At 64.4% G+C, this 45,964-nt stretch carries 48 protein-coding genes; 22 read left to right on the top strand and 26 right to left on the bottom strand.

Translation table 11 applies throughout. From position 1 onward, the window contains the following. Positions 1-449, top strand: a 449-nt coding sequence (locus tag Q1L59_RS08415; RefSeq protein ID WP_300330796.1) for a M20/M25/M40 family metallo-hydrolase, incomplete at its 5' end; no start/stop codon positions are given. Positions 450-507: 58 nt separating this feature from the next. Here the strand turns inward: Q1L59_RS08415 and Q1L59_RS08410 are convergent. The 3 genes from Q1L59_RS08410 to Q1L59_RS08400 are packed head-to-tail and all read right to left on the bottom strand — an operon-like array spanning position 508 to position 4,152. Next, positions 508-1,938: a DUF4129 domain-containing protein gene (locus Q1L59_RS08410; RefSeq protein ID WP_300330793.1), complete on the bottom strand. Its 1,431-nt coding sequence runs from the start codon at positions 1,936-1,938 to the stop codon at positions 508-510. Then, complete coding sequence (locus Q1L59_RS08405) at positions 1,935-3,215, bottom strand: DUF58 domain-containing protein (RefSeq protein WP_300330791.1); 1,281 nt, start codon at positions 3,213-3,215, stop codon at positions 1,935-1,937. Before Q1L59_RS08405 ends, Q1L59_RS08410 begins: the two co-directional genes overlap by 4 nt. A gap of 16 nt (positions 3,216-3,231) precedes the next feature. Continuing rightward, positions 3,232-4,152 (bottom strand): MoxR family ATPase, encoded by a 921-nt coding sequence (locus tag Q1L59_RS08400; protein WP_300330788.1) that lies wholly within the window; start codon positions 4,150-4,152, stop codon positions 3,232-3,234. A 374-nt stretch (positions 4,153-4,526) separates the two neighbouring features. Here Q1L59_RS08400 and Q1L59_RS08395 point away from each other — a divergent pair, with 374 nt between their 5' ends. The 5 genes from Q1L59_RS08395 (at position 4,527) to Q1L59_RS08375 (ending at position 9,983) form a co-directional block, all read left to right on the top strand. Continuing rightward, the gene (locus tag Q1L59_RS08395; RefSeq protein ID WP_300330787.1) at positions 4,527-5,867 is read left to right on the top strand and encodes an anaerobic C4-dicarboxylate transporter; all 1,341 of its coding nucleotides are present in this window, start codon (positions 4,527-4,529) and stop codon (positions 5,865-5,867) included. A gap of 234 nt (positions 5,868-6,101) precedes the next feature. Further along, entirely contained in the window at positions 6,102-6,494 is a 393-nt protein-coding gene (locus Q1L59_RS08390) for a cytochrome c (protein ID WP_300330784.1), read from the top strand. Between the two features lie 72 nt (positions 6,495-6,566). Beyond that, the gene (locus tag Q1L59_RS08385) at positions 6,567-7,712 is read left to right on the top strand and encodes a rhodanese-like domain-containing protein (protein ID WP_300330782.1); all 1,146 of its coding nucleotides are present in this window, start codon (positions 6,567-6,569) and stop codon (positions 7,710-7,712) included. A gap of 29 nt (positions 7,713-7,741) precedes the next feature. Continuing rightward, entirely contained in the window at positions 7,742-9,361 is a 1,620-nt protein-coding gene (locus tag Q1L59_RS08380) for a tetrathionate reductase family octaheme c-type cytochrome (protein WP_300330779.1), read from the top strand. A gap of 16 nt (positions 9,362-9,377) precedes the next feature. After that, the gene (locus tag Q1L59_RS08375) at positions 9,378-9,983 is read left to right on the top strand and encodes a cytochrome b/b6 domain-containing protein (RefSeq protein WP_300330777.1); all 606 of its coding nucleotides are present in this window, start codon (positions 9,378-9,380) and stop codon (positions 9,981-9,983) included. A gap of 315 nt (positions 9,984-10,298) precedes the next feature. Here the strand turns inward: Q1L59_RS08375 and Q1L59_RS08370 are convergent, their stop codons facing one another. The 5 genes from Q1L59_RS08370 to Q1L59_RS08350 form a co-directional block, all read right to left on the bottom strand. Continuing rightward, entirely contained in the window at positions 10,299-11,099 is an 801-nt protein-coding gene (locus Q1L59_RS08370; RefSeq protein ID WP_300330774.1) for a peptidylprolyl isomerase, read from the bottom strand. A 45-nt stretch (positions 11,100-11,144) separates the two neighbouring features. Beyond that, the gene (locus Q1L59_RS08365) at positions 11,145-11,462 is read right to left on the bottom strand and encodes a BolA family protein (protein ID WP_300330771.1); all 318 of its coding nucleotides are present in this window, start codon (positions 11,460-11,462) and stop codon (positions 11,145-11,147) included. After that, complete coding sequence (locus Q1L59_RS08360) at positions 11,459-11,761, bottom strand: YciI family protein (RefSeq protein WP_300330805.1); 303 nt, start codon at positions 11,759-11,761, stop codon at positions 11,459-11,461. Before Q1L59_RS08360 ends, Q1L59_RS08365 begins: the two co-directional genes overlap by 4 nt. Then, the gene (locus Q1L59_RS08355) at positions 11,761-12,294 is read right to left on the bottom strand and encodes a septation protein A (RefSeq protein WP_300330768.1); all 534 of its coding nucleotides are present in this window, start codon (positions 12,292-12,294) and stop codon (positions 11,761-11,763) included. The genes Q1L59_RS08360 and Q1L59_RS08355 overlap by 1 nt, the downstream gene beginning before the upstream one ends. 109 nt (positions 12,295-12,403) lie before the next feature. Beyond that, positions 12,404-13,537, bottom strand: coding sequence for a D-alanyl-D-alanine carboxypeptidase family protein (locus Q1L59_RS08350; RefSeq protein ID WP_300330765.1), 1,134 nt, complete (start codon positions 13,535-13,537; stop codon positions 12,404-12,406). A gap of 196 nt (positions 13,538-13,733) precedes the next feature. Here Q1L59_RS08350 and Q1L59_RS08345 point away from each other — a divergent pair, with 196 nt between their 5' ends. Continuing rightward, positions 13,734-14,657: a GAF domain-containing protein gene (locus tag Q1L59_RS08345; RefSeq protein ID WP_300330762.1), complete on the top strand. Its 924-nt coding sequence runs from the start codon at positions 13,734-13,736 to the stop codon at positions 14,655-14,657. On the opposite strand, the gene Q1L59_RS08340 is transcribed toward Q1L59_RS08345, so the two are convergent. From Q1L59_RS08340 to Q1L59_RS08315, 6 genes are all read right to left on the bottom strand, one after another. After that, a complete protein-coding gene (locus Q1L59_RS08340) occupies positions 14,658-15,737 on the bottom strand; it encodes a septal ring lytic transglycosylase RlpA family protein (protein WP_300330759.1) in 1,080 nt (359 codons plus the stop codon). It lies immediately after the preceding gene. Further along, on the bottom strand, positions 15,734-16,840 hold the full coding sequence (gene rodA, locus Q1L59_RS08335; RefSeq protein WP_300330756.1) for a rod shape-determining protein RodA: 1,107 nt from the start codon (positions 16,838-16,840) through the stop codon (positions 15,734-15,736). The genes Q1L59_RS08340 and rodA overlap by 4 nt, the downstream gene beginning before the upstream one ends. A gap of 3 nt (positions 16,841-16,843) precedes the next feature. Beyond that, on the bottom strand, positions 16,844-18,739 hold the full coding sequence (gene mrdA, locus Q1L59_RS08330) for a penicillin-binding protein 2 (protein WP_300330754.1): 1,896 nt from the start codon (positions 18,737-18,739) through the stop codon (positions 16,844-16,846). Between the two features lie 86 nt (positions 18,740-18,825). Next, positions 18,826-19,347 carry a rod shape-determining protein MreD gene (mreD, locus tag Q1L59_RS08325; RefSeq protein WP_300330751.1) on the bottom strand — a complete coding sequence of 174 codons (522 nt, stop codon included), beginning with the start codon at positions 19,345-19,347 and terminating at the stop codon, positions 18,826-18,828. Positions 19,348-19,352: 5 nt separating this feature from the next. Beyond that, positions 19,353-20,282 (bottom strand): rod shape-determining protein MreC, encoded by a 930-nt coding sequence (gene mreC, locus Q1L59_RS08320; protein ID WP_300330749.1) that lies wholly within the window; start codon positions 20,280-20,282, stop codon positions 19,353-19,355. A 48-nt stretch (positions 20,283-20,330) separates the two neighbouring features. Beyond that, positions 20,331-21,374 carry a rod shape-determining protein gene (locus Q1L59_RS08315; protein WP_300330746.1) on the bottom strand — a complete coding sequence of 348 codons (1,044 nt, stop codon included), beginning with the start codon at positions 21,372-21,374 and terminating at the stop codon, positions 20,331-20,333. A gap of 100 nt (positions 21,375-21,474) precedes the next feature. Here Q1L59_RS08315 and gatC point away from each other — a divergent pair, with 100 nt between their 5' ends. From gatC to gatB, 3 genes are all read left to right on the top strand, one after another. Then, positions 21,475-21,771 carry an Asp-tRNA(Asn)/Glu-tRNA(Gln) amidotransferase subunit GatC gene (gene gatC / locus Q1L59_RS08310; RefSeq protein WP_300330744.1) on the top strand — a complete coding sequence of 99 codons (297 nt, stop codon included), beginning with the start codon at positions 21,475-21,477 and terminating at the stop codon, positions 21,769-21,771. Continuing rightward, the gene (gatA, locus tag Q1L59_RS08305) at positions 21,768-23,237 is read left to right on the top strand and encodes an Asp-tRNA(Asn)/Glu-tRNA(Gln) amidotransferase subunit GatA (protein ID WP_300330741.1); all 1,470 of its coding nucleotides are present in this window, start codon (positions 21,768-21,770) and stop codon (positions 23,235-23,237) included. The genes gatC and gatA overlap by 4 nt, the downstream gene beginning before the upstream one ends. A 97-nt stretch (positions 23,238-23,334) precedes the next feature. Continuing rightward, positions 23,335-24,789: an Asp-tRNA(Asn)/Glu-tRNA(Gln) amidotransferase subunit GatB gene (gene gatB, locus Q1L59_RS08300; protein WP_300330739.1), complete on the top strand. Its 1,455-nt coding sequence runs from the start codon at positions 23,335-23,337 to the stop codon at positions 24,787-24,789. 72 nt (positions 24,790-24,861) lie between these two features. On the opposite strand, the gene tatC is transcribed toward gatB, so the two are convergent. The 9 genes from tatC to hisB all read right to left on the bottom strand — a co-directional run bounded on the left by tatC (position 24,862) and on the right by hisB (position 30,451). Further along, complete coding sequence (gene tatC, locus Q1L59_RS08295; RefSeq protein ID WP_300330736.1) at positions 24,862-25,701, bottom strand: twin-arginine translocase subunit TatC; 840 nt, start codon at positions 25,699-25,701, stop codon at positions 24,862-24,864. Between the two features lie 6 nt (positions 25,702-25,707). Then, positions 25,708-26,112 carry a Sec-independent protein translocase protein TatB gene (gene tatB / locus Q1L59_RS08290; RefSeq protein WP_300330733.1) on the bottom strand — a complete coding sequence of 135 codons (405 nt, stop codon included), beginning with the start codon at positions 26,110-26,112 and terminating at the stop codon, positions 25,708-25,710. Positions 26,113-26,210: 98 nt separating this feature from the next. Then, positions 26,211-26,456, bottom strand: a complete 246-nt coding sequence (gene tatA / locus Q1L59_RS08285) for a Sec-independent protein translocase subunit TatA (RefSeq protein WP_300330730.1) — start codon at positions 26,454-26,456, stop codon at positions 26,211-26,213. 75 nt (positions 26,457-26,531) lie between these two features. Next, entirely contained in the window at positions 26,532-26,885 is a 354-nt protein-coding gene (locus tag Q1L59_RS08280; protein ID WP_300330727.1) for a histidine triad nucleotide-binding protein, read from the bottom strand. A gap of 3 nt (positions 26,886-26,888) precedes the next feature. After that, positions 26,889-27,209 carry a phosphoribosyl-ATP diphosphatase gene (locus Q1L59_RS08275; RefSeq protein ID WP_300330724.1) on the bottom strand — a complete coding sequence of 107 codons (321 nt, stop codon included), beginning with the start codon at positions 27,207-27,209 and terminating at the stop codon, positions 26,889-26,891. 405 nt (positions 27,210-27,614) lie between these two features. After that, positions 27,615-28,376: an imidazole glycerol phosphate synthase subunit HisF gene (hisF, locus tag Q1L59_RS08270; RefSeq protein WP_300330721.1), complete on the bottom strand. Its 762-nt coding sequence runs from the start codon at positions 28,374-28,376 to the stop codon at positions 27,615-27,617. A 39-nt stretch (positions 28,377-28,415) separates the two neighbouring features. Further along, a complete protein-coding gene (hisA, locus tag Q1L59_RS08265) occupies positions 28,416-29,159 on the bottom strand; it encodes a 1-(5-phosphoribosyl)-5-[(5-phosphoribosylamino)methylideneamino]imidazole-4-carboxamide isomerase (RefSeq protein ID WP_300330718.1) in 744 nt (247 codons plus the stop codon). A gap of 51 nt (positions 29,160-29,210) precedes the next feature. After that, a complete protein-coding gene (gene hisH / locus Q1L59_RS08260) occupies positions 29,211-29,864 on the bottom strand; it encodes an imidazole glycerol phosphate synthase subunit HisH (RefSeq protein ID WP_300330715.1) in 654 nt (217 codons plus the stop codon). Further along, a complete protein-coding gene (gene hisB, locus Q1L59_RS08255; RefSeq protein ID WP_300330712.1) occupies positions 29,864-30,451 on the bottom strand; it encodes an imidazoleglycerol-phosphate dehydratase HisB in 588 nt (195 codons plus the stop codon). Before hisB ends, hisH begins: the two co-directional genes overlap by 1 nt. A 155-nt stretch (positions 30,452-30,606) precedes the next feature. On the opposite strand from hisB, the gene hisC reads away from it, so the two are divergent. Then, positions 30,607-31,692, top strand: a complete 1,086-nt coding sequence (gene hisC, locus Q1L59_RS08250) for a histidinol-phosphate transaminase (RefSeq protein ID WP_300330709.1) — start codon at positions 30,607-30,609, stop codon at positions 31,690-31,692. Positions 31,693-31,712: 20 nt separating this feature from the next. On the opposite strand, the gene Q1L59_RS08245 is transcribed toward hisC, so the two are convergent. The 3 genes from Q1L59_RS08245 to Q1L59_RS08235 all read right to left on the bottom strand — a co-directional run bounded on the left by Q1L59_RS08245 (position 31,713) and on the right by Q1L59_RS08235 (position 34,523). Next, positions 31,713-32,102 (bottom strand): YajD family HNH nuclease, encoded by a 390-nt coding sequence (locus Q1L59_RS08245; RefSeq protein WP_300330707.1) that lies wholly within the window; start codon positions 32,100-32,102, stop codon positions 31,713-31,715. A 63-nt stretch (positions 32,103-32,165) separates the two neighbouring features. Continuing rightward, positions 32,166-33,332 (bottom strand): alkaline phosphatase family protein, encoded by a 1,167-nt coding sequence (locus Q1L59_RS08240; RefSeq protein WP_300330704.1) that lies wholly within the window; start codon positions 33,330-33,332, stop codon positions 32,166-32,168. A gap of 120 nt (positions 33,333-33,452) precedes the next feature. Beyond that, complete coding sequence (locus Q1L59_RS08235; RefSeq protein ID WP_300330702.1) at positions 33,453-34,523, bottom strand: MBL fold metallo-hydrolase; 1,071 nt, start codon at positions 34,521-34,523, stop codon at positions 33,453-33,455. 177 nt (positions 34,524-34,700) lie between these two features. On the opposite strand from Q1L59_RS08235, the gene Q1L59_RS08230 reads away from it, so the two are divergent. The 11 genes from Q1L59_RS08230 to Q1L59_RS08180 form a co-directional block, all read left to right on the top strand. Then, on the top strand, positions 34,701-35,153 hold the full coding sequence (locus Q1L59_RS08230) for a PaaI family thioesterase (protein ID WP_300330699.1): 453 nt from the start codon (positions 34,701-34,703) through the stop codon (positions 35,151-35,153). A 21-nt stretch (positions 35,154-35,174) separates the two neighbouring features. Further along, complete coding sequence (locus Q1L59_RS08225) at positions 35,175-36,338, top strand: isovaleryl-CoA dehydrogenase (protein WP_300330697.1); 1,164 nt, start codon at positions 35,175-35,177, stop codon at positions 36,336-36,338. Positions 36,339-36,399: 61 nt separating this feature from the next. Further along, positions 36,400-37,542 (top strand): carbonate dehydratase, encoded by a 1,143-nt coding sequence (gene can, locus Q1L59_RS08220; protein WP_300330694.1) that lies wholly within the window; start codon positions 36,400-36,402, stop codon positions 37,540-37,542. A gap of 109 nt (positions 37,543-37,651) precedes the next feature. Then, positions 37,652-38,587, top strand: a complete 936-nt coding sequence (locus Q1L59_RS08215) for an EamA family transporter (RefSeq protein WP_300330802.1) — start codon at positions 37,652-37,654, stop codon at positions 38,585-38,587. Then, the gene (locus Q1L59_RS08210; protein WP_300330691.1) at positions 38,584-39,720 is read left to right on the top strand and encodes an acyl-CoA dehydrogenase; all 1,137 of its coding nucleotides are present in this window, start codon (positions 38,584-38,586) and stop codon (positions 39,718-39,720) included. Before Q1L59_RS08215 ends, Q1L59_RS08210 begins: the two co-directional genes overlap by 4 nt. A gap of 80 nt (positions 39,721-39,800) precedes the next feature. Next, positions 39,801-40,403, top strand: coding sequence for a 2-hydroxychromene-2-carboxylate isomerase (locus Q1L59_RS08205; protein WP_300330688.1), 603 nt, complete (start codon positions 39,801-39,803; stop codon positions 40,401-40,403). Beyond that, on the top strand, positions 40,403-42,022 hold the full coding sequence (locus tag Q1L59_RS08200; protein WP_300330685.1) for a carboxyl transferase domain-containing protein: 1,620 nt from the start codon (positions 40,403-40,405) through the stop codon (positions 42,020-42,022). The genes Q1L59_RS08205 and Q1L59_RS08200 overlap by 1 nt, the downstream gene beginning before the upstream one ends. 9 nt (positions 42,023-42,031) lie before the next feature. Further along, entirely contained in the window at positions 42,032-42,826 is a 795-nt protein-coding gene (locus Q1L59_RS08195) for an enoyl-CoA hydratase/isomerase family protein (protein ID WP_300330682.1), read from the top strand. Positions 42,827-42,836: 10 nt separating this feature from the next. After that, the gene (locus tag Q1L59_RS08190) at positions 42,837-44,873 is read left to right on the top strand and encodes an acetyl/propionyl/methylcrotonyl-CoA carboxylase subunit alpha (protein ID WP_300330679.1); all 2,037 of its coding nucleotides are present in this window, start codon (positions 42,837-42,839) and stop codon (positions 44,871-44,873) included. Continuing rightward, positions 44,870-45,808 (top strand): hydroxymethylglutaryl-CoA lyase, encoded by a 939-nt coding sequence (locus Q1L59_RS08185; RefSeq protein ID WP_300330676.1) that lies wholly within the window; start codon positions 44,870-44,872, stop codon positions 45,806-45,808. The genes Q1L59_RS08190 and Q1L59_RS08185 overlap by 4 nt, the downstream gene beginning before the upstream one ends. A gap of 36 nt (positions 45,809-45,844) precedes the next feature. Next, positions 45,845-45,964, top strand: a 120-nt coding sequence (locus Q1L59_RS08180) for a DUF1289 domain-containing protein (RefSeq protein WP_300330799.1), incomplete at its 3' end; no start/stop codon positions are given.

Genomic DNA, 45,964 nt, shown 5'->3' with positions numbered 1-45,964 from the left:
CCAACGCCATCGCGCATGACGCCCAGCTCTCCGGCACGATCCGCAGCACCCGGCCAGAAACGCGGCAACGGCTGATCGCCGGACTCGAACGAATGTGCCGTGCCTTCGGCGAGGCTTACCAGACGCAGATCGAGCTGACTTTTTCGCCAACCTATCCGCCGGTGGTCAACACCCCGCGGGAAACCGTGCTGGCGCGCCAGGCCGCCATGTCGGTGGTGGGCAGTGCGTGTGTATTGACCCAGGAACTGCCGAGCATGGGCGCGGAAGATTTTTCTTTCTATCTGGAACGTGTCCCCGGCTGTTTCGTACGCTTTGGCGGTCGTGGGCCGAACACGCCGAACCTGCCGCTGCACAATCCGCAATTCGACTTCGACGAGGAAGCGCTGGTCGTCGGCGCCAGCTACTTCGACGCGCTCGCGCGTCTCGCCCTGCGCGAAACCCACGTCTGACCGTTGCCGTACACCGCGGCCGGCCGTTCGCGCCTGCCGGTCTACGCTGCCCGCGTGCTCACAGGCAGCGGTACATCTGCCGGTAAAGCTCGCACATGCGCGCAAGCTGGCGAGTGCTGACCGCGCCGTTGCCGTAGCGCGCATGCTCGAAGAGTTCGACCATTTCGCCCGCCTCGCGGCGTAAGGAGCGATGCATCGTACTCAGCGCAGCCAGATACTCGCGTGCATTGCGCCGCACGTCTTGCTCGACCTGATGCAGCGCGAAGAGTCGTTGCATCGCCGCGAAAATCTGGCAGGCACCGACCGTGCCCGCCGCATGCCGGCGCAACAGGGCTAAGCGCAAGAAGTCGAACTGTACGCGCAGCCAGAGACCAAGCCGCATTTCGCGCACGAGCATGCACGCCCCGGCGAGCAGCAGGACCAGCACGACGCCGATCAAGCCCCGAATGATCGACCACCGATTGGCCTCCAGCCATTCGCCGACGGCGCGACTGATCGCCGCCCCCTTGATCGTCAGCGGCTGAACGATCCGCTCGATGAGTTCAGCTGCATCGGCGAGTTGGCGGATCGTCGCGGCCTGCCAGACGGGCATACCGGAGCGCTTGGCCGCCTGGCGCATTTCCTGCACCGTCGGCCAGCCGAACTTGACGCGTATGCTTTCCCGATAGCCGTCGCCGCTTGGTCCATCGGCCGCGCCGTGGGCCAGATCCTGATCACCGCCGGGAGCCCGCCCGTCGGCGCCGCCCGCAGTATTCGCATCGTCGCCTCCGCCCCCGAGGCCGCCCGCTTCGCGCAGTCCGCCCCGCGCGCCCGGGTCGATACCGCGCAGCGATCCCAAGTTGCTGAGCTGGCCGTATTGAGACTTCAGCCAGACCCAGGTGACTTGCGGAGTGAGCGCGTAGAGCGCCAGCGCGACGATCAGCAGACTGGCCGTCGCCGCAACGATCGACGCTCCCTGACCGCCGACCAGGTTCTGTCCGGGCGCATCGTTTTGCACTTCGTGCACGCGCCGGCTCACCTGCTCGGCAACCAGCGTGAAGACGACGGCCAACAGGTAAGGCACGAAATAGAAGAGCATCGTCCAGTCGGCGCGCCAGTGCATGGCGGCAAACATCACCATCACCGCCGAGACGAGCAGCGCCAGCATGAACCTCCGACGATCGACGGTGACGCAATTCGCGGCCGCCTGCAAGGCGGCGAGCGCCCACAGACCAGCGCGCGGCAGCCGCCAGAGCGGCAGGAAGACGAGCAGCGTGGCGAGCACGGCAACGATCGCCCAGACCTTCTGCCGCCGCCGGCCAATTTCATCGACCTTGCCACTCTGTTTCCAGGCGACGCGCAGCGTGAAGAAATAGACCATCGACCAGATCAGCACCTCGACACCGAAAGTGCCGTGGTGGATATCGAGGTACGCGTTGCAGGTGACCGCCAGTACCAGTGCGGCGAAGAGGCCGATGTACGCCGGCCGGTAGGTGACCGGCGGACTCATGCGTTGAACAGGTGCACGAGATCGTCGCCGCAGCGAACGCGCACGCTCGTCGCGTCGATCTCGTGCAGCAGCGCGACGGCCGCATCCGCCTGCGCATCGCGCGAGCTGAGCGGATCGACGAAACTGCTGCGCTCGAAGACGATCGCGAAGATCTGCGCCCGGCTGGCGCGCAGCGCCATCAATGCCTCGAATGTAGCGCTCGCTTCGCCTGCCGCCGGCGACAGGAAGACGATCACCGTCTCGCCGTCGAGCGCCCGACGGCCAATCCCTTCCAGCACACTCGCATACGGCCGGCTGCCGTCGGCGTCGACTACCGCCAACTCGTCGAGGATGCGCTGATACTGCATCGCTCCGCTGCCCGCTTCGACCTCGACCGCTCGTCTGGCGGCGCCCGTCAATCGGGTGCGAATGTTGTTGTAGCAGGTAAACCGGGCCATCGAGGCGGCGATACGCAAGGCATATTCCAGCGTCGCCTGCCGACCCGCGCCGACGTTCGAGCCGCGCGCAAGATCGAGGACGAAGTGCACACACGCCGAAGCCAAGGGCTCGAACTGCTTGACCATCAGCTCATTCATCCGGGCGCTCGTCGGCCAATGGATGTGGCGTGGATTGTCGCCCAGCCGGTATTCGCGCAGGCCGCAAAACTCGGCTGCGCCCGAGCCTTCGGGCAGCAGATAGCCGCCGCGATGAATCTGGCTCGGCGCGCCGCGCAGCGCCAGGCTGACGATCGGAAACACCGCCGGATAAACGGTCAGGCAATGGACGCCGTCGTTGCGCTGCTGCCGCGCTTCGGCCAAGCCGAGCGGAAAACTGGAGGCCAGGCCGACCGGCCCCAGTCGGTAGAACCCACGCTTCTCGCAAACCAGCGGCATGGTGAAGCAACGGCTGCTGCGCCCCGGCACGTAGCCGATCATCCCCAGCGTCCGGGCGACGCCAGGCGCCGCTCCCGGCGCAGCGCCGAATGCCGGCAGCCGATCGACCAGCTCGACCATGAAGCGCGGCAGGTAACCCCAGTTGCGCACATCGACGGCAAAGTTGATCGTCTCGCCCTCTTCAGCCCGATCAGGTCCGCGGCGGACGACCGACAAACGCCCCACCAGCCAGTGCGGCCAGACCAGCCCGACGACAAGCGTCGCCGTCAACAGCGCGGCGATGAACCACGGCAGGCTCTGCGCCCGGTTGACCGCGCCGATGTAGGCAACCAGCGTCAGACCGATCAGCGCGAAGAGGCGCAAGCGCCGGCGCAAACAGCCGCCGAGTTGTCCGATGATGGCCATCGTCGCGCCGCCAAGCCTAGACCGGAGGAGCGACCTGGTCGAGGACTTCGCCAAGAATGGCGTGCGCGCTGCGTCCGAGCGCCGCCGCTTTGGGCTTCGCGATCAGCCGGTGCTCGAGGATTGGCGCGGCCATCGTCTTGACCAGATCCGGCGTCACATAGGCGCGTCCGCGCAGATAAGCGAGACCGCGCGCACCGCGCGCCAACGCCAGCGTGGCGCGCGGGCTCGCCCCCAGACGCAAGTCGGGATGTCGGCGCGTCGCGTCGCTGATCCTGACGATGTAGTCGGCGACCTCGCGGGAGAGATGGATTTCCTTTACCTGCTCGCGCGCGGCGAGCACGGCGGACTCGGAGATCACCGCTGGCAGGCGGTCGATCGGGTGTTCCCTCGCCTGTGCCGAAAGGATGCTTAATTCCTCGCTGAGCGACGGGTAGCCGATACTCAGCCGGACGAAGAAGCGATCGAGCTGGGCTTCCGGAAGCGGATGCGTGCCGGCCATATCGATCGGATTTTGCGTTGCCAGGACCATGAAAAGCTTCGGTAACTCATGCGTCACACCGTCGGAAGTGACGTGGAACTCCTCCATGCATTCCAGCAATGCCGACTGTGCGCGCGGCGTCGCGCGATTGATTTCGTCGGCAAGCAACAGATTGGTGAATACCGGGCCAGGCCGAAACTCGAACTCGCTGCTCTTCTGGTTGTAGATCGCCACGCCGGTGATGTCGGAGGGCAACAGGTCGGGGGTACATTGCAGGCGTTTCATGTCGGCCGCGACCGAGCGTGCCAGGGCGCGCGCCAAGGTCGTCTTGCCCGTGCCGGGCACGTCTTCGAGCAGGATATGCCCGCGGCAAAGGAGCGCGACGATGGCCAGCTCGACTACCGTGCGCTTGCCGATGACGACTTTTTCAATGTTGTCAATCAGGGAGGTGGCGAGCACGAACGGTGGCCTTTCGCAGTGGACTTTCGGAAGATGCATGCGCAGCGGCGCGGAAGCCATCTTAACCCGATTGGCACCATGGAGCGACGCAGATGCAAGCGCTTGCCCCAGGTCTTGGCGGGCGGCGAAGTCTACCCGTGCAGGAACAGGCCGGTGCGCGTCGTTGGGCAGTGCGCGGGCCGCTGTTATCCGACAGCCAGGCGGACCATTGGGGCAACCACCGACGCAATTTTCGCCCGCGTGCACCGCCGGCCAAGGGCAAAGCAGGGAAAAGCCGGGATTGACCCGCCTTGACACAGACTCATATACTCCGCCGGCAAACCGACAGCTTCCACCGTTCATGTAGTTCCCGACACTGCGAAAGAGGCCCCATCATGACCTTGGCTCTCGAACTGCTGCTGATTCTCATCTGCCTGTTCTACGGCGCGCGCAAAGGTGGCGTGGCGCTCGGCCTGCTCGGCGGGATTGGCGTCGTCGTTCTCGTTTTCGGGTTTCACGTACCACCCGGCAAACCACCGGTCGACGTGATGCTGACCATCGTCGCCGTCGTTGCCGCATCGGCGACGCTGCAGGCCTCCGGCGGCCTGGAGGTGCTGTTGCTGATGGCCGAGAAAGTGCTGCGGCGAAACCCGAAGTACGTGTCCATCCTTGCCCCCTTCGTCACCACCTTCCTGACCATCCTCTGCGGAACCGGGCACGTCGTGTATACGATGCTGCCGATCATTTACGACATTGCGATCAAGAACGGCATCCGGCCGGAACGGCCGATGGCCGGCTCGTCGATCGGTTCGCAGATGGGAATCATTGCCAGTCCGGTGTCGGTGGCGGTCGTCTCGCTGGCAGCGTTTCTCGCCAAGGCACCAGCCGGTGCGCCGGTGCTCGACTTCGTCACGCTGCTCTCGATCACCATCCCATCGACGCTAGTCGGGGTGTTGATGATCGGCATTTTCAGTTGGTTCCGCGGCAAGGACCTGGACAAGGACGAGGCCTTCCAGAAATTGATTGCCGATCCGGAAAGCCGCAAGTTCGTCTACGGCGAGACGGCGACGCTGCTCGGCAAGACGCTCGAACGCGGTCAGTGGGTGGCGATGTGGATCTTCGTCGGCGCGATCGCCGTCGTCGCCGCCCTCGGTGCCTTCGAGACCTTGCGGCCGAGCTTCTCCGGCAAGCCACTGTCGATGGTCCTGACGATCCAGATGTTCATGATGATGGCTGGCGCATTCATCATCCTGTTTACCAAGACCAACCCGGCAGCCATCGGTAAGACAGAAGTCTTCCGGGCGGGAATGATTGCCGTGGTCGCCGTCTTCGGCGTCGCCTGGATGGCCGATTCGGTTTTCGAGGCCAATCTGCCGATCATCAAGGAAGCCCTGGCCGACCTGGTCAGGACGCAGCCCTGGACCTACGCGGTAGCGCTGTTGATCGTTTCGAAGTTCGTCAACTCGCAGGCAGCGGCAATCAGTGCGATGGTGCCGCTGGCGCTGTCGATCGGCGTTCCGCCGGGCTACGTCGTCGCCTTCGCCGCGGCATGCTACGGCTACTACATCCTGCCCACCTACCCAAGCGACCTGGCCACCATCCAGTTCGATCGTTCAGGTACGACACATATCGGCAAGTACCTGATCAACCACAGCTTCATCCTTCCCGGACTGATCGGCGTGGCAACCTCCTGCCTGGCCGGCTACTTTCTGGCGACGGCGCGTGGGCTGGTCTAGGTGCTGCCGCCTGCTTCGGCAATGGGCATCATCGACCGTTGTCTGCGCTCGCCTTTTCAGCAATCGCACCGCACGGGCGCTCCGGGCGAAGCGAGAATATTCAAACGATCGTTGACGCAGATCATACGTATATACTGATTTGCTAATGTACCAGGAGTAACATTCTTCCGCACGCCGAGCCTCCCAGAAGCGGCAGGCGCGACCAGGAAAGCCTAGTTTTCACCGGAGTCTGTCATGATCAAACGTTTGCCGATTGCCTGCGCAATCACTGTTGGCCTTTTTAGTCTTTCGTCGCTCGCCCTGGCCTACGACGCCGACTGGAAGCGCGGTCGGGTCTATTACCGCAGCGTGTGCACCGCCTGCCATGCTGCCCAGGCGGGCGGCTCGATTGCGCCAAGCACGATGACCAAGGCGCAATGGGCCAGCTACCTGCAGGCCGACAAGCACGCCAAGGGCAAGGATTCGATGAAGCAGTACGTCAGCAAGGCCTACCGCGCCAGCATTCGCAGCCAGAACAAGGCAGCCGAAAAGTTTGCCGAGGTCGCCGACGACGAGCTGTTCGAGGACGTCAAGGCTTTCGTCATCAAGGGCGCCAAGGACGGCGAAGCACCCGCCACATGTAGCTGAGTCGCGCCTGCCGATTCGGTCGCACTTGCTGACAATTCCCTCCATTCCGTTCATTCGAATCTGCCAAAGATCATGTTCAAACCGTCTCGCCCGCTCGCGGCTGCCACCGTGCTGGCCGCCCTTCTTTCCGTCACCACCGTCTTCCCGACCGCCGCTGTGTCAGCCGAAGAAACAGCCAGCCAAACAAAGGCCGGCTGGTACCACAAGCTGGTCAATGCCGAGTTCGTCGCCAAGTACGCCGTATTACCCAAACCGGAAGACGTTCTGATCGTCGACTCGCGGCCAACCGCGCGCAAGTACGATCCCGGGCACATTCCGACCGCGCTGAACATTCCGGACAGCCAGTTCGACAAGCTGGTCGATCTATTGCCCAAGGACAAGGGCAGCCTGTTGATCTTCTATTGCGACGGGCCGGAATGCATGCTCAGCCACAACTCGGCTTTCCGCGCCGAAAAGCTCGGCTACAGCAACATCCGGGTCTATGCCGACGGTTACCCGGACTGGCTGAAGAAGGGCCATATTGCAGCCGTCAGCGTGCCGTACATCAAGAAGCTGATCGATGACAAGGCGCCGCTGACGCTGATCGACTCGCGGCCGAAAGAGCGCAAGTTCGACAAGGGCCACATTCCTGGCGCAATCAGCATTCCTGACCTGCAGTTCGACAAGCTGGTCGACCGCCTGCCGGCCGACAAGGCTGCCCCACTCTACTTCTACTGCGAAGGGCTGAGCTGCAAGCTGAGTTCGGACTCGGCCGCCAAGGCGGTCAAGCTGGGCTACACCGCGGTCAAGGTGGTGCCTGAGGGCTATCCCGCCTGGGAAAAACTGTACGGCCCCGGACCCAGCACCGAAACCGCCGCCACGGCATCTGCTCCGACGATCCAGCCAGGCAAGGAAAGTGGCACGATCAGCCTCGCCTCGTTCGAACGAATCTACAAGGAAGCGCCGACGACCATCCACTTGATCGATGTGCGCGAACCCGCCGAATATGCCAGCGGAACCTTCAAGGGTGCGGTCAATTTCCCGATCAACACGCTGGAGAAGCGGATCGACGAGTTGCCCACCGACAAGCCCATTGTCTTCTTCTGCGGAACCAGCGCGCGTAGCGGCGAGGCGCACGACATGGCCAAGCTGTACAAACCTTCGCTGAAGACCTACTTCCTTGATGCCGAGACCAAATGGAGCAAGGATGGCAGCTACCGGATTGCCGAAACGAAATAGTTCGGCTCACCGACCTACGCGAGGAAGACATGAGCGCCAGAATTCTTCGGAGAATCGCCACGGAGTGGTCGGGCGGCCTGCTGCTCGCCGCGCTGCTTGTCGGCGGCAGCGCCTTGGCCAGCGAGCCCCCACCAGTACGGCTGGATTCGACGGCCGACCATAGCAAATACAAAGAATTGCAGCAGGAATTCGCGTCGGGCCCGGAGCTGACGAAAGTCTGCCTGAGCTGCCATACCGAAGCGGCCAAACAGGTGCACCGGACCAAACACTGGACCTGGGACTTTCTCAACCCGGAAAACCAGCAGCGCCTGGGCAAGAAGAACGTCATCAACAACTTCTGCATCTCGGTTCCCTCGAATTACGCGTTCTGCACCAGTTGCCACGTCGGTTACGGCTGGAAGGACGCGAGCTTCGACTTTACTGCGGAAGAGAATGTGGATTGCCTGGTCTGCCATGACACCACTGGCAGCTACCGCAAGCTGCCCGGACTCGCCGGGCACCCGCCGTATAAGGATGTCGAGATTCCGCCCGGTTCGGGCAAGATCGCCAAGGCCGTCGACCTGAGCCGGGTTGCCCAGAAGGTCGGCAAGACCAGTCGCGACACCTGTGGCGCGTGTCACTTCTTCGGGGGCGGCGGCGACGGCGTCAAGCACGGCGACATGGATTCCTCGCTCGCCTCGCCGGACAAGGAAGTCGACGTTCACATGGACGCCACCGGCCTCGACTTCACTTGCGGCACCTGCCACAAGACGGCCAGCCACGACGTTCCCGGCAGCCGTTACACACCAGTCGGCAAGGACAAGGGCGGCGCCCACATGCGCGGCAAGGAAGACAAGAGCAATCCGGCGACTTGCCAGGCCTGCCACGGACTCAGCCCGCACAAGGACTCAGGCATGGCGGCCAAGCTCAATCACCATACCGACAAGATCGCCTGCCAGACCTGCCACATCCCCGCGATTGCGCGCGGCGGCGTCGCTACCAAGATGAGCTGGGACTGGTCGACCGCCGGACGGCTGACGCCGGACGGCAAGCCGATGATCAAGAAGGACGACAAGGGGCGCGTCATCTACGACTCGAAGAAGGGTGATTTCACGCTGGGTGAAAACGTCGTCCCCGAGTACGCCTGGTTCAATGGCAAGGTGAGCTACACGCTGCTCGGCGACAAGATCGAGAACATCGAAGGCGTGACGCACATCAACAAGCTGGGCGGCAGCGCCACAGACGGCGAATCGCTGATCTGGCCAATGAAGGTTTTCCGCGGCGCACAGCCCTTCGACGCGGTCAACAAGACGCTGGTCACGCCGCATACCGCGGGCAACGACGATACCGCGTACTGGAAAAACTTTGGCTGGGAAAAGGCCATCGAGACCGGCATGAAGGTAGCGGGCGCCGATTTCTCGGGCAAAGTGGGCTTCATCAAGACCGACATGTCATGGCCGATCACACACATGGTCGCGCCGAAAGAGAAGGCGCTCGGCTGCAGCGAATGCCACACCCGCGGTGGTCGCCTGGACGCGATCGACGGCGTCTACATTCCGGGGCGCGATGCCAACCGCCTGGTCAACCTGATCGGCTGGATCGTCGCCGGCGGCACGCTGGCTGCCGTCGCGCTGCACGGCCTGATCCGCATCGTGCGCCGCCCGCGCTGATCTCAGGGAAACCCTCATGGAACGTATCTACATCTTTACCCGCTTCGAACGCTTCTGGCACTGGACGCAGGCGCTGCTGGTGATTGGCATGCTGCTCACCGGTTTCGAAATTCACGGCACCTACCATCTGCTCGGTTTCGCCAAGGCGCACCAGATTCATGGCATCGCCGCCTGGGCGCTGATCATTCTCTGGGTGTTCGCCATCTTCTGGCATTTCGTCACCGGCGAATGGCGCCAGTACATCCCGACGATGAAGAATGCCGACGTGGTCCTCAGGCACTATGCGTTGGGGATATTTCGCGGCGAACCCCACCCGTTCAAGGTAACACGCCGACAAAAACACAATCCGCTGCAGGCGCAGGCCTACCTGATGGTCAAGGTGCTGATCAACCCCCTGCTCTGGATTTCCGGACTGCTTTATCTCTACTACAACGAGCTGGCGGCCCTCGGGCAACATTTCGATCTGGCCACGATCGCCCTCGCGCATACCATCGGCGCTTTTCTGATGCTGGCCTTCTTCATTGCCCACGTCTATCTGATCACCACCGGCGACACGGTGGGTGCGCATTTGAAAGCGATGCTGACCGGCTGGGAGCACGGCGAGGAAAAGAACCCCCGATAGCGCTGCGATCCCGGCGGAAACGCCGGTCGCAGAGCAAGGAGCTACGCGCCGGCGAGTTGTTCAACGCGATTCTTCCGAGCCAGGCTCAGGCGGCAAGCAATCGCTTGGCGCCAGTCGGAGCGCGCGTCACGCTGCACGCTGCCTGAACCTGAGGCACGGCTGCGTTCGCGCGAATCTCGCCCAACGCAGGGCTCGGTCCGGCAGACTTGGCTTTCAGATCTGCCGGGACCGGGCGGGTACCGCAAAGACCCGTGGGCGATTTGGCCGGACCGCAGCTCGCGGAAGGCGAACCCGGCCAAGCCGAATCGTGCCTGCCTACTCGACCTTCGCCTTGCTGCGCAATTCCCCGACAAACTTCTGCAGTTGCTCCTGCTGCAGGCGTTGCAACAGTTGCGGCTTGACCTGATCGAAAGTCGGGGGAGTGAGCGGGCGACTGTCGTCGACCTGGATCACGTGATAGCCAAAATCGGTCTTGACCGGTGTGTCGCTGTACTTGCCCTTGCCCAGCGCAGCCACCGCGTCGGCAAACGGCTTGACGTACTTCGCCGCGCTGCCCCAGCCGAGGTCACCCCCGTTATCCCGTGAGCCGGGGTCCTTCGATTGTTTGGCCAGTTCGTCGAACTTCGCGCCCTTCTTGAGGTTGGCGATGATCGTCTTCGCTTCATCTTCTTTCTCGACGAGGATGTGGCGCACCTTGTACTCGGTATTGCCGAGCTGACCTTTCACTTTGTCGTAGGCTGCCCTGACCTGGTCGTCGCCGATCGGATGCTTCTTCAGATACTCCTGGACGAAAGCGCGGATGATGATCGCCTGCCGCGCCAGGTCGGCCTGCGCGGCCACGTCGGTCTTCTTGTCGAGGCCGAGCTTCTTTGCCTCCTGGACGAGCAATTCACGACGGATCAGTTCTTCCCGGATGGCGTTCTTGAGCTCCGGACTGTCCGGTGCACCCTGCGCCTGCTGCTCAGCAACAAAAGCGTTCGCCAGCGTCTGTGAAATGGCGACGCCGTTCACCGTGGCGACGGCGCCCGCGGCCTTTCCTTTCTCGGCGGCAGTCACCGGCAGCGAGAGTAGCGCGCCGACGAGCAGCGTGCTGGCCAGCTTGGATAGCTTGTTCATCTATGCGTTCCTTGAGTTGGGGTAAATGAGTACTTGCTGTTCGCATCAAGTCGCGATCGAAGCCGTCGCGGAGTGCTCTTCCGGACTTAGCGTCGTCAGGCTCAGTGCATGAATCCTGCCCGCCAGGAGGTCGGCCAGGGCAGCGTGCACGATGCGGTGGCGGGCCAGTGAGCCCTGGCCGGCAAACGCCCCCGAGACGATGCGCAGGCGGTAATGCGCGCCGCCGCCGGCACCCGAGTGGCCGGCATGACGCGCCGAGTCGTCGTAAAGATCAAGGCTGATCGGCGCCAGCTTGCTCAGGCGCTGCCGGATATCGGCTTCGAGATCGGCGCTGCGCGCGCCGCGGTCGTCGCTGGCGCTCACGCCGGCAGCACTTTCTTGAACGGCCGGACGGTAACGCGATCATAGACGCCGGCAGCGACGTAGGGATCGGCGTCAGCCCAGGCGCGCGCCGCGGTCAGCGAGGGAAACTCGGCAACGATCAGGCTGCCGGTAAAGCCGGCTGGCCCGGGATCGGGCGCATCGATCGCCGGGAATGGCCCGGCCATCAGCAGGCGGCCTTCCGCCTGCAAAGCCTTTAGCCGCTGTACATGATCCGGTCGCGCGGCAAGCCGCTGTGCCAGCGTATCCGGCCGATCTTCGCCGACGATGGCGTAGAACATCATTTCTTCTCCTCAAGGAAGCGGGACAGAAACAGCCCTTGCGCCAGGACAAAAAGCAGCATCAGACCGGTCGCGCCGAAGAGCTTGAAGTTGACCCATTCGTCGGTGGAAAAGTTGAACGCCACGAACAGGTTGACGACGCCCATGAAAGCAAAGAAGGCAATCCACGACCAATTGAGTTTGCTCCAGGCGACTTCCGGCAGATCGAGCTGCTCGCCGAGCAGCAGGCGAATGAAATTCTTGCGCAGGAAAAGCGAGCCAACGAGCAGCGCCGCAGCAAAGGCCCAATAGAGCACGGTCGGCTTCCACTTGATGAACTCCTCGTCGTGCAGGATCAGGGTCAGGCCACCGAAAAGCGTGATGACGACCAGGCTGACCCAAAGCATCGTGTCGATTCGCTTTCCCTTGAACCACAGCCAGCCGATCTGGGCGAAGGTGGCGGCGATCGCCACCGCGGTCGCGGTGTAGATGTCCCAGACCTTGTAGGCAATGAAGAAAAGGATGACCGGAAACAGGTCGAAAAGAAATTTCATCCGTGGCGCCGTGAATCAGACTTTGAATTATCGATGATTCGGCAAGCGGTTGTCCATGCGTGCTGTGCCTCAATTGGTCTTGGCGGAGGCGACATGGCCGCTTGCTCTCCTAGTTCAGCCAGAGGCGGATGCCGTCAAACGCCCGGCCGACGATTCCTGCTGGCTCGACGGCTTCCAGCGCACTGACCGGATACTCGCCGTAGGGCTTTCCGTCCATGCTCACCTTGAGCGTGCCAAGCACCTGGCCACGCGTTATTGGCGCGAGCAGCGGCTGTTGCGAGACAAGTTCGGTCCGCAGGCGCGAGCCGTAGCCTTTGGGCACGGCGAGAACGAGATCGTGGGCAAAACCAAGCTTCACCGCATTCTCCTTGCCTTTCCAGACCTTCAGGCTGGAAACGGGTTCGTTCCTGGCATAGAGCTGCACTGCGTCGTAGAACTGAAAGCCGTAATTGAGCAGCTTGAGCGATTCCTGCGCGCGCTGGTTGTCCGACGCGGTGCCGAGCACCACCGCCAGCAGGCGTCGCGCGCCGCGTTTGGCCGAAGACACCAGACAATAGCCGGCACCCTCGGTATGTCCGGTCTTCAGGCCATCGACCGTGGGGTCGAGCCAGAGCAGGCGATTGCGGTTCGGTTGGGTGATCTTGTTGTAGCGAAACTCCTTCAGCGAGTAATACTTCGCATACTCTTCAGGAAAGTCGCGAATCAGCGCGCCGGCCAACAGCGCCAGGTCGCGCGCCGTCGTGTAGTGCTGCGGATCGGGCAGGCCGCTCGCATTGCGGAAACTCGAGGCTTTCATGCCCAGACGTTGCGCCTCGCGATTCATCAACTGCGCAAAGTTTTCCTCATCGCCGGCAATGGCTTCCGCGAGCGCAACGCAGGCATCGTTACCCGACTGCACGATCATTCCTTTGAGCAGGTCCTCGATGCGCACCTCGGTGCCGATCTGGATGAACATGCGCGAACCGCCGGTCTTCCACGCCTTTTGCGAAACCGGTACGGCCTGATCGAGCTTGATCGTTCCCTGGCGCAGCGCGGCAAAACTCAGGTACGCGGTCATCAGCTTGGTCAGCGACGCCGGTTCAAGACGCTGGTCGGCTGCCTGTGCGGCGAGTTCCTGGCCTGAGGCCGCTTCGATCAGGAGCCACGACTTGGCCGCCAGCACTGGCGGAATCGGCAATTGCTGGGCGAAGACGAGAGCGGGAAGACAAAGCAGAAGGAAAACGACCGAGCGAAACCTGCGCATGGGAACACGTTCCAGGCAAAGCGCGGATTATAGCAAGCGCCCCCGGGTGCTCTTGTGCACGTTTTGTGACAGATCAGCGACCAGCGACCCTGCTGGCGTGACGTACTCCACAGCGCACGGCTGCGTCGACGCTTAGGATGGTGCTCGTTTGCTCGACCAATAAGCCCATGGGACAAATGGGCATAGTCAGGACCCCATGCTGCCGCCTTTTCGACCCCTCGCGGATTCCCTTGACCTGCAAAGCGCTTTTGCACAGCTTTCGCGTGGCGGCTTCGCCGGCAACAGTCTGGATGAAACACTGCGTCAACTGACCGCGGCCACCGGACAGATGCTCAACATCGAGCGCGTCAGCCTCTGGGGGCTGACCGCCGAGCAGTTGACGCTGGAGTGTATCGATCTTTATGAGCTGTCGCGTAACCGGCACAGCAACGGCGTGGTCCTGCACGCGACGCGCTATCCCGAGTATTTTCGCGCGCTCGCGCATGGCGACCCGATCGTCGCCGACGATGCGCTGACGCATCCCTTGACGCAGGAGTTTGTCGACGATGACCTGCTGATGAACGGAATCAGTGCGCTGATCGCCTCGCCGATTCACGTCAATGGCGAGTTGCAGGGGGTGTTGCGCATCGAACGTGTCGGGCCGCACTCCGCGTGGACTTCGGTGCAACGCCTTTTCGCACACGCGATCAGCAACCTGGTCGCGCTCGCCCTGCTGCAGCATCATGTCGCGACGATCGAGGAAGACCTGCACGACGCCAACTGCCTGCGCCACGCGCTGTTCATGGGCGCGCGCGACGCCATCCTGATTTCCGATGCCGACAGCGGGCACATCCTCGACGCCAACCCGCAGGCCGAGAAGCTCTTCGGGCGCGAACTGCAGCAGCTTCTCGGTATCCTGCAGGCCGAACTGCATGCCAGTGGCGACACGCAGGAGGCGCGCGCAGTGCTCGGCGAGCTGATCAGGCTGGATGGCGCACAGACCCTGCGCAGCGAAGTAATCGCCGCGAACGGCCGCATCATCCCGGTGGAAGTCACCGGCCACCTGGTTCGCCTGGATAAAGGCAAGAAAGTCGTCCAGGGCGTTTTTCGCCCACTCGCCGAGGACGCCAACAAGGGCTGATCAGCGGCTGATGATCGTCGGCTTGTAGCCCAGAGCCAGGCGAATCCGTTCGGCAACGCGCTCGGCGTCAGCCCGGCTGGCATACGGCCCGAGGTGCACCCGGTGTATACCGCCGCCCGGGTTGACGCCAATTTCTTCGCTCAGCCAATCGAGTTCACGCGCCAGATGGGCGCGCAGGCTTTCCGCGTTGTCGAGGCTGGCGAAAGCTCCCAGTTGAAGGAAAATGCCGCGCACGGCAGACGCTGGCCAAGCAGCATTCGGGCCCGGCGCCGGCAGCCTGGGCCCCTGGCCAGCAGTCGGCGGCGCCGCCGTCTGGCGCTCCAGCCTGGCTGCGAGCAGTTCGATTTCGTCACGACCGTCGGCCAACGCCACTTTCGCCGGTACGGTGGTGGGCGGGCTGGCGGGCGCGCTGGACAGGGCGAGCGCCGCGGCGTCTGCCGGCACGATCGCTTCGACCTCAACCAGCGCGCTGCCGTTATCGACATAACCCAGGCGGTAGGCGGCGGCGTACGAAAGGTCGATGATCCGGTCGGCATGAAACGGTCCACGGTCGGTGACGCGCAGGACCACCGACTTGCCGTTGCCGACATGGGTCACCCGAACGTAGGACGGAATGGCCAGCGTCGGATGCGCCGCGGTCATCGCGAACATGTCGTAGGGCTCGCCGATCGAGGTCTTCAGGCCGTGGAATTTCTTCCCGTACCAGCTCGCCACGCCGCGTTGCCGGTACGGCCGCAGGCTGTTTTGTGGCTCGTAGGCCTTGCCCAGGACGACGTACGGGCGGTTGGCGAAACGATGCAGGGGTTCGCTGCGCGGCAGGGCATCCGGAATGTCGTCGAGATTGTCCGGAATCTCGTCCGCCGGGCCGTCGTCCTTGTAATAGGCTCCGGCGCGTTTCTGCACGGCGGCCGGCTTGCGCACGATCTTGCCCGGCAGCCTGGCCGCCTCGCCTGGCTGCACCGCCACGTCCGGCGAGCGTGCCGGCTGTCCGCCGCATCCCGCCAGAAAGCACAGCAGCAGAACGGTCGCCAGCCGCCGGCACGGCAGATCGTCGCGCGTTGACCAGGCGGGTCGTATCATTTCCTGACCAGCATCCGGTGCGTGCGAATGCTCATCAGAATGCCGATGCCGATCGACAGGGTGACCAGCGCGGTTCCCCCGTAGCTCATGAAAGGCAGGGGAACGCCCACGACCGGCAGAATCCCGCTGACCATGCCCATGTTGACGAAGGCGTAGGTGAAGAAGCTCAGCGTGATCGAGCCGGCCATGACGCGGGCAAACAGCGTCGAGGCGTTGGCCGCAATCACCAGACCGCGGGCGATCAGCAGCAGGTAGAGGAGAACGAGGAACGCGTTGCCCAACAGCCCGCGCTCCTCGGAAAAGACGGCAAAGATGAAGTCGGTGTGGCGCTCGGGAATGAACTCCAGGTGGGTCTGCGTTCCCTCCAGCCAGCCCTTGCCGAAGGTACCTCCGGAACCCATGGCAATGGTTGATTGGATGATATGGTAACCGGCGCCGAGCGGATCGCTCGTCGGGTCGATCAGGGTCAGGATGCGCTTGCGCTGGTAGTCACGCAGCATCGTCCAGGCAAAGGGTGCGGCGCTCGCCGCGGCGACGCCGAGCCCGGCGATCACTTGCCAGGGGAGGCCAGCGAAGAAGATGACGTAGAATCCGGCCGCTCCGACCAGGATCGCGGTGCCCAGGTCGGGTTGCTTGGCAATCAGGACAAAGGGGACGAGCAGCAGCACACCGGCACCCACGAAGTGGCGAAACTTGAGAACGGCTTCGTGCTTGTGGAAGTACCAGGCGAGCATCAGCGGAACGGCGATCTTGAGCAGTTCGGATGGCTGTACGCGGGTGAAACCGATCGACAACCAGCGGCGTGCGCCGTTCACCTTGACCCCGAAGACGAATACGAGGATCAGCAGGATGACGCCGATGACATAGAGCGGCACGCCGAAGCGCATCAGCTTCTGTGGCGGGATCTGGGCGGCAATCCACATCGCGGCCAAGCCGACCGTCATGTTCAGGCTTTGCGCGATCAGGCGATTGCTCGCATCGTAGGTCGCGCTGTACACGGTGGTCAGGCCGACCAGCATCAGCGCGCCGGTAATCAGCAACAAAGGGCCATCGAGATGCTCGACCAGGCGCCGCCACAGGCGGTGCAGCACGTCTTCCGACATCGCCTAGTCCTCCTCCGCTTCGTCTTCTTCCGCCACACCCTTGGGCAACTTGCCGAGCAGGTAGTAGTCGAAGACCATGCGCGCAATCGGCGCCGCAGACTGCGCACCGAAACCACCGTTTTCGACCAGGACGGCGAGCGCGATCTGCGGTTTGTCGGCCGGCGCAAAAGCGATGTACAAGGCGTGGTCGCGCAACTCCTTCTTCACGCGCGAGGCCTTGTAGTCCCCCCCCTTCAGGCTGAAGACCTGCGCCGTACCGGTCTTGCCCGCTGCCACGTAGCCGGCACCGGCAAAGGCGCGCGTGCCGGTGCCATGCGTGTTGACCCCGACCATCGCGCGCTTGATCGTCTCGACATGCGACTGCTTCCACGGCAATACGCGCAGCGGCTCGGGTTCGATCATCGTCTTTTCGCCGGTCCGGCTGTCGGTGATGTACTTGACGAGGTGCGGGCGAAACATGATTCCGTTGTTCGCCACCACGGCCGTCGCCAGCGCCAGTTGAATCGGCGTGTAGGCATTGTAGCCCTGGCCGATGCCGATCGAAATCGTTTCGCCAGCAAACCACTTCTGCTGTTCCGGCCGCTTGAAGCGGCGCTTCTTCCATTCTGGTGACGGCAGAACACCTTCCGACTCGCCCTCGAGGTCGATCCCGGTCTCCTGGCCAAAGCCGAGCGTCGCCATGAAGCGCGCGATGCTGTCGATACCCATGTCGTTGGCCAGAGTGTAGTAGTAGGTGTCGCAGGAATGGACGATCGATTTGTGCATGTCGACGCTGCCATGCCCACCCTTCTTGTCGTCGCGAAACTGGTGTCCGCCGAAGTTGAAGTAGCCGGGATCGGAGATCGCCTGCCCCGGCGTCCGCTTGCCGGTCTCCAGCGCGGCGAGTGCCATGAACGGCTTGAAGGTCGAACCTGGCGGATAGGCACCGTTCAGCGCCCGGTTGAGCATCGGCTTGTCGGGCGAGTTGTTGAGCGCGTCCCAGTCGTCGCTGCGGATCCCATCAACGAAGAGGTTGGGATCGAAGGTCGGCGTCGACACGAGTGCCAGGATGCCACCCGTCGACGGCTCGATCGCGACCAGGGCGCCGCGCCGGTCACCGAAGACCTTTTCCGCGATTTCCTGCAGTTTGACGTCGAGCGTCAGCGTCAAATTGTTGCCCTGCACCGGCGGCGTACGCGCCAGACTGCGGATTGCCCGGCCGCCGGCATCGATTTCCACCTGCTCGTATCCCGCCTCGCCGTGCAGGTCGAACTCGTAGCTCTGTTCGATGCCGGTCTTGCCGATGTGTTCGCTGCCCTTGTAGTTCGCCGTCTGGCCATTGTCGTCGATCATTTCGAGATCGCGCTTGTTGATCCGGCTGATGTAGCCGATGGCATGCGAGGCCACCGGCCCAAGCGGGTAATGACGAAACAGGCGCGCCTTGACCTCGACCCCCGGGAAGAGGTAGCGGTTGGCGGCGAATCTGGCCACCTCTTCCTCGCTCAGGCGGGTGCGAATCGGCAGGCTCTCGAAGGTCTTGCTCTCCTCGAGCAACTTGCGGAAGCGCTTGCGATCCTTCGGCTGAACGTCGATCACTCGCCCCAGACCCTCGATCGTCGCCTCCAGATCGTCGACTTTCGACGGCGTGATCTCCAGCGTATAAGCTGAATAGTTGCGCGCCAGAACGGTACCCCGGCGATCGACGATGACGCCGCGACTGGGGACGATCGGCACCAGCGAAATGCGATTGTCCTCGGCGCGCGTCGTGTAGTACTCGTGCTGCACAACCTGCAGGTGGAAGAAGCGGGCAAGAAGAAGCGCGAACGCCGCGACCACCGCGACGCCCGCCAGCGCGACGCGAAAGCGGAAGCGTTCGAGTTCGCGGTCGGGTGCATTCAGCGAAGCCTGAGCGAGCGCCACGGCAACTCCCTCAAACGGCGCGTCTACGCCGCACGGCCGGCGCGCCAGACGGTCTTGGCGCCGCTTCCGGGCGCACCAGCGAAGCTTCAGAGCGGTCGGTTCGCATCGTGGTCCACCGGCTGATGCTGCGGCAGAAGGAGAAGGTAGGTCAGGAGGGGCCAGAGCAGCGTGGCCAGACACGGACCAAGAAGGTAGGCGATTCCCGGCGAATCGGCGCCCGCCAGCGTGCGCACCGCCAACTGCACGAGCTGGACGAGCAGCAGCAAGGGAAAGACGTGCAGCGCCTGCTGGCCAAGCGGGAACCACAGAATGCGGCGCGACAGCGCGGAACCGCCGTAGACCGCCAGCACATAAGCCAAGGCATGCTGACCGAGCAGGCTGGCGTCCGCCACGTCCATCGCCAGTCCTGACAGAAACGCCAATCCCATGCCCACCCGCCGTGTCTCGCGCACGCTCCAGAAGACCAGCGTCAGCACCAGCCAGTCGGGCATCGCCGGCCAGGCTGCCGTCGGCAGCAGGTTCAAGAGCAGGGCGACGAGCAGCGTCAGGCCGATGAACGGCGGCCACACGGGCAACAGGATGCGGGAAGACGAGTAGCTGGTCTGCATCGTGCTTAATCCTTACGCAAGCGCCTCTTCTTGCCCGCCGACTTGCCCGGCGACCGGCCATCGCGCCCGCTCGCCTCGCTCGTCAGTTGCTCGGGCAGGGCCACCGGCGGGCGCGGATCGAGGACCATGACTTCACTGAAGTTCTCGACGGCGGCCAGCGGCAGGCAATAGATGCGGGCAAACGAATAGGCCGTATCGCGTTCGATGTGTACCACCTTGGCGACCGGAAAACCGGGCAGAAAGACGCCGTCCAGCCCGGAGGTGACGAGCAGATCGCCATTCTGCACGTCAGCGTTCGCCGGCAGGAAGCGCAGATCGAGTTGGCCGTTGCCGAGTCCGAAGACGACCGAACGCTGGCCGGTGCGCACGATCTGCACCGGCACCGCCTGCTCCTTGTCGGTAATCAGCGTGATCTCGGAAACGAAAGGGAAAACGCGCGTCACCTGGCCGACGATTCCGGCGTCGTCGATCACCGGCTGCCCGGCAACGACTTTGTCCTGCTGCCCCTTGTCGATGACGATGCGGCGTGAAAAAGGATCACGCGCAGCGTAGAGGATTTGCGCCGCGTGGCCGCTCGCCTGCTGCCGCTCCTTGACGCCGAGCAGCTTGCGCAGGCGCTCGTTCTCGACCTCGAGCTGCTGCGTGCGCAGCAAGGTGGCAACGTTGCCGAGTCGGGCGCGTTTCAGACGGGCGTTTTCGTCGCGCAAACGCTCGACATTGACGAAATACGCGCCGAAGCCGTCGAGCGCCTGTATCGGCATGTGAGCCAGGCTCTGCAGCGGCAGCGAAAACATCGACAGCGCCTGGCGCAGCATTTCCAGCGCCTGGAAACGCGCGTCGAGAACCAGCAAGGCAGCCGACAACGCCACGTAAAACGACAGCAGCGCGACGGGTGCCGGACCGCGTTTGAAGAACGGTGGCGGCTGATGATCCATCCCTGTGCTCGGTGGGCAGGCGACGTACGGCGGCTAAACCGCCAAGCCTCAGTCGGAAGCGAAGATGCTGCCGAGGTTGTCCATCTTCTCGAGCGCCAGACCACAGCCGCGCGCGACGCAGGTCAGCGGTTCCTCGGCAACGATGACCGGCAGGCCAGTTTCCTCCATCAGCAGACGGTCGAGGTCGCGCAGCAGGGCACCACCGCCAGTCAAAACCATGCCCTTGTCGGCGATGTCCGCACCGAGTTCCGGCGGCGTCTTTTCGAGCGCCGACTTGACCGCCGAAACGACGCTGTTCAAGGGTTCGGTGAGCGCTTCCAGGATTTCGTTCGACGAGATGGTGAACTTGCGCGGAATCCCCTCGGCCTTGTTGATCCCTGAGACCTCCATCTCGCGCACTTCCGCGCCGGGAAACGCCGATCCTATCCGCTTCTTGATGTTCTCGGCGGTATTCTCGCCGATCAACATGCCGTAGTTGCGGCTGATGTAGTTCATGATCGCCTCGTCGAGCTTGTCGCCGCCGACGCGTACCGATCCGGCATACACCATGCCGCCAAGCGAAATCACCCCCACTTCGGTAGTCCCGCCGCCGATGTCGACGACCATCGAGCCCGTCGCCTCGGCCACCGGCAGGCCGGCGCCGATCGCTGCCGCCATCGGCTCCTCGATCAGGAAGACCTGGCTGGCGCCGGCACCGATCGCCGATTCGCGGATGGCCCGCCGCTCGACCTGCGTCGAACCTGAGGGCACACAAATGATGATCCTCGGCGAGGGCGAGAGAAGGCGGGAATCGTGCACCTTTTTGATGAACTGCTTGAGCATCTGCTCGGTGACCGTGAAGTCGGCAATCACCCCATCCTTCATCGGCCGAATGACGGTAATCGCGCCGGGAGCCTTGCCCAGCATTTCCTTGGCCGACTTGCCGACAGCCTGGATCGTCTTTTTCGAACTCGGCCCGCCCTCGGTGCGGATGGCGACTACCGACGGCTCGTCGAGAACGATACCCTTCGAGCGAACGTAGATCAGGGTATTGGCCGTACCGAGATCGATTGCGAGATCGTTCGAGAAGTAACTGCGCAGAAAACTGAACATGCTGGCAAATTCCGTGATGGCCCGCAGGGGCTTCGATGGGAAAAACTTTTATGATACCTTAGAAGACCTCGGCGTTTAACCCTTTAGTGATTTCTGTCCCATGTCGCTCACCCTAGAACAGGTCCGGCGCGTTGCACACCTGGCCCGCATCGAAATCAGCGACGCCGAAGCAGAGAGTACGCTCGGCCATCTGAACGATATTTTCGCCCTGATCGAAGAGATGCAGGCAGTCGACACGCAGGGCATCGAGCCGATGGCCCATGCGCAGAACCTCGCTCAGCGCTTGCGTGCGGATCAGGTCGTCGTCACCGATCAAATGGCCCGGCGCAATGCTTTCCAGGCAATTGCCCCGGAGACCGAGGCCGGCCTCTATCTCGTCCCGAAGGTCATCGAATGATCGAGCGCAGCCTGCATGAGATGGCTCAGGCGCTTGCCGGCAAGGAAATTTCGAGCGTCGAACTGACCGGTCTGTACCTCGAGCGCATCGCGCGCCACAACCCGCTGCTCAACGCCTTCCTCACCGTCGACGCCGAGCGCAGCCTGGCGCAGGCGCGGCAAGCCGACGAGCGGCTGGCGCGCGGCGAGCAGACTGCGCTGACCGGAATTCCGATCGCGCACAAGGATATTTTCTGCGCCCGCGACTGGCGGACGACCTGCGGCTCGAAGATGCTCGGCAACTTCGTCAGCCCCTACGACGCCTCGGTGATCGAGCGCTTCCAGGCGGCCGGCGCCGTCCTCCTCGGCAAGACCAACATGGACGAGTTCGCCATGGGTTCGTCGAACGAAACGTCGTTCTACGGCCCGGTGCGAAACCCCTGGGACTCGACTTGTGTGCCTGGCGGATCGTCTGGCGGGTCGGCCGCGGCGGTCGCCGCGCGGCTGTCGCCGGCAGCTACCGGCACCGACACCGGCGGGTCCATTCGCCAACCGGCGGCGTTGTGCGGCTTGAGCGGAATGAAACCGACCTACGGCGTCATCTCGCGCTACGGCATGATCGCCTTCGCCTCATCGCTCGACCAGGCCGGCCCCTTGGCGCGCTCGGCGGCCGATTGCGCGCTGCTGCTCAACACGATGGCCGGCTTCGACGAACGCGATTCGACCAGCCTCGATCGCCCGCCCGAGGACTACACGCGCGAGCTGGCCAGCGACGGCGGTACGCAGCCCTTGCGTGGCATCCGCATCGGCCTGCCGGAAGAGTTTTTCGCCGGCGGCTGCGATCAGGAGGTCATGCAGCTCGTCGAGCAGGCGATTGCCGAGTACCGCAAGCTCGGCGCCGAAACGGTCGTGCTCAGCCTGCCCAACATGCGTCTGTCGGTTGCCGCGTACTATGTCATCGCGCCGGCCGAAGCCAGTTCGAATCTGGCCCGCTTCGACGGTGTGCGCTACGGCTACCGCGCGCCGGAATACGATGATCTGAACGAGATGTACAGCCGGACGCGCGCCCAAGGCTTTGGTGCCGAGGTCAAGCGGCGAATCCTGATCGGCACTTACGTGCTTTCGCACGGCTATTACGACGCCTACTATCGGCAAGCGCAAAGGATCCGCCGGCTGATCGCGCAGGATTTCGCTGCGGCTTTCCGCCAGTGCGACATGATCGTCGGACCGACCAGCCCGAGCACGGCCTTCAAGCTGGGCGAGAAAGCGGCCGATCCGGTGCAGATGTACCTGTCCGACATCTACACGATCGCCGTCAACCTGGCCGGCCTGCCCGGCCTGTCGATTCCCTGTGGCTTCGCGCGTGGCCTGCCGGCCGGGCTGCAGTTGATCGGCAACTATTTCAGCGAGGCGAAGCTGCTCAACGTGGCGCACCGCTACCAGCAGGTCACGCACTGGCATCAGGCGCGCCCGGACGCCTTCGCCTGATGCGCCCGGCAGCGACCCGCCATCACCGGTCGACGAGGCGGCGGCGAGCGGCCTGCCGCAGCGGCGCGGCCACCCTAGTCGAGGAGAAACAGGACCTGTGAGCAAAGCGTGGGAAATCGTCATCGGCATTGAGACGCACGTGCAGTTGTCGACGCAAGCCAAGATCTTTTCGGGAAGCTCGACGACCTTCGGCGCCGAGCCCAACCTGCAGGCGGATGCGGTCGATATCGCGCTGCCCGGTGTCCTGCCGGTACTCAACAAAGGCGCAGTCGAATGCGCCATCCGCTTCGGGCTGGCTGTCGGTGGCGAGATCGCTGCGCGCTCGGTCTTCGCGCGCAAGAATTATTTCTATCCCGACCTGCCGAAAGGCTACCAGATCAGCCAGTACGAGCTACCAGTCGTCAGTGGCGGCAGGCTGGTCATTCAGTGCGGCGATCAGGAAAAGGAAATCCGGCTGACGCGCGCGCACCTTGAAGAGGATGCCGGCAAGTCGCTGCACGAGCAAAGCGGCCATTCTTTCGTCGGCAGGTCGGGAATCGACCTCAATCGCGCCGGAACCCCGCTGCTCGAGATCGTCAGCGAACCCGATCTATCTTCGTCGGCAGAAGCGGTCGCCTATGCGCGCGCGCTGCATGCGCTGGTCCGCTGGATCGGCATCTGCGACGGCAACATGCAGGAGGGTTCTTTCCGCTGCGACGCCAATGTCTCGGTCCGGCCGCTCGGCCAGACGCAGCTGGGCACCCGGCGCGAGATCAAGAACCTGAATTCGTTCCGCTTTCTGCAGCAGGCGATCGATTACGAGGTGCAGTGGCAGATCGGCACGCTCGAGGACGGCGGCCGCATCGAGCAGGCAACGGTACTCTTCGACCCGGCGAGCGGCGAAACGCGCAGCATGCGCTCGAAGGAGGATGCGCACGACTATCGCTATTTTCCCGACCCGGACCTGCTGCCGCTGGTGATCGACGCCACCTGGATCGGCGAAGTTGCTGCCCGCCTGCCGATGCTGCCGGCAGCTCGGCGCGAAAGCTTGATCGCCGACTACGGACTGTCGAGCTACGATGCGCGAGTCCTGTCGGCGTCGCTCGACTTGGCGAACTACTACGAAGCGGCGGTCGCCGAAGCCGGCCGGCCGAACGCCAAGACCTGCGCCAACTGGGTAATGGGCGAGCTCGCCGCACGGCTCAACAAGGAAGACCGCGAGATCGGCGAATGTCCCTTGCTTCCCGAACAGCTCGGCGGTCTGATTGCCCGCATCGGCGACGAAACCCTGTCGACGAACATTGCCCGCCAGGTTTTCGACGCCTTGTGGAGCGGCGAAGCGAACTCGGCTGATGAAGTCATCGAGCGCCAAGGGCTGCGCCAGATCAGCGACAGCGGCGCGCTCGAACAACTGATCGACGAACTGCTCGCGGCAAATCCGACGATGGTGGCCGAGTTCCGCGCCGGCAAGGAAAAGGCGCTGCACGCGCTGGTCGGGCAGGCGATGAAGGCAAGCCGCGGCAAAGCCAACCCGCAGCGGGTCAAGGAACTGCTACGCGCGAAGCTGGGCTGAGCGCTACCCGGCAATCATCTCGTCCACCAGCAGCCGGCACACCGCCCGGACAGACGCCGGCCGGGCCGACGATCAGGCGTCCGGCTTGCGCTTGTCGTCGGGCGGATGAGCCTCGCTCAGCGCCCTTTGCATTTCCTCAGCCGATAGCGCCTGCCACTCGCCGTCGTCAGCCTCCGCCGACGGCGCGCGTGCTGCCGACCGACGTCCGACGAAGCGGGCCAGGAAGAGACCCAGCTCGAAAAGCAGGCAAAGCGGAATGGCCATCATCAGTTGCGAAATCACGTCGGGCGGCGTGAACACGGCCGCCACGACGAACGCGCCGACGATCACGTACGGGCGCCACTCCTTCAGTTTGCCCAGGTCGACGATGCCGACATGGACGAGAACCACGACGATCACCGGCACCTCAAAGGTGACGCCGAAGGCAATGAAGGTCGTCAAGACGAACGACAGGTATTTCTCGATGTCGGTCATCCACGCGACATGCTCCGGCACGACCGTCGCCATGAAACCGAAGAAGGTCGGGAAGACGAGAAAATACGCGAAGGCCATGCCGACGAAAAAGAGCAGCACGCTGACTCCGACGAGCGGCACGGCGAGGCGCTTTTCGTGCGCATAAAGCCCGGGCGCGACGAAAGCCCAGATCTGGAAAAGGACGTAGGGCAGGGTAATCAGGAACGCGACCATCAGGGCCACTTTCATCGGCACCAGAAAGACGCCAACCACGTCGGTAGCGATCAGTTGGCCGCCCTGCGGCAGCGTCGCCAGCAGCGGTTGGGCGAGCAGCGCGTAGAGATCCTTGGCCCACGGAAACAGGCAAAGAAAGGCAATGCCGATGGCAATCAGCGAGCGGATCAGGCGATCGCGCAATTCGACGAGGTGTGAGAGGAACGAGTCTTCCGCCGGATCCATGCCTGCTCAGCCTTCCTGCGCCGGCTTGTCGGCCGCCGCCGGCCGGCTTGCCGGCAGGGCGCTCTGGCCGACGGCGGGTGGCGTGGTAGAGCCTGGGTTGCCGGTCGCCGCTGACTCGCCGGTCGGGCGATCGGCGGCCAGGCTTTCGACGCTCTGCCGCACGGCGAGCACTTCCTGCTGCACGCTGTGCTCGACGCTGCGCGCCGAATCCTGGATTTCGGCCTGCAGCTTTTTCAACTCTTCGAGCTGGATTTCGCGGTTGATGTCGGCCTTGACGTCGCTGACGTAGCGCTGCAGGCGACCGAGCAGATGCCCCGCCGTGCGCGCCACCTTGGGCAGCCGCTCGGGACCGATCACCACGAGGGCAACGATGGCGATGACGAGCATCTCGGAAAAACCGATATCGAACATGTGCAGCAGTCAGTTCATCTGGTTGCGGACATCGCCACGGCTACCGGATGGGTCACCGGCACCCGCCGGCGACATCCGCGCAGCACTCGGGCAGCGGCCTAGGTTTTCGTCCGCTCGCGAATCTCGCCCTCGATCGTCTGCCCGCTACCGACCTGCGCCGGCGGTACCCCCGGCGGCGGCGGCTCGGCCGGCTTGTCGTCAGCCACTGCATCACGCATGCCGTCCTTGAAGCCCTTCACCGCGCCGCCCAGATCGGACCCCAGATTGCGCAGTTTCTTGGTACCAAAAATCAGCAGAATGATGATCAGGACGATCAACCAGTGCCAGATGCTGAACGAGCCCATGTCAGGCCTCCGTGATAGTGAAATCGGCGCGTCTTCGACCGCCGCCGGCAGCGCGACTCATCTCCACTTGCGCGCTCATACCCGCTTGAGCATCGGGCCCACCGGATCGGGCCCACCGACGATGTGCGCGTGCAAATGTTGAACTTCCTGGTGGCCAATGCGCCCAGTATTGATGATCACGCGAAAACCGTCCGGGCTGCCGTTCTCGCTTGCCAAACGACTGGCCAGCGCGAGCATGCGACCGAGGACGGGAACGTCGGTCTCCTCGACAACCGTCGCCAGCGAAGTGATGTGACGCTTCGGGATGACCAGCAGGTGCACGGGACGCGCCGGGTTGATGTCGTGGAAAGCGAGGATTTCGGTGTCCTCGTAGACCTTGCGCGCCGGAATCTGACCGCATGCGATCCGGCAGAAGAGACAATTGTCCATTCCTCAGCCCTTTCGTGATTTTTTCTCGTCGATCCCGGAAATGCCTTCCCGGCGACGCATTTCCTGCAGCACGTCTTCGATCGACAGGCCGTAGAAGGCGAGGAGAACCATGGTGTGATAAAGCACGTCGGCCGATTCCCAGACGACGTGCAGGCGATTGCCTTCCTTGCCGGCCATGATCAGTTCGGCGGTTTCCTCGCCGATCTTCTTCAGGATGGCGTCCGGTCCTTTGGCCAACAACTGTGCGGTATAGGAAGTCTCCGGGTCGGCCTTACGCCGCGCCAACAAGGTGTCCGAAATGCGGTGCAGCATGTCCATGTTCATTTGCCGTATGGTTCCTCGGGGTTACTGAGCGCTGGGCCGGCGGTAGCCCGACGCTTTTCCCTCAAGTTGATCAAAGAAGCAGATCTCACGCTCGATGCAGCAGGCTACGCCCTCGCCTGGCCGATCGCCAGCAGCAACACGCCAGCGCACGACACGAGCACAGCTTTGGCGCACTCTGCCAACAGCCAGACGCCTCGCGCTTGCACAAACGCCGGTGCGCGCCTCTCTAGTATACCGTGATCGCGTGATCGCGCCGAGCATGCTCGCCGGCGACGCCAAATGCCCGTGCTTTAAGCAGGAAAGCGGCGCACCAGCGCTGCGCGCATCCCGTACGAAGGCGGGAATCATACCCTGCCCGTTGGCGTTTCGCCGTCATGCCGACGTGCAACGCAGGTGTCGGTCGGGTCACAGACGAACTTCGATCCCGCGTTCGCGCATGAACTCCTTCGCCTGGCGAACCGTGTAGTCGGCAAAATGAAAGATACTCGCCGCCAGAACGGCATCGGCGTTCCCCACACTGACGCCGTCGGCCAGGTGTTGCAGCGTGCCGACGCCGCCACTGGCGATCACCGGAATATCGACCGCGTCGGACACGGCGCGCGTCAGCGCAAGGTCGAAGCCGTTGCGCGTTCCGTCACGATCCATGCTGGTCAACAGAATTTCGCCGGCGCCGAGCTGCTGGACACGCCGGGCCCAGATCAGCGCGTCGAGACCGGTATTGCGCCGACCGCCGTGCGTGAATACCTGCCAGGCGCCGGGCGACGACTGCTTGGCGTCGATCGCGACGACGATGCACTGGTTGCCGACCTTAGCCGACGCTTCGGCGATCAAATCCGGGTTTTCCACCGCCGCGGTGTTGATGCTGACCTTGTCGGCGCCCGCATTGAGCAAGCGCCGGACGTCGGCCACCGAGCGAACGCCACCGCCGACGGTCAGCGGGATGAAAACCTGGGCGGCGCACGCTTCGACGATGTGCAGAATGATGTCGCGCTGGTCCGAGGACGCCGTGATGTCGAGGAAAGCGACTTCGTCGGCGCCCTGCTCGTCATAACGACGGGCAATCTCGACCGGATCGCCGGCGTCGCGCAGATCGACAAAATTGGTTCCCTTGACGACGCGACCGGCGGTCACGTCCAGGCAGGGAATGATTCGTTTGGCCAGTCCCAAGCGCCTAGAACCTCCAGCGCGCCGGCCGCCGCCGGCCGCTCATGGCTGCGCCGCCCGGTCGGCCGCCGCCTGCGCCTGCGCGAAGTCGAGCGAGCCGTCGTAGATCGCCCGCCCGGCGATCGCCCCGCTGATGCCTTCCTGCTCGACTGCGCATAGACGGTGGATGTCTTCGATACTCGACAAGCCGCCACTGGCGATGACCGGGATGAGCAAGGCCTGCGCCAGCTTCACGGTGGCTTCGATGTTGATCCCGGTGAGCATTCCGTCGCGGCCGATATCCGTATAGATGATCCCTTCCACGCCGTAGTCTTCGTACTTCTTGGCCAGATCGATGACATCGTGCCCGGTCATCTTCGACCAGCCTTCCACCGCCACCTTGCCGTCGCGCGCATCGAGCCCGACCAGAATGTGGCCGGGGAAAGCGCCGCAGGCGTCGTGCAGGAAACCGGGATTCTTCACTGCCGCGGTGCCGATGATCACGTAACTGACGCCGTCGTCGAGGCAACGCTCGATCGTGTCGAGGTCGCGAATGCCGCCGCCGAGCTGGATCGGAATGTCGTCGCCGACCGCCTCGACGATTTCCTTGATGGCGCGCTCGTTTTTCGGTTTGCCGGCAAAAGCGCCGTCCAGATCGACCACGTGCAGACGGCGCGCGCCTTGCGCCAGCCAATGCCCTGCCTGCTCGCCGGGAGAATTCGAGAAGACGGTCACTTGGTCCATGAGGCCTTGCTTGAGACGAACACATTGCCCCTGTCTAAGGTCAATCGCGGGAATGATCAGCATGTCGAAAGCAGAAGAATGGTAGGTTGAAACGAGTCCACGCAAGGGCGCCGCTCAGGGCTTCCAGCAGACGAAGTTGGCCAGCATCGCGAGCCCGGGCCGGGCGCTTTTCTCGGGGTGAAACTGCGTCGCGAAGATATTATCCCGGGCTACGGCGCTGGTAAAGTCAATGCCGTAGTCGGTCGTCCCGGCGACCCACCCGGCATCCAGCGGATCGACGTAGTAGCTATGCACGAAATAGAAGCGCTCGCCATCGGCGATACCCTGCCAGAGCGCTTGCCGCGAACGCTGCCAAACCTGGTTCCAGCCCATATGTGGCACCTTCAGGCGTCGACCGGCGCTGTCGACCATGTGCTCGTCGGGAAAACGGCGGACACCGCCGGCGATCAGCCCGAGTCCGGCCACATCACCTTCCTCGCTGTGTTCGAGCAGCATCTGCTGGCCAATGCAAATCCCCAGAAACGGTTTGTTCCTGGCCGCTTCGAGCACCGCTGTGCGCAAGTCGCGCGTCTCAAGCTCGCGCATGCAGTCAGGCATGGCGCCCTGCCCGGGAACGACGACGCGCTCGGCGCTGCGCACGACCGACGGATCGTGCGAGACGAGCACCTGGCGCCCGTCGGCGACGCTGACCAGCGCCTGCCAGACCGAGCGCAGATTTCCCATGCCGTAATCGACAACGACGATCGGCCCGCTGGAAACGGTGCTCATCAAAGCGCGCCCTTGGTCGAGGGGATGCTCTCGCCGGCCCGCGGGTCGATTTCCACCGCCTCGCGCAGTGCCCGAGCGAAAGCCTTGAAAATGCTCTCTGCCTGATGGTGCGCGTTGCCGGCACGTAGATTGTCGATGTGCAGCGTCAGCAGGGCGTGGTTGACCAGCCCCTGGAAGAACTCGCGCAGCAGGTCGACGTCGAATGCGCCGATCATCGCGCGCGTGAAATCGACGTTGAAGAACAGTCCGGGACGTCCCGACAGGTCAACGACGACGCGCGACAGCGCCTCATCCAGCGGTACGCAGGCGTGTCCGTAGCGGCGCAGCCCCTTCTTGTCGCCGAGCGCGCGCGCCAGCGCTTGACCAAGCGTGATGCCGATATCCTCGACCGTGTGGTGCGCGTCGATGTGCAGGTCGCCGCTCGCTTCGACTTCGAGGTCGATCAGGCCGTGGCGCGCGATCTGCTCGAGCATGTGGTCAAGGAAGGGGACGCCGGTGGCGAAGCGACCGTGCCCGCCGCCGTCGAGATTCAACCGGACGCTAATCCGGGTTTCGAGCGTGTTCCTGGAGACTTCCGCTTGCCGCATCGAGGTTCCGTTGCTGGGTGGCAAAATCCGCTGACCGGCGCCAGCATTCGTCCGGCCGCCATACGCACAGCCAGTCTCCGCCCGATCGCCTGGACCAACAAGCACGCATGATACCATTACCAATCCGCCTTGCATTCGCGACATGACAAACTGACATGAGCCGCTTCTGGAGTCCGCTGGTCCATCGCCTGACGCCCTATATCCCGGGCGAACAGCCCAAGCTGGACAAGCTGATCAAGCTGAATACGAACGAGAGCCCGTATCCGCCGTCGCCCCAGGCAATCGCCGCGATACGCGGCGAACTGGCGAATGACGGCAACGGCTTGCGGCTTTATCCGGACCCCGAGGCAGACCACCTGAAGTGGGCGATCGCGGCGCATTTTTCGCGCTTTGCGATCGAGCCGGGACAGGTTTTCGTCGGCAACGGGTCGGACGAAGTCCTGGCGCACGCTTTCATGGCGCTCCTCCAGCACGATCAGCCGGTGCTCTTCCCGGACATCACCTACAGCTTTTACCCGGTCTATTGCGCGCTCTACGGTATCGCCCATCGCACGCTGCCGCTGGGCGACGACTTCTGCCTGAATGTAGCGGACTACCGGCCCGCCAACGGCGGAATCGTCATCGCCAATCCGAATGCCCCGACCGGTCGTCTGCTGCCTCTCGCTTCAATCGAGCGACTGCTCGCGGCCAATCCCGATTCGGTGGTCGTCGTGGACGAAGCTTACGTCGATTTCGGTGGCGAAACGGCGATTGCCCTGGTCGGCGCGCACGCCAATCTGCTCGTCGTGCAGACGCTCTCCAAGTCGCGCGCGCTGGCCGGCTTGCGCGTCGGCTATGCGATCGGTCAGCACGAGCTGATTGCCGGCCTGGCCCGGGTCAAGAACAGCTTCAACTCGTATCCGCTGGATCGGCTGGCCATCGTCGGCGCCGTTGCCGCGCTGGCCGACGAAGAGCACTTCACGTGGACGCGGCAGGCGGTGATGCGCAGTCGCGCAGTATTGGCGGAGGCACTGGGCGATCTGGCCTTCGAGGTCGTCCCCTCGGCGGCCAACTTCATCTTCGCGCGCCATCCGGCGCACGATGCCGCCAGGCTGGCCGCCGAATTGCGCCAGCGCGGGATCGTCGTGCGGCATTTTGCGCTCGCACGCATCGCGCAATACCTGCGCATCACGATCGGCACCGACGAGCAATGCGCCATGCTGGTCGATGCCTTGCGCGAGATTCTCCAGCGCCCGGCGTAGGCACCGCGCGCGGTCAGCGATCAGGATTGGCGGCGGCGTAGCAGATCGTGCAGATTGGCGAAGGGCTGCGCCGTGGCCGGCGCCGGACGCTGCGCTGCCGATCCGTTCTGGCCACGCCGCCGCGCGGCTTCGGCCTCGATCTGGCGAGCGTGCTCGTTGTCGTGACAGTACACGCACAACAGCTCCCAGTTGCTGCCGTCGGGCGGGTTGTTGTCGTGGTTGTGGTCGCGATGGTGGACGGTCAGTTCGCGCAGGTTGGCCGACGAGAATTCGCGCGCGCAGCGCCCGCAAATCCACGGGTAAATCTTCAGCGCCCTCTCCCGGTAACCCGCTTCGCGGCTCAGACGATTGCGTACGGCATCGGCGATCAGTCGATCCGTACGTTCCGATTTGCTGTTGTCATTAGCCATGGTGGATTCTCCGCTCGTCGGTGCACGACGTGCCGGCGGCGTCCGGCCGCGTTCGGCCAGCGGCTAGAGATGCACGGCGATCAACGGCACGCGCATTTCCCACGGACTGATCCCGCCATGCACACCAAGCATCGTATAACGCTTTTCTTCCGGCAGCCAATCCTTGATCGTCCAGTTGTCCTTCATCACCAGCGTGTAATCGCCGACGCGTGCCGCCAGGCGCGGATGATACGGCGGCGGGCCGAACCAGCCGGCGTTGATCAGCGCCGAGCTGGCGTAAAGGTGTACCGAGCGGCCGAGACGGCGACGCACGTAGCGCTCGAATTCCGGCCGCTGCTCCGCTTCGACGTAGCAGAAGGCGGCGCGTCGCTCGCCGCAGAGCGGCCTGAACAGCAGCCCGGCCAGTTGCGGATGGTCGTCGAGTTCGACGACGCGGCGCGGCGGCGAGTCGATGAAACCGTGATCGGCGGTCACCAGCAACCAGGTATTGCTGCCGCGTAGCCGGCGAATGCATTCGCCGAGTTGCTGGTCGAACTCGGCCAGCACATGCTTGGCTTGCCGGCTATCGCTCCCGAAATGATGCGACTGGCTGTCGAGCTCGGGGTAGTAGGCGTAAATGTAGCGTGCCTGCGCGTTGTCCAGCAGCCCATCGCTCAGGCAGGCAAACAGGCCGGGCAGCGTGCTGTAGGCCACCGTCTGCGCGCCGCGCGCATGCCAGGCATTGAACGGACTGCTGGCGATGCTCTGCGGAGCGACGACCCAGGCTTCCCGATCAAACCCCCGGAACAGCGGCGGGTGCTCGAAGAGCTGTGCGGGCAAATCGGCCGGCGCCACCGTGGGCGGTCCCTGGCGCGGCGTCAGCGGCAGGATGGCGAGCGTCTGGTCGATCTCGTCCATGTGCATGTGCCAACCGGTCAGGCCGTGCTGGGCCGGGGCAAGACCGCTCATGAAGGTGGTGATCGCGCTCGCCGTAGTCGATGGAAAGACGGAAGTGAGGCTGCCCAGCACGTGCTGCTGCAGATACGGGCTGGCCGTGTGCCTGCCCAGCGTGCGCAGGCCCATTCCGTCGATGACCAGGAGAACGATGTGCCGGGCGCGCGCCAGCAAAGTTGCCGGAAGCTGCGCCTGCTGCGGGTAGAGGCCTTGCGGCGCGCCGCAGGCGGTGGCGATGCTCTGCATCAGGTTGACGATGCCGCCGCCGGCATAGTCGGGCAGGAGAGTGGCGCTCATGATCGGGCCATTCTACGCCAAGCAAGCGCGGCGGCGCAGGCGCCCGCCGATTGTGCGCGGCGGCTTCGTTCGCCGCGCTCGACGACGCGCCGGCCGCGCTCGTCGGCCAGGCTGCGCCGGTCATCGCGCATCGCCGACGATCGGCGGCGCCTGCGCGGCGTCGGCGCGAACGAAGCGGATCAGGCCGCTCGTCTTGTCTTCGACGCGGAGCAGGCGCCCGCTGCGTTCGAGCCGATTGAGGTGCGCGATCGCTTCGCCCATGGCAAACATCGTCTGATGCGTATCGAGGTCGCGCGGAAATAGCGTCATCAACAACTCGGCAGCGCTGCGCGGCGTCGAACAGTTGGCCGCGAGCAGCGCCAGACGTTCTTCATGGTGCGCGTGCAGCGCCCGCACGCGCCCCTCGATGCCATGGAACGGCAGGCCATGCGAGGGCAGGACGAGCGTGTCGCTTGGCAACTCGCGATAACGGTCGATCGAGGCCAGATAATCGGCCAGCGAGTCGGCCTTCGGCGTCACCGCGAAGACGCTGATGTTGGTCGAGATCTTGGGCAACAGCATGTCGCCCGAAATGAGCACGCCGAGATCGGGGCTGTAAAGCGCCGCGTGCTCCGGCGAATGGCCGTAGCCGACGCGGACCTGCCAGCGCGCACCACCGATGCGCAGTTCGTCGCCGGCGAAGAGGCGCTGGTAGTCGGTCGGAATCGCCGGTACGCCACGGTTGTACGCGCCGCTGCGCCGGGTAAGCGCGGCACAGCGCTCTTCGTCCAGCCCGTGTGCGCGAAACTGGCGCAACATCGGCTGATTGCCGTGCCCGGCAACTTCATGCCAGACGGCGTGCGCGGTCAGGTACTCGCCGGCCGTCATGCACAGCGGCGCGCCGGTCATCGACTGCAACCAGGCGGCGAGGCCAAGATGGTCCGGGTGGAAGTGCGTGACGATGATGCGCGAGATGCGCGGACTCGGCAGCTCAGGTGCCAGCCGGGCGAGAATCTGCTGCCAGCACTCCTTCACCGCGTCGAGCGCAAAGCCGGCATCGACGATCACCCAGGCGTCGCCGTCGGCGAGCAGCCAGAGATTGATGTGGTTCAGGGCAAACGGCAGCGGCATGCGCAACCAGAGGATGCCGGGCGACACCGCCAAGGTCTCGCCAGCGGCTGGCGGCGCGGCAAATGGGTAAGCAGGCAACATCGGTCAAAGGCTTTCGCGGCGGATTGTAAAAAGCGCTGAAGTCTATAAACTTGCCGAACCGCAGCGGCTCGTCGGCGGCTGCGCGCTGGTCGCCGCGCTGGCATTGTACGTGATCCAACTCCTACCGGCCGCGTCTTGCCGCAGCCGGACGCAGCTTCGCCACTCGAAAGCAGACCGATGCACAAAGCTCAGGACCCGCATTTTGCCGAACGCGTCCGCGCCAGTTTTGCGCGCCAGCCGGCAATGCGCTTGATCGGTGCCAGCATGGCGGTGGTCGAAGCCGGCTATACCGAGATCCACCTGCCCTTCAGGCCGGAAATCACGCAGCAGCATGGCTTCATTCACGGCGGTGTCGTCGGCATGATCGCCGATTCCGCCGCCGGCTACGCGGCGGGCACGTTGACCGCCAGCGAGACCGGCGTGCTCACCGTCGAGTACAAGCTCAACCTGCTTGCCCCGGCCGACGGCCAGTTGTTGATTGCCGAAGGATCGGTCGTGCGCTACGGGCGAACGCTGATCGTCACCCGGGCCGAAGTCTTTGCCGTCAAGCACGGCAAGAAGAACCTCTGCGGCCTGATGCAGCAAACGATAATCGCCGTGCACGGCAAGAAGGAAACAGCCAGCCCCTAACCCAGACAAGGAGCGACCGACATGCAATACCCGAGCCTGAACTTTGCCCACGGCGAAACGATCGACATGCTGCGCGCCAGCGTGCAGAGTTTTGCTGCTGCCGAGATTGCTCCGCGCGCCGAAGCGATCGACCGGGCGAACCTCTTTCCGGAGGATCTGTGGCGCAAACTGGGCGACATGGGCTTGCTCGGAATCACCGTCGAGGAGGAATACGGCGGTAGCGGGCTGGGTTACCTGGCGCACATCGTCGCCATGGAAGAAATCTCGCGCGCTTCGGCCAGCGTCGCGCTGTCGTACGGTGCGCACTCCAACCTCTGCGTCAATCAGATTCGCCGCAACGGCACCGCCGCACAGAAGGAAAAGTACCTGCCGCGACTGGTTTCCGGCGAGCACGTCGGAGCGCTCGCGATGTCCGAAGCGAACGCCGGCTCGGATGTCGTCGGCATGCAGTTGCAGGCCGAACGCCGCGCCGACCGCTTCATACTGAACGGCAGCAAGATGTGGATCACCAACGGCGGCGATGCCGACACGCTGGTCGTCTATGCGAAGACCGATAGCAGCGCCGGCGCGCGCGGCATCACCGCCTTCATCATCGAAAAGGGGATGAAAGGCTTTTCCTGCGGAACCAAGCTCGACAAGCTCGGCATGCGCGGCTCGAACACGTATCCGCTCTTTTTCGACGACTGCGAAGTGCCGGCCGAGAACGTTCTCGGACAGGTCGACGGTGGCGTGCGCGTGCTGATGAGCGGACTGGATTACGAACGCGCCGTGCTCGCCGGCGGCCCGCTCGGACTGATGGCGGCGGCGCTCGATCTGGTTCTCCCCTACGTGCACGACCGCCGGCAGTTCGGCCAGGCGATCGGCGAATTCCAGCTCATGCAGGGCAAGCTGGCCGACATGTACACCACGTTCAACGTCTGCCGGGCCTACGTCTACGCCGTTGGCCAGGCCTGCGACCGCGGCGAAACGACGCGCAAGGATGCCGCTGGAGCGATTCTTTATGCTGCGGAAAAGGCGACATGGATGGCCGGCGAAGCGATCCAGACGCTGGGCGGCAACGGCTACGTCAACGAGTATCCGGCCGGCCGGCTATGGCGTGACGCAAAACTCTACGAGATCGGCGCCGGCACCTCGGAGATTCGCCGCATGCTGATCGGCCGCGAGCTCTTCGGCGAAACCCTATGAACCACTGGCGCGCGGCCGGCAGGGCCGATGCCGCGTCACCCCCAACGCACGCTAGTCAAGCATGAAAGCCACCCTACGCACGCTCACCCCCGACGACACTGACGCGCTCGACCAGGTGCGTCAGTTCTTCCGCAACTACGCCGCATGGCTTGGCGTAGACCTTTGTTTTCAGGGTTTCGACGAGGAACTCGCAACGCTGCCGGGGGCCTACTCGGCGCCCGGTGGCTGCCTGTACTACGCTGAGCTCGACGGTCGGCCGGCCGGCTGCGTCGGCATTCGGCCTTTCTCCGGTGGCCTCTGCGAAATGAAGCGGCTCTACGTCGAGCCGGCGCTGCGCGGCTACGGGATCGGTCGCGACCTGACGCTGGCGGCAATCAGAATGGCCAAGGACAGCGGCTATCGCAAGCTGCTGCTCGACACGCTGCCGTCGATGCGCTTTGCCGTCAAGCTCTACCGCGAGATGGGCTTCAAGGAGACGCCGGCGCACTACCAGACGCCGCTCGAAGGAACGATGTTTCTCGCCCTCGATCTGGAGAACTGGTCCGAGGAAGAAGTCGCCAACGAGAACCTCTTCCACCTGTTCGACTTCAACCGTGCGTGGTCGAGCCGGATGCAGGAAATCAACCCGGACTACTTCGTCAAGCTCTCGCAGTTGCAGACGCCCGCCTACCTGTGGATCGGCTGCTCCGACTCACGCGTTCCGGCCAACGAAATCGTCGGTCTGCTGCCGGGCGAGTTGTTCGTTCATCGCAACGTCGCCAATGTCGTCGTGCACACCGACCTCAACTGCCTGTCGGTCATCCAGTTCGCGGTCGACGTGCTCAGGGTCAGGCACATCATGGTCGTCGGCCATTACGGCTGCGGCGGCGTCAAGACGGCGCTCAATCGCGAACGCGCCGGCCTGGTCGACATCTGGCTGCGCCACGTCCGTGACGTGCACGAGAAGCATCTGGCGCTGATCGATGGATTGCCGGCGGAAAGGCGGCACGATCGCCTGTGCGAACTGAACGTCCTCGAACAGGTCGCCAACGTCTGCCAGACCTTTGTCGTCCAGGACGCCTGGGCACGCGGCCAGCCGCTCACCGTCCATGGCTGGATCTACGGCTTGCAGGACGGGCTGATGCGCGATCTCGGGTTCACCGTACACCGCTGTGCTGACCTGCCCGGCCAATACGCCGCCGCGCTCGAGGCGCTGCCGCGTTGAAGCGCGCGCGCTGGCCAGCCTGCCAACTGCGACGAGCGGCGTTCGTGCGCGCGGCGGCCGGACGGTCAGCGCCGCGCTGCCCGTCCGGCGCCGCGCGGCTGCGTTGAACGTGCCGCCGGCACCGGTGGTGGGCGCAACGACCTACCTGAAACTCTTCGCCACGGCGATCGTCTGGGGAGCCACCTGGATCGCCGGCCGGGTCGCGGTCGGTGAAGCGTTGCCCTTGACCGTCGCCAGTTGGCGCTTCCTGCTCGCCACGCTCGCGCTCGGCGCGCTGGTCGTCGTGCGCGAGGGCCGCCCGCGCTGGTCGCGCACCGACTGGCTGACGCTCGCGGCCCTCGGCGCAAGTGGCATCTTCCTGTATAACCTGTGCTTTCTCTACGGCCTGCAACTGATCGAAGCCGGGCGCGGAGCGCTCGTCGTCGCACTCACGCCGGCCGTCATTGCCACCGGCGACTGGCTGCTCTTCGGCGCTCCGATGTCGGCCGGCAAGGCCGCCGGGATCGGCATCGCCATGTTCGGCTGCCTCGTCGTCGTCACCAACGGCAACCCGCATCTCCTCCTCGCCGGCCAGATCGGTCTCGGCGAATGGCTGATCATCGGCTGCAGCATCCTCTGGGCGGTTTATACTTTCATCGGACGGCGCGGAACCTGTTCGCTTTCGCCGCTGGCGATGACCTTCGGCGCCAGCCTCACCGGCTGGCTGATGTTGAGCGGCGCCGCGCTGTTCGAGGGTTCGCTCTTCGCCGTCGGCCAGACGACCTGGCGCGGGTGGATCGCGGTCGCTTTCCTCGGCCTTTGCGGCACCGCGCTTGCCTTCACCTGGTACGCCGAAGGCGTGCAGCAAATCGGCGCCACACGCTCGGCGGCATTCATCAACCTGGTTCCGTTGAGTGCCGTCATTCTCGGTGCGCTACTCCTCGACGAGCGCCTGAGCCTGGCGGTACTGGTCGGCGGCGCATTGGTCATCACCGGCGTCATCATCACCAATCGAGCCGCTGCGTTCCGCGCAACGGCGGCCAACAGCAAGGAGAAAACGGCATGATCTTGACTCAGGAACAGGAAATGATTCGGGCGTCGCTGCGCGATTTTGCGCAGGACAGGCTTGCCCCCTTCGCCGCCGAGTGGGACCGCAACCACACTTTTCCGGCCGAAGCCCTGCGCGAGCTGGGCGAACTCGGCGCACTCGGCATGGTGGTCCCCGAGGAATGGGGCGGCGCCGGCATGGACTACATGTCGCTCGTCCTGGTGATCGAGGAAATTGCCGCCGGCGACGGCGCCACCTCGACCATCGTCAGCGTGCAGAACTCGCTGGCCTGCGGCATCACGATGAAGTATGGCAGCGACGAGCAGAAGGAAAACTGGCTCAAACCGCTGGCCCGTGGCGAGATGCTCGGCTGCTTCTGCCTGACCGAGCCGCACACCGGTTCGGACGCAGCAGCGATCACGACGCGCGCCGAGCGCGACGGCGACCACTTCATTCTGAACGGCGTCAAGCAGTTCATCACCACCGGGAAGTACGCGCAAGTGGCGATCGTCTTCGCGGTCACCGACAAGTCGGCCGGCAAGAAAGGCATTTCGTGCTTCCTCGTACCCACCGACACGCCGGGTTACATCGTCGCCCGGATCGAGGAAAAGATGGGTCAGCGTGCTTCCGATACGGCGCAGATCCTGTTCGAGGACTGCCGCATTCCGGCCACCTGCCTGCTCGGCAAGGAGGGCGACGGCTACCGCATCGCGCTCTCCAACCTGGAAGCCGGCCGCATCGGCATCGCCGCCCAGTCGGTCGGCATGGCGCGCGCCGCTTTCGAAGCGGCAGTACAGTACGCCAAGGAACGCGAAACCTTCGGCAAGCCGATCATCGAACATCAGGCGGTGAGCTTCCGTCTGGCCGACATGGCAACGCAGATCGACGCCGCCCGCTTGCTGGTATGGCGCGCCGCGACTTGCAAGGATGCCGGCCAGCCTTGCCTGAAGGAAGCGTCGATGGCCAAGATGTTCGCCTCGGAAATGGCCGAAAGAGTGTGCTCAGACGCCATCCAGATCCTCGGCGGCTACGGCTACGTCAGCGACTTCCCGGTCGAGAGAATCTATCGCGACGTACGCGTCTGCCAGATTTATGAAGGCGCCAACGACATTCAGCGTCTGGTGATCGGGCGCGCTGTTGCCGAGGCCTGAGCCAGGCGCGCTGGCCAACGCGTGCGTCCGACGCGGTGCCGGCTTGCCGAGCAAAGAACTGATCAGCGGAGGACTAGCCCATGTCGAACCCCATCGAATTCTATTTTGACTTCTCGTCGCCGTACGGCTACCTGGCTTCGGAGAAGATCGACGAACTGGCCGCACGCTTTGCCCGCAAGGTGCTGTGGCGGCCGGTCCTGCTCGGCGTGATCTTCCGGGCGACCGGCGGCGCGCCGCTCACCACCTTGCCGCTCAAGGGAAGATACTCGCTGCACGACTTTTCGCGTTCGGCGCGCTTCCTCGGCGTGCCCTACGTGCAGCCGGAGAAGTTCCCGCTGCCGACGCAGCAGGCGGCGCGCGCCTACTATTGGTTGCACGACCAGGATTGCGCTGCGGCGCGCGCCTTCGCCCACGCCGTCTACCGCGCGTTCTTTCGTGATGGGCGCGACGTTTCCGAAACCGGGCTGGTCCTCGAACTGGCCGCCCAGCAGGGCGCCGATCGCGCTACACTGGCGGCGGCGCTCGAAGGTGCGGAACTCAAGGAGCGCCTGAAAGCCGAGAACGACGCCGCGCTGCAGAAAGGCGTTTTCGGCTCGCCCTACATCGTCGTCGACGGCGAACCCTTCTTCGGCGCCGACCGCCTGCCGCAGATCGAGCGCTGGCTCGCCACTGGAGGTTTTTGATGCCGCTTCTGCCGACGCAGGTCGATTCGCGCAGCGCCGAATTCAAGGCGAACGCCGCAGCGATGACGCAGGTCGTCGCCGACCTGCGTTCGACCATCGCGACGATTGCCCTCGGCGGTCCGGCAACGGCGCGCCAGAAGCACCTGGCGCGCGGCAAGCTGCTCGCGCGCGAACGGGTCAACGCTTTGATCGATCCCGGTTCGCCTTTCCTCGAACTGTCGCAACTCGCCGCCTACGGCATGTACGGCGAGGCGCACCCTTTCGAGGTCCCGGCAGCCTCGCTGATTACCGGCATTGGTCGAATCAATGGCGTCGAATGCATGATCGTCGCCAACGACGCGACGGTGAAAGGGGGAACCTACTATCCGCTGACCGTCAAGAAACATCTGCGCGCGCAGGAAATCGCCGGCGAGAACCGCCTGCCGTGCGTCTATCTGGTCGATTCCGGCGGCGCTTTCCTGCCGATGCAGGATGAGGTCTTCCCCGACCGGGAGCATTTCGGGCGCATTTTCTACAATCAGGCGAATCTGTCGGCGGCCGGCATTCCGCAGATCGCTGCCGTCATGGGTTCGTGTACCGCAGGCGGCGCGTATGTGCCGGCGATGTGTGACGAATCGATCATCGTCAAGGAACAGGGAACGATCTTTCTCGGCGGGCCGCCGCTGGTCAAGGCGGCGACCGGCGAGGTGGTGAGCGCCGAAGACCTGGGCGGTGCCGACGTGCATACGCGCGTCTCGGGCGTCGCCGACCATTTCGCCGAGAACGACGCGCATGCACTGGCGATCGCCCGGCGCATCGTCGCTCACCTGAACTGGCGCAAACAGCCGCCACTCAAGCTCTGCGAGCCGCGCCCGCCGCTTTATCCGGCCGACGAGATCTATGGCGTCATCCCCTGCGACACCCGGCGACCTTTCGACGTGCGCGAGATCGTCGCGCGTCTGGTCGACGGTTCGGAATTCGACGAGTTCAAGGCGCGCTACGGGACGACCATCGTCTGTGGTTTCGCGCATCTCTGGGGCTATCCGCTGGGCATCGTCGCGAACAACGGGATTCTGTTTTCCGAGTCTTCGCTGAAAGCTGCGCATTTCATCGAGCTCTGTGCGCAGCGCGGCATCCCGCTGCTCTTTCTGCAGAACATCACCGGCTTCATGGTTGGCCGCAAGTATGAAAACGGCGGCATCGCACGCGACGGAGCGAAGATGGTGACGGCGGTCGCCTGTGCGCGCGTGCCCAAGTTCACCGTGATCATTGGCGGATCGTTCGGCGCCGGCAACTACGGCATGTGCGGTCGCGCCTACTCGCCGCGTTTCCTCTGGATGTGGCCGAACGCGCGCATTTCGGTAATGGGCGGCGAGCAGGCAGCGAACGTCCTGGCGACCGTGCGCCGCGACGGCATCGAAGCCGCCGGCAAGCGCTGGGACGCGCAAGAGGAGGAAGCGTTCAAGGCGCCCATTCGCGCCCAGTACGAGGCGCAGGGTCATCCCTACTACGCCAGCGCGCGCCTCTGGGACGACGGCGTGATCGACCCGGCCGACACCCGCCGCGTCGTCGGCCTGGGTCTCTCGGCGGCGCTCAACGCGCCGGCCGAGCCGACGAGATTCGGCGTTTTCCGGATGTAGGAGCGAGCGATGAGCGAGTATCAATCGATCACCAGCGAGGTCGACGGCAACGTCGGCATCCTGACGCTCAACAAGGGCGATCGGCACAATGCCTTCGACGAGCAGTTGATTGCCGAACTGACCGATGGACTGCGCGAGATGGAGGCAGATCAGCGCGTGCGGGCGGTCGTCCTCTCGTCGACCGGCAAGAGCTTCTGCGCCGGCGCCGACCTCGAATGGATGCGGCGCGCCGCCGGCTATTCGCACGAGGAGAATCTGCGCGACGCGCACCGCCTGGCGCGCTTGCTGTCCACCTTGAACGAGCTGGCCAAACCGACGATCGCGCGCGTTCAGGGGCCGGCTTACGGCGGCGGAGTTGGCCTGATCGCGGCCTGCGACATTGCGCTCGGCACCTACGACGCGTCCTTTGCGTTGAGCGAAGTGCGCCTGGGCATCGTTCCGGCGGTGATCAGCCCCTACGTCCTGGCGGCGATCGGCGAGCGCTGCAGCCGCCGCTACATGCTCACCGCTGAATCGTTTTCAGCCGCCGAAGCGTACCGCATCGGCCTGCTGCACGAACTCGTTCCGGGTGAGGAACAACTCGACGAAGCCATCGCCGAGATCCTTGACCGCCTGCTGGCCAACAGCGTGGCCGCGCAGGCCGAGTGCAAGGCGCTGATCCGTATCGTGGCCGGGCAACCGATAGACGAGCAGACGAGGGAAGACACCGCCCAGTGCATCGCGCGCGTGCGCGCCAGTCCCGCCGGCCGGGAAGGGATCGCGGCCTTTCTCGAAAAGCGCAAGCCCCACTGGAACGGCGACTGAGAGGCCGCGGATGTTCACCAAGATACTGATTGCCAATCGCGGCGAAATCGCCTGCCGGATCGTGCGCACGGCGCGCCGGCTGGGCGTGCGCACGGTCGCCGTCTACTCGGAAGCCGACGTCAATGCGCGCCACGTCCGCCTGGCCGACGAAGCTGTGTGCATCGGGCCGGCAAGCGCGCGCGAATCCTACCTGGTCGGCGAACGAATCATTGACGCGGCGCAGCGAACCGGCGCCCAGGCGATCCACCCCGGTTACGGCTTTCTCTCCGAAAACGATCAGTTTGCCGAGGCCTGCGCCGCCGCCGGAATCGTCTTCATCGGGCCGCCAGCCGCGGCGATCCGCGCCATGGGTTCGAAATCGGCGGCAAAAACGCTGCTCGCCGCCGCCGGCGTTCCGCTCACCCCGGGCTACCACGGCGCGAACCAGGAAGGCGACTTCCTCCGTCGCCAGGCCGATGCGCTCGGTTATCCGCTGCTGATCAAGGCAGCCGCGGGCGGTGGCGGCAAGGGAATGCGGCTGGTCGAAGCGAGCGACGATTTTCCCGCCGCACTGGCCTCGTGCCAGCGTGAAGCGGCGTCGTCGTTCGGTTCGCAGGAAGTGCTGATCGAGAAATACCTGCGCCGCTCGCGGCATATCGAGATCCAGGTCTTTGCCGACACGCTGGGCAATTGCGTTTACCTTTTCGAACGCGACTGTTCGGTCCAGCGCCGCCACCAGAAGGTGCTCGAAGAAGCGCCGGCCCCCGGCGTGACGCCGGCGCAGCGCGCGGCGATGGGCCAGGCCGCGGTCGATGCGGCGCGCGCCGTCGGTTACGTCGGCGCCGGAACGGTCGAATTCATCGTTGGCGAGGGCTTCGCGCGCGAAGGCATCTTCTACTTCATGGAAATGAATACGCGCCTGCAAGTCGAGCACCCGGTGAGCGAGATGATCACCGGGCAGGACCTCGTCGAATGGCAGTTCCGCGTGGCCTGTGGCGAAGCCTTGCCCTTGCGCCAGGAACAACTGGAAATTCGCGGGCACGCGCTGGAAGCGCGCGTCTATGCGGAAAATCCGGCGCAGGAATTCCTGCCCTCGACCGGGCGCCTGGTGCACCTGGTACCGCCGGCCGAGAGCCTGAACGTGCGCGTCGATACCGGCATCGAACAGGGCGACGAGATTACCCCGTATTACGACCCGATGATCGCCAAGCTGATCGTCTGGGACGTCGACCGGCACGCCGCGCTGGCACGCATGCGCCAGGCCCTCGCCGACTACCGTATCGTCGGCGTAACGACGAACATCGACTTCCTCTCGCGCCTGGTCGCCTGCCCGGCGTTTGCCGACGCCGACCTCGACACCGGTTTGATCGAGCGCAGCCGCGAGTTCCTTTTTCCGGCCGAGGCGGCTCCACCGCGCAACGTCTTCTTCGTCGCGGCGGTCGCCGGTCTGCTGCGCGAGCAGGCAGCGGCCATCGCGCGCGCCGGGCAAAGCGGCGACCCGTGGTCGCCGTGGAGCCTGCACGACGGCTGGCGGCTCAACCTGCAGCCGCGCCGGACGCTGACCTATCGCGCTGGCGATGCGCACTACGAAGTCGTCGTCGCCTACGAAGCGGACGGCTGGCGCCTGACGCTGGACGGCGAATCGGTCGTCGCGCGCGGCCGTTTTCTCGAGCGCGGGCGCTTCGCCGGGCAACTCGCCGTCGAACTCGACGACCGCCGCCTGGTCGCCAGCGTCGTTGCCGTCACCGAAAAGAATGAACAGAAGCGGCACGTTTTCCTGAATGGAACGAACTACGTCATCATGCGCGACGACCCGCTGCACCTGGTCGAAGCCGGCGGTACGCAGGGCGGCCGCCTGACGGCGCCGATGCCGGGCAAGGTGATCGCGCTGCTCGCTGCCAGCGGCCAACGGGTGAATAAAGGAGCGCCGCTGCTCATTCTCGAAGCGATGAAGATGGAGCACACCATCACCGCACCGGCCAACGGCGAGGTCAAGGCATTCCACTACGCCGCCGGCGACCAGGTGGCTGACGGTGCCGAACTCGTCGACTTCGCCCCCGAGCCATGAGCGGCGGTTTCCCCGAGCGGGTCAGGCTGGTCGAGGTCGGACCGCGCGACGGCCTGCAGAACGAAGCGCAGATCGTCCCGACGCCGGTCAAGCTCGAACTGATCGAACGTCTGAGCGAAGCCGGGCTGACGACGATCGAAGTCACGTCTTTCGTCTCGCCGCGCTGGATACCGCAAATGGCCGACCAGAAGACGCTGCTGGAAGCGCTGCTGGCCAGCCCGCGCCGGCGGGCCGGCGTATCGTATCCGGTCTTGACGCCGAACCTGAAAGGCTTCGATGCCGCGCTTGCCGCCGGTGCGCAGGCGGTGGCTGTCTTCGCCGCCGCCTCGGAAGCTTTCTCGCAGAAGAACATCAACTGCAGCATCGGCGAGAGCCTGAAGCGGTTCGCCAGCGTCATCGATGCGGCGAGCGCGCTGGATATCCCGGTGCGCGGTTACGTCTCGTGCGTCGTCGCCTGTCCCTACGAAGGGCCGATCGACGCGCAGCAGGTCGCCACGGTCGCCCGCGCTCTGTACGACATGGGGTGCTGCGAGGTCTCGCTCGGCGACACGATCGGCGCCGGCACACCGGCATCGGTGCAGCGGATGATCGAGGCCTGCGCCAAGGTCGTGCCGCTCGAGCAGCTCGCCGGCCACTACCATGACACCTACGGCATGGCGGTGGCCAATGTCTATGCCTCGCTCGAACTCGGCATGCGCGTTTTCGACGCTTCGGTCGGCGGACTCGGCGGCTGCCCGTACGCGCCCGGCGCGAGCGGCAACGTGGCGAGTGAAGACGTCGTTTTCCTCTTGCACGGCCTGGGCATCGAGACCGGCATCGACCTCGACAAACTGGTGTTGACCGCCGAGTACATTGCTCAGCAACTCGGCCGCCAGCCCGGCTCGCGCGTCGCGCGCGCAGTGCTCGCCCGGCGCCGCGCGGCGTCCACCGATTGAGGCAAGGCGAGCGCTGCCCGACGGAAAGGATACGACATGACGCAACCCGTCGCCTCGCCGTGCATCAGTGTCTGCCAGATGGACGAACAGATCGGCCTGTGCATTGGCTGCTTCCGGACGATCGAGGAAATCGCTTTCTGGAGTCGCCTGTCAGAC

The organism is Accumulibacter sp., from assembly GCF_029255125.1.
Lineage (GTDB): Bacteria > Pseudomonadota > Gammaproteobacteria > Burkholderiales > Rhodocyclaceae > Accumulibacter.
The sequence above is the reverse complement of the archived record's forward strand: the minus strand, read 5'-3'. Positions and strand labels throughout refer to the sequence as shown.

Excerpts from the sequence above, each read along its gene's own strand:
- Q1L59_RS08190 (WP_300330679.1), top strand. The coding sequence starts at position 42,837 with ATGTTCACCAAGATACTGATTGCCAATCGCGGCGAAATCGCCTGCCGG.
- Q1L59_RS08185 (WP_300330676.1), top strand. The coding sequence starts at position 44,870 with ATGAGCGGCGGTTTCCCCGAGCGGGTCAGGCTGGTCGAGGTCGGACCG.
- Q1L59_RS08375 (WP_300330777.1), top strand. The coding sequence starts at position 9,378 with ATGGAACGTATCTACATCTTTACCCGCTTCGAACGCTTCTGGCACTGG.
- Q1L59_RS08315 (WP_300330746.1), bottom strand. The coding sequence starts at position 21,374 with ATGTTCAGTTTTCTGCGCAGTTACTTCTCGAACGATCTCGCAATCGAT.
- Q1L59_RS08345 (WP_300330762.1), top strand. The coding sequence starts at position 13,734 with ATGCTGCCGCCTTTTCGACCCCTCGCGGATTCCCTTGACCTGCAAAGC.
- gatA (WP_300330741.1), top strand. The coding sequence starts at position 21,768 with ATGATCGAGCGCAGCCTGCATGAGATGGCTCAGGCGCTTGCCGGCAAG.
- Q1L59_RS08225 (WP_300330697.1), top strand. The coding sequence starts at position 35,175 with ATGCAATACCCGAGCCTGAACTTTGCCCACGGCGAAACGATCGACATG.
- Q1L59_RS08340 (WP_300330759.1), bottom strand. The coding sequence starts at position 15,737 with ATGATACGACCCGCCTGGTCAACGCGCGACGATCTGCCGTGCCGGCGG.
- Q1L59_RS08370 (WP_300330774.1), bottom strand. The coding sequence starts at position 11,099 with ATGAACAAGCTATCCAAGCTGGCCAGCACGCTGCTCGTCGGCGCGCTA.
- Q1L59_RS08405 (WP_300330791.1), bottom strand. The coding sequence starts at position 3,215 with ATGGCCATCATCGGACAACTCGGCGGCTGTTTGCGCCGGCGCTTGCGC.
- tatA (WP_300330730.1), bottom strand. The coding sequence starts at position 26,456 with ATGGGCTCGTTCAGCATCTGGCACTGGTTGATCGTCCTGATCATCATT.
- Q1L59_RS08230 (WP_300330699.1), top strand. The coding sequence starts at position 34,701 with ATGCACAAAGCTCAGGACCCGCATTTTGCCGAACGCGTCCGCGCCAGT.
- Q1L59_RS08395 (WP_300330787.1), top strand. The coding sequence starts at position 4,527 with ATGACCTTGGCTCTCGAACTGCTGCTGATTCTCATCTGCCTGTTCTAC.
- mreC (WP_300330749.1), bottom strand. The coding sequence starts at position 20,282 with ATGGATCATCAGCCGCCACCGTTCTTCAAACGCGGTCCGGCACCCGTC.
- gatC (WP_300330744.1), top strand. The coding sequence starts at position 21,475 with ATGTCGCTCACCCTAGAACAGGTCCGGCGCGTTGCACACCTGGCCCGC.
- hisA (WP_300330718.1), bottom strand. The coding sequence starts at position 29,159 with ATGCTGATCATTCCCGCGATTGACCTTAGACAGGGGCAATGTGTTCGT.
- rodA (WP_300330756.1), bottom strand. The coding sequence starts at position 16,840 with ATGTCGGAAGACGTGCTGCACCGCCTGTGGCGGCGCCTGGTCGAGCAT.
- Q1L59_RS08410 (WP_300330793.1), bottom strand. The coding sequence starts at position 1,938 with ATGAGTCCGCCGGTCACCTACCGGCCGGCGTACATCGGCCTCTTCGCC.
- can (WP_300330694.1), top strand. The coding sequence starts at position 36,400 with ATGAAAGCCACCCTACGCACGCTCACCCCCGACGACACTGACGCGCTC.
- Q1L59_RS08275 (WP_300330724.1), bottom strand. The coding sequence starts at position 27,209 with ATGAACATGGACATGCTGCACCGCATTTCGGACACCTTGTTGGCGCGG.
- Q1L59_RS08205 (WP_300330688.1), top strand. The coding sequence starts at position 39,801 with ATGTCGAACCCCATCGAATTCTATTTTGACTTCTCGTCGCCGTACGGC.
- Q1L59_RS08280 (WP_300330727.1), bottom strand. The coding sequence starts at position 26,885 with ATGGACAATTGTCTCTTCTGCCGGATCGCATGCGGTCAGATTCCGGCG.
- Q1L59_RS08390 (WP_300330784.1), top strand. The coding sequence starts at position 6,102 with ATGATCAAACGTTTGCCGATTGCCTGCGCAATCACTGTTGGCCTTTTT.
- tatB (WP_300330733.1), bottom strand. The coding sequence starts at position 26,112 with ATGTTCGATATCGGTTTTTCCGAGATGCTCGTCATCGCCATCGTTGCC.
- Q1L59_RS08210 (WP_300330691.1), top strand. The coding sequence starts at position 38,584 with ATGATCTTGACTCAGGAACAGGAAATGATTCGGGCGTCGCTGCGCGAT.
- Q1L59_RS08235 (WP_300330702.1), bottom strand. The coding sequence starts at position 34,523 with ATGTTGCCTGCTTACCCATTTGCCGCGCCGCCAGCCGCTGGCGAGACC.
- hisB (WP_300330712.1), bottom strand. The coding sequence starts at position 30,451 with ATGCGGCAAGCGGAAGTCTCCAGGAACACGCTCGAAACCCGGATTAGC.
- tatC (WP_300330736.1), bottom strand. The coding sequence starts at position 25,701 with ATGGATCCGGCGGAAGACTCGTTCCTCTCACACCTCGTCGAATTGCGC.
- Q1L59_RS08380 (WP_300330779.1), top strand. The coding sequence starts at position 7,742 with ATGAGCGCCAGAATTCTTCGGAGAATCGCCACGGAGTGGTCGGGCGGC.
- hisH (WP_300330715.1), bottom strand. The coding sequence starts at position 29,864 with ATGAGCACCGTTTCCAGCGGGCCGATCGTCGTTGTCGATTACGGCATG.
- Q1L59_RS08360 (WP_300330805.1), bottom strand. The coding sequence starts at position 11,761 with ATGTTCTACGCCATCGTCGGCGAAGATCGGCCGGATACGCTGGCACAG.
- Q1L59_RS08240 (WP_300330704.1), bottom strand. The coding sequence starts at position 33,332 with ATGAGCGCCACTCTCCTGCCCGACTATGCCGGCGGCGGCATCGTCAAC.
- hisC (WP_300330709.1), top strand. The coding sequence starts at position 30,607 with ATGAGCCGCTTCTGGAGTCCGCTGGTCCATCGCCTGACGCCCTATATC.
- Q1L59_RS08195 (WP_300330682.1), top strand. The coding sequence starts at position 42,032 with ATGAGCGAGTATCAATCGATCACCAGCGAGGTCGACGGCAACGTCGGC.
- Q1L59_RS08350 (WP_300330765.1), bottom strand. The coding sequence starts at position 13,537 with ATGCGCAGGTTTCGCTCGGTCGTTTTCCTTCTGCTTTGTCTTCCCGCT.
- Q1L59_RS08355 (WP_300330768.1), bottom strand. The coding sequence starts at position 12,294 with ATGAAATTTCTTTTCGACCTGTTTCCGGTCATCCTTTTCTTCATTGCC.
- Q1L59_RS08245 (WP_300330707.1), bottom strand. The coding sequence starts at position 32,102 with ATGGCTAATGACAACAGCAAATCGGAACGTACGGATCGACTGATCGCC.
- Q1L59_RS08200 (WP_300330685.1), top strand. The coding sequence starts at position 40,403 with ATGCCGCTTCTGCCGACGCAGGTCGATTCGCGCAGCGCCGAATTCAAG.
- mreD (WP_300330751.1), bottom strand. The coding sequence starts at position 19,347 with ATGCAGACCAGCTACTCGTCTTCCCGCATCCTGTTGCCCGTGTGGCCG.
- Q1L59_RS08385 (WP_300330782.1), top strand. The coding sequence starts at position 6,567 with ATGTTCAAACCGTCTCGCCCGCTCGCGGCTGCCACCGTGCTGGCCGCC.